We start from the raw sequence: 42,654 nt of genomic DNA, 5'->3' as shown, positions 1-42,654 counted from the left end.
CATCTCCTACGTCTGGACGCGGGAGGGCTGGCTGTACCGGGCTGGCTGTACCGGGCGGTGGTCCTCGATCTGTACTCCCGACGGGTCGTGGGCTGGGCGGTGGGCGATCGCCTTCACAAGGAACTTGCACCGGCTGCGTTGCGACGTGCCCTTGTCGTCCGACAAACCGGACCAAGTTTGTTGTATCATTCCGACCGCAGCAGTCAGTACTGTTCGAATGAGTACCAAGCGGAGCTACGAGGCCGCGGCATCGTGATCTCTATGTCCAGTAAGGGAAATTGCTTTGACAACGCGATGGTCGAGACGCTCTTCAAGACGCTGAAGAGCGAGTTGGTCTGGCGCACCGCGTTCCAGACGCGAGCCGAGGCTATCGCCGCGCTGGCCCGTCACATCGATGGCTTCTACAATCCCCGACGCCGTCACTCGGCACTCGGCTTCACAAGCCCCACCCAGTTCGAGAGGGGCATCGCCCACCAAACCGCTCCCCACTGAACTGAAGCAAGTCCAGTTCGGCCCTTGCGCAGCGCCCCATCGTCGATGCCGATAACGTGCTGCCGTCGGCGTTCGGAAGCGGCAAACGCGCTTCGTCCGCAACAGGGTTGTGGCGCTGGTCGGCATAGCCAAATGCCCGAGCAACCGGGCGGCGGGCTGGCCACCGAGCGCGAGACTGGTGCGAGCATGCGCGTCAGTGAGGCGGCGCGTGCGCTGGGCATGGCGGCTGAGCGGCTTCTGGAACCGCTCGGAGCGGGTGCGCCGGGGGCAAGCCGGGTTGCGCCAGTAGAAGCGCCGAACCTCCAACTGCAGCTGGACGGCCTTGCCGCTGACCGGCAGTTCGGCGGGCCGTCGCCGATACCGGCTATGGACCGACGTGCTCACGGTTCGACACGTCGGGCAGCGAACGTGATCGTGTGGAGTTTCGGCGGCGACCATGAGGGCGGCGCGCTTGACAGGGACGAGGCGACAGCCGGGCAGAGGGCAAAGCAAGGTCATGCTTCGATCTGTACCTTGGAGACGATCTTCGCCACGAGCCAGCCGTCACGCTGACCCTTCCACCAAACCTGACGGAGAACCACTCCTAAGGGGCGGATCAGTGCGAGACTCAGGCCAGAAATTCCTGGTTTCTATCTGGGCTTCAAGGCTATATTCCGTTTCGATGCGCGCGTTCCTCAGCTCGTCAAGCGTAAMGACGGACGCAAGTCGAAACCGAGCTAAAGGCTTGGTCTGGGGAAGCGTCGGCGTGCTCGCCTTCTCGGTCTCGCTGCCTGTAACCCGCCTAGCGGTGGCTGGAGGAATAGCAGGCAGTTTCGTCGGAATCGGTCGGGCAGCGGTCGCTGGCGTCCTAGCCTTGCTCACGCTAGTGATAATGCGCCAGCCGTTGCCCTCTTTTCGACTGATGCCCCGGCTCGCAGTGGTCGCAGTTGGGGTCGTGCTGGGCTTTCCGCTGCTCACTTCTCTCGCCCTTACTCACGTGCCCGCGTCACATGGCGTCGTCGTTGCAGGCCTGCTCCCTTCAGCCACCGCAGTCATGGCGGTATTTCGCGCAGGAGAGCACCCCTCACTGCGGTTCTGGATCGCTGTTCTGGCTGGCGTCGCGTGTGTGCTCAGCTTCGTCTTCGTGCAAGGAGGGGGCAGCTTTCAGTGGGCGGATGCGCTTCTACTCGCTGCGGTCGTGCTCTGCGCGCTGGGTTACGCCGAGGGTGGCGCGCTAGCTCGGGAGTTGGGGGGCGTGCAGGTCATGTGCATTGCCGTCATTTTGGCACTGCCCGTCACGGTGCCGATCACACTGATAGAGCTGGATGTCGTCCTGCTTGCACACATTACACCCGCTGCCTGGGCTGGTTTCGCCTACTTGTGCGTGGTCAGCAATGCGGGCTTCTTTGCCTGGTATCGCGGCCTATCTCTCGGCGGCGTAGCGCGGATCAGCCAGCTTCAGCTCGCGCAGCCTGTTCTTTCGCTGGCCTGGGGCTGGTTGCTGTTGGGAGAAGTGATTACTGGCCCAACTATCGCGGCTGCGCTCGGTGTCCTGACCTGCGTGGTCATGGCGCAATGGCTGCGTTAGCTGTTTGCTTGCGGAACGTCATTGGGGACTGTCGGAAATTTTGTGTAGGTGCGGCGGGTTGAACATCAGGCCGCCATGGCACGGGTAAAGCGCTCACCGAAGAAGACGGCGAACTGCGCCTTGGCCATGACCCACTCACGCGGGCCATCTCCCACGCCTTCTCGGAGTGGTTCAAGACCAGGTAGAGCAGCTTCAGGGTGTTGCTCGAAGACACCGGCAGTGCAGAACCTTTGCAACACCGCCTCCGGATAGGCGCCGGCGTCGATAACCCCGACCTGTGGCCACAATTCCGCTCTCACGACCACTGCGAGACTGGGGAGCGTGCCGGGCTCGGAGGAGGTCATTTTTGAGCTTGTCGCTTAGCTTGGGCCTAGTGCCTAGACGCCGACGAACGCATCTCGTGCTTGCCCGCTAACTTGCTGCTATCGCTTCGAAAAAGCGCGCTACCTCGTGTACGCTTTGTTGGCGTCAGAGCACTAGGGCTCGCCGGACCGGAAGAGCGTCGGGGCTTTCGCAACCGTTGGCAGGAGTGAACAGTTCGGTCACCGGGATGTCTGCGCAGGATTGTCCGGGGGTGAGGACGACGTGTCCGCACTCCGCGTAGCCGGAAGAGCGGTCTGGTGAGCGGGTGTACGGCCCACCCCCTCTATGGCAGTCAGAGTGGTCGGACAGGCAAAAGCTTGCCGCGCAGCAGCAGGCTCAATGTTCTGAGCGCGATGTTCGCGCCACTCGCGCCCGCGGCGACGGCCCTCGTGCTCACGGTAGTGCGTAGGCGCCGCCTAGACTGACCCCGCCGGAGCCGTTCCCTGCGCTGAGGCCGTCACGATCCCCCAGCGCCGCCGTTCCGCTTCAGAATGGATCGGGCGGATTCTCGGGTGTCACCTCCTCTGGAGGCCGGACTCCGGAACGCCCTCCTTCGGCGCGTGACCAGCCGGTCAGATCTACGTCCTGTCGCCTGCCGGATCTATGAGCCCATAAAAAGATTCAATTATCGGCCGCTGCTTCCCTGGTCCATCCTAAGCCGAGTGCTGTGGCGCCCCGGGTGAGTGCAGAGAGCATTGTCCTTATGAGCGCGTACGTACATCGTTCGCTTCACGAGGACGATCTTCTGCCCGCCCTCGTGGCTAACGGCATCGATCACTTGGTGGCGGGCGTGAGAAGCCCGCCACAGTGACACGTGACGTGGCTGTACTGGGAGGAGACCAGATGCCTGCAAGAAACCACAGTCAGTGGACCGCAAATCCGCCCCTGGAGAGCAGCGAGTGGATCGACAGCCGCATCTATACCGAGGAGGCCATCTTCGAGGAGGAGATGGAGAAGATCTTCAAGAAGACCTGGATCCCCGTCTGTCACGAATCCGAACTCCCGAAGCCCTACGACTTCCGAACCACGAGCATAGCGCGTGAACCGGTCGTCGTCTGCCGCGGCCCGGACAACGTGATCCGCGCGTTCCTAAATGTCTGCCCCCATCGCGGGATGATCATCGAACGGCGCCCGGCGGGAAGCTTCTTCGAACCCCAGCCGTCCGGAAACCCCAAGCGTATGACCTGCATGTTCCATGCGTGGCAGTTCGACATGAAGGGGAATTGCGTCTACGTGAGCCGCGAAAAGGAGGGATATCAGGACCGCCTTCGCAAGGAGGACGTCGGTCTTCGCCGCCTCCGGTGCGAGGTCAAGTTCGGTGGCTTCGTTTGGGTTAACCTCGACGACAATCCTGTCTCACTCGAAGATTGGGCGGGCAAGCCGTTCGAATGCCTGCGCAAGACTCTGGAGGCGGAGCCGCTCGAAGTCTTCCACTACCACAAGGCTATTGTGGAAACGAACTACAAGCTTTGGCACGACACGAATTGCGAATTCTATCACGATTTCATGCACTATCACAACCGTGTCACCGGCTTCAACGACGCGTACTTCGCTCGAAAGAACGAAGCTTTCGAGAACGGTCACATCGTGGTCGGTACGTTCGAGGTGAACTACGACCAGTATGAGGGGTTTGAAAGCCGGGCTGGGCTCTCCTTCCCGCATCTGCCGCCGAACCAATGGTACATGATCGACCTATTCCCGGGCATGAACTTCAACCTGCGCGGTTCGGCGCTCCGGTGCGACACGGTTACTCCGCTAGGCCCGAACAAGCTCATGATCGAGTTCCGCGGCCTGGGATTGAAGAGCGACAGCAAGGAAGATCGGCAGACCCGGATCAATCACCACAACTCCATCTGGGGGCCGTTCGGCCGGAACCTGCACGAGGATCTTATCGGCGTGCAGGGTCAGGGCACGACGATGCGACCGGGCTCGGAGCCCCGCCGCATACTTCATGGCCGTCAGGAGAACCAGACGATCCACGATGAGAACGGCATGCGGCACTACTACGACGAGTGGGGCCGCTGGATGAACCGCATGCCAAATGATCCTGACAAGGTCTTCGCCGAGCGAGAACTTATGGCTGCGGAATAGCGGACGATCTCCGGGCGGCGACCCAACCGGGGCCGCTGCCCGGCACACGCGAGAGACTCGACGACAGACAAAGACAAACGGGAGGGTTTCGCCATGGACGCTGCGAGCGCCGTACGCGAGGCGATCGGCCGAGCGACCGTCTACTTGGACGATCAACGCTGGAACGATTGGCTCGATCTCTGTGCCGACGACTTTAATTATGCGATCAAGTCGTACAGTCCTGAGATCAGCCAAGATATGACGTATCTCCAGGGAAGCCGGAAAGACATGGAGAGCCTGATCAAGCTCCTCCCCAAGCACAACACCGATCACTCGCCCCTCAGTCGCCACACGAATGTTTGCACTGTCGAGGTCGATGCCGACGGCAAGAATGCGACGGCTGTCAGCTCTGTCGCCGTCTACCAACATTTGCTCGACGGCACCAATTCGCATGTCGACTCGGGAGAGAGCAGGCTGTTTCTCGTCGGCAAGTACATCGACAAATTCCGCATCGAAGAGGGGCGTCCTATCTTCGTCGATCGCGAGGTCCGGCTTCAGAACCGACGCCTCGACAAAGGGTCGCATTGGCCGATCTGACGGATGCCGTCCGTTTTCGGGCGGTCAGCCGGAGCCTGTGTTCCAGTCTTGCCCGCCGTCTATTTGGAATGCCGTAACAGGATTGAAGCCACCTGCGCTCCGCGGAGGAAACATGGGCTGGAAGTATCTGTGCGACGCCTCGGACATCGGGACCAACGCCGTCAAGCTGGTCGATGTCGACGGCGTTTCCGTGCTCGTTGCCAATTATGGCGCCGGCTTCAGGGCCATGCCGCCGATCTGCCCGCACATGGAGGAGCCCCTCGCCGAATCCGGCGTGATCGCGAACTGCATCCTGACCTGCACGAAGCATCTGTGGGCGTGGGATCTCCAGACCCTGTCGATGATCGGCGAGACCGAGAAGGAGCTGAAGACCTACGAGGTCAAACAGGAAGGCGGCAAGGTTCTCGCCCTCATCGACGGGGAGATCACCTACGATTTCGACGAGGATGGCGACGATGACGACGATTTCTTTAACTGACGTGGACGCGTCGCCATCGGAGCTGAGCGGCGGCGGTCGTTTGCTCGATCGCGCGGTGACCGCGTCGGCGGGCGCCGTCCGCGTACAGGTGCAGTCCAAGGCGGGTTCCGTCACGTTCGATTGCGGCCGGGACGAGACCCTGCTGCTGGCGGGCCTCAGGCAGAACCTCACACTGCCCTACGAATGCGCCTCGGGAACCTGCGGATCCTGTCGGGCGCGCCTGGATTCGGGCGAGGTCGCCAATGGCTGGCCGGACGCGCCCGGCCACGCGAAGATCAAGCCCGCGAAGGGCGATATCCTGATGTGCCAGACCCGTCCGCTGGGGGATTGCTCCCTTCGGGTTCCGGCCAACGTCGTGGAAGGATTCCCGCGACACGCGTGCCCGACCCACCACAATGGCCGGATCGAGCGGCTCGACAGGCTGACCGCGGACGTCCTCCATTTCGACGTCGTTCTCGCCGAACCGATGGTGTTCGACGCCGGGCAGTTCGTCCTGCTGCAGGTCCCCGGCCTGGAGGGTATGCGCGCCTACTCGATGGTGAACTACGAGCGCCGGACCCGCCGCCTTTCGCTGGTGGTGAAACGCAAGCCAGGGGGTGGGTTCGGAGACTGGCTCTTCGAGCGCGCGGTCGCGTCCGATACCGTCGATGTCTTCGGCCCCCTCGGCCGAGCCACGTTCCATCCCGATGAAGATCACGATCTCCTGATGGTGGCCGGCGGCTCCGGGATCGCCGGCATGATGTCCATCCTCGAGCGGGCAACGAACGAGGGACATTTCGATGCCCATAAGGGCTACGTGTTCTTCGGGGTGAGGACGATCGACGATTGCTTCTATCTCGAGCAATTCAGCCGGTACGTGGACAAGGCGCGTGGGAATCTGGAAGTCACGATCGCTCTGTCGGAGGCCCCGCCTCAGGGTCCGACGGAGGCCGCACATCCGGGCGTTCGCTTCGCCACCGGCATGGTGCATGAGGTCTGCGGGCGGGCCATGGCGGGGCGCTTCACCGACAGGATGATGTCGTACCTTGCGGGGCCGCCACCGATGGTCGATGGAGCCCTTCGGACGCTCATCAGCAGCGGCACAGTCACGCCGGATCGCATCCGGTACGACAAGTTCGGATAGTCTCGCATGCTCGCCGCCGCCGCCACGCCGCTCGCGTTGAATCTGCTGTTCGTCGGCACCCTCGCCGGCCTGATGATCGGCTGTGTCGGGATCGGCGGCGTCATCATCGTGCCGATCCTGTCGCTCGCCCTCGGCGTTCCGGTCGGAACGGCGGCGGCGGCGGCCATGGTGGGCTATATCGGTACCGGACTCGCCGGAACGCTCGCGTTCGGCCGGAACGGGTCGATCGACAACCAACTCGCGGGGCTGCTGTGCCTGGGGGCAGTCCCCGGCGCGCTGACCGGAGCCTGGATCGTTCGGACCGCCGATCCCTTCGTCGTCCAGGCGACGATTGCCTGCCTCGCGGGCGGTGCGGGCCTTCACAGCCTCCTCAAGAGCCGGGCCGATTTCGCGCCGCGCCCGCAGATCGCCTTCGGCGTCGCCAGCGCGATGCTGGTCGGGTGCCTGGTCGGCCTGATCTCCGCTGTAACCGGAACCGGCGGCCCGCTCGTCCTCGTGCCCCTTCTCATGTGGCTCGGCTTCCCGGTGCTCGGTGCGGTGGGTTTGGGCCAGGCGATCCAGATCCCGGTGGCGATCACGGCGACCGGGGGGGCGATGCTCTTCGGCTCGCTCGACTACGCGATCGCGATCGCTCTCACCATAGGCCTCGTGGTCGGCTGCCCGGCCGGCGCCTGGGTGTCCCACCGCATCGAACAGAGGGCGCTTCGGACTGTGGCCGCGACCGTCCTCCTGGGGACCAGTTGCATCATGGCCGCGACCTTGGCGTTTCGCTAGGGCGTAGTCCTGCCCTCTGGGACCACGCGGGCGCGGTCCCTCGCCCGGATAGCTTTACTTTCCGCTCCTCACCATGTAGCATTATAATGCAGCGGCTGCGGGGCTGATGTGAAAGAGTGCCGATAGGGCGGAGCGCCAATGTTCCTGCGTCAGTTCAACTATCTCTTGGCCGTAGTCGACGAGGAACATTTTGGCCGGGCAGCCGAGAAGTGTCACGTGACTCAACCGAGCCTTTCGGTGGGCATCAAACAGCTTGAACTTGAACTCGGAGTACCGGTCTTTCTTCGCGGGCGCGGACAACGCTTCCACGGGTTGACGGCCGAAGGCCAGATCGTCGCGAAGTGGGCGCGCAAAGTCGTCGGGCATTGCGACGCCATGCGCGACGAGATCGCGGAGATGCGCGCCAATCTGTCCGGACGGTTGAGAATGGGGGCGATGCCCTCCATGTCGCCCGTCCTGCCGGTACTGCTTCAGCTTGTCCGACAGAAGCATCCGAACGTCGCGATGGATGTCCGTTTCATCGGCCACGACGCGATGAAGGTCGGGCTGAACAACTTCACTCTGGATGCGGCTCTGACATACCTCGACGAGGCGGAACTCGGGCGACGTAATACGATCAAGATCTACACCGAGAAGAGCTGCATCCTGGTCTCGGACACTCCGGAATACGCAAACCGCACGACCATGGGCTGGGACGAGGCTGCGAGGCTTCCTCTGGCGATGCTGCGCCCGTCCATGCATGAACGCCGTTTCGTGGACAGCGTCTTTGCCAAGATCGGTCTGAACCCCGAGCCCAAGCTGGAATCCGAGTCGATCCTGCACCTGATGTTTCAGGTGCAGTTCGGAGGCCTCTGTACGATCATCCCCGAGCACTTCACCCGCATGCCGGGTCTCCATCCGGGAACCAAAGCTCTGGATCTCGTGGATCCGGTCGTGAGCCAAGATGTCGGGTTGTACTGGTCCGAGAGAGAGCTTCTCACGCCGATCGCGAGTGCCCTGGTCGCCGCGGTGAAGAACCTCAACAAGCGCGGCGGCCTGGACCAGATCCTGAGCCGGACGTCGAACGTGCCGGCCCCCGATTGGAACGCCACGCTCCCGCCCCTGGCTTGCCCGAGCTTCGGCCTGCCGCAGAAATCCGAGCGGGTCTGACCGGACCGATCAGGATCCGCCGCCGGGGATCGCACACGAACCGAGCCGGGCCCGAGATCGGGGACCGGCTCGCCGGACAACGAGATCCGGGGAGCCAGGACGGACGCCTTTCGGTGCGGTCTTAGTGGCCGCGCACGAAGGCCTCGAGCTGGGCGCCCTCAGCATGCCTGAAGATCTGCGAGGCCGCGACAACGTCCTCGCTCCGGCGCTTCTGGCCGTCGCATCCACGGACGTAGAAATGCGGCTCGTCCAGACCTGATCCCACGGGCCTGAAGCCAACGACACAGGTCGCGCATTCCAGCTCCATGCTGAGATCCTCGGGCCGAACGAGGATTCCGCTGTCGGTCGCGCCGCCTTGCCGAGGATCGGCACTCCGAAGCGCATGCGCCGCGTGCGACATCCACTCGGCCAGAAGCGTCAACTCCTCCCGATACTGCTCGGGGCTGAAGTCCTGGCCATCGCCCGAGAGAAGCTGGGACGCGTCATAGGGGAGGTTCTTCGTGAACTTCGATCGGTCCACCCCTCTGTGCAGCAATTCGATCAGCAGCCATGCCTCGGCATGCGCCGGCGAATGTTCTTCCGCCGAGAACGCGTGATTCGAGGGCTGTCCGTCCTCGAGGAACTGGAGGACCATCTCGGCGACGCGGAGCTCGAGTTCCAGGCCGTCAGCGAGGCCGTGGGTCCTGATGGCGCGTCGTTCGTCGCACCAGCGGAGCCTGACCGACCCCCGCGTTCCCGCGTCGGGCCCGTAGCTGTTCTCGACGCGGGCCACCCATTGCAGGAGGCTGTGGACCTGATGCTGCGCCTCGTTGAACTTCCGGAAATCGTTCACGTCAGGATGGAAAGGCTTAGGCTCCGCCATGGTTTCGACTCCCTATTCAGCGCGATGCGCGCGCCCCCAGGTCCCCGTGCCGGGCCTGCAGGGCGCGCGCTGAGTTCAGGGACGACGGTTCATCGCTCGAAATTCATTCCGAAGATGCGGCCGGCGTTCAGGTAGGTCGCTGCCGCAAAGGCTTCCGCCGAGAGGCCGAGGTTGCAGAAATCATCGACACCCTGACGCATCGGCCGGAACGGATACGAACTTCCGAACAGGAACTGGTCCTTCATGAAGCCGTTGGCCGCTTCGATGTACAGCTTTCCGCCGGGACAGAATGTGTACATGTCCGGAGAGACGAAGACGTTCTCGTTCCGGAACGCGACCGTGACGATGTCATGCACGCGAGGGTAGAAGCCGTGTGAGCACACGAGCTTCAGCTTGGGAAACGTCTTCGCGACCACATCGACGGCGAACGGATCGTTGAACGCGAGATCGGGCGTCGTCGGCCCCGACATGATGAAGGCCGGCACCTCCAGGGTCTGACAGAGCTCGTAGAGCGGCATCAGACGATCGTCATGCGCCTTGAGGGGCTCCTTGTAGAAGCCGGCATCGAGGTTGAGGCCCGTCAAGCCGAGCTGCCGGATGGCCCGGGTCGCTTCCTCGAGCGCGCCGTCCGGGCCGAGTTCCACGGGATCGACGGACGCCACGCCCAGAAGCCGCTTCGGAGCCGTGGCGGCCACATCGGCCAGTGCGTCGTTGGTAACCCGCACACCCGGGACACTCCGGGCGACCATCACGGCCGCCGTGATGCCCGCTTCGTCCATCTCGGCGACGAAGCCCGCCGCATCGCGGGCACGGGTAAAGTGATCGACATCCCGGCTCCCGACGCGTTTGTTGAGCCAACGGACGACGCCATATTCCGGAGTATCCGGTGTTGAACCAAAAAATTTGTGCAGAAAAGCCGGCCGACTCCGCATGTCGACGATGGGTTTTTTGCCTCCATCTGCCACTTCAAATCCTCCCGGTTTGCCTTCGTTATTGAGTTTCGCGAACGGCGAGACGTTTCAGCTGGCCTGGTAGGTCGAGCCGATGGATCTGTTGCCGGACCGATGTCCGCAGGACGTGACCAGTCTGTTCTCGCTCGGAACGCGAAAATATTAGAAAATTCGGATCGGCCCATAGCCCGATCCTAATTTACTCACGCGTGAGCGCCCGGCAGTCTGCCGTTTGCAGGGCGCTCGCGCGCAATCGAACCCCTGCGCGGGCAAACTAATAGACAGCTCCTATCGCTAACTTCCAAATAAATATTAGCCGCAGCGGTGATAAGCGGCCAATCATCGAAGGGCGACGTCTTTGCGCTGCAACATGGAGGTTTGCATCGAACTTTGTGCTCGCGATTTGGGAGCTCTAACGCTCGCTCTGGCAGGGACTCGAGACCGTCGAACGGTCGGTCGACAATCAGGTTTACGCCAAACCAAAGACCAGCGGTCGGGTCCGACTGGCAGAGCGCGCTGTGGCTGAGTTGTGACGATGGGGCTTGCTGTTGGTCAGATCGAGCAACCAAACGGCTAACATAAACTGGGAGGAGAACGTTATGTCGTCAGGTGTCGGGGTCATTACCGAGGGGGCTGTTCCAATTGGCTCGGCAACATCAGCGCACGAGATTCCCTTCGAAGAGCCTCAGATCACGAAGAAGGCCCGCAACACGATCACACTGGCGGCGACGCTCGGCTATTTGTTCGATGCCTATGCGATCAACATCTACGGCATGACTCTAGCTCTCATCGCGCTGGACTTCGGGGTCGGCGTTCAGACGATGGGCGCCATCGGCTCGATCTTCATCGCGGGCTACATGCTCGGCAGCTGCGTCTTCGGGATGTTGGGCGACAAGATCGGCCGCAGGAAGACGCTCGGATTCTCGATCTTCGCCTATGGGAGCGTGACGGCCCTGACCGGCTTCGCGACCGGCCCGATCTCGTTCGCCCTCGGCCGGTTTCTCACTGGGGTCGGCGGCGGCGGAGAACTGACCGTCGGCGTTCCCTATGTCGTCGAGTCCTGGGACAGCAAGAACCGCGGCCTCGGCGCTGGGTGGATGTTCGCAGGCTATGCCATTGGCGTCGTCTACGCGGCCGGCGTTTCAGCGCTGATCCTCGATTGGCTGGGTTGGCGCGCAATGTATTTCCTTGCGATCCTGCCGGCTGTCGTTATCCTTTTCGTCCGCCTCCAGCTCGAGGAAAGCCCGTCCTACGTCGCCACGATGGCCAAGCTGAAGGAAGCCAAGCGCGAACGTGTTTCTCTCACTGCTGCCATGAAGCAGAACCCGCAAATTCGGCGCAACCTTATCTGGGGATCGCTGATTTACGTCTCGCTGGCCTGCATCTACTACGCCGAGACAGTGTTTGCAGTACCCTTCATGGTCACGACGCTCAAGATGACAACGGCTACGGCGGTTGCGACCCTCGGGCTGTTTAATCTCTCGATGTTCGCCTTCTCGATCATCTGTGGGATGGCCTCAGATCGCGTTGGCCGGAGACTGGCGGGCTCGATCACGCTTCTGGCCTTGAGCGCGGCCCTTTGGGTCATGTTCTCGACCGCTTCCATTCCCCTTTTCATTCTCGCCGGCATGCTCGCGTTCGGCGGAATAGGAGGATCTTGGGCCATCGGCATGGTGCATGTCGCCGAGCTTTTCCCAACCGAGATCCGCGGATCGGGCTATGGAACTGCGGTCGCCATCGGCCGGCTCCCGTCGATCTTCGCGCCGCTCGGCATCGCTTGGCTTGCCAGTGTGACCGAGGGCGGGATGGGGGACGCTATGAAGTACTCCTGCGCAGTCTTGCTCTGCGCGTTGCTCGCCTACATCTTCGGACCCGAATCTCTGCGCCGTAGCAACCCCGGCATCGCTCCAGATACAGTCAGCAAAGCTGGCTGACGCACCGAGGTCGCTCCCTCGTCACCGCTCCGAGGTTCGCGATCTGGTTCGTCGTGCCTGGCCGTGGATCCCGATCACTCGCGCGATGGGTTCGGGATCCACGGTCGTCCTCCGAGAAAATCCCGCGATCGGGCGCCGTCTCAGTAGCTCTCGAGCCCGTTGCAATACGGGTGTGGAAAGTAAGCTTTGYCCCCAGAAGTGCACAATTCGCCGATCAGGTGTTGATCCAAGACCGCTCCGATCGTGAAAATCAGCGTCGCGATGACGACCGTCAGAGCGACGGCCGTCGCTTTGGGATAAGCTCTAAAGCGCTGAATTAGGGCAAAGCCGAACGTGATGGTGAGTGCTTCTGCGATCGCCGCGTACATCAATTTCATCCCACTCCTGAGGCGGCCGCATGGTTGGCACCTGTGCGACCGGCTCGCGTCCAAACACCAAGCCAGGGCCTAAGGCCTGCATCCTCTAACGCGGCCGACAGTCCAACGGCACTGCACAATGAACATGTCCCCTCCGCAGATCGCGCATTGTCGCCGCGACAACGCATGCAACCTGATAATGGCTGCCTATGAGCTCCAAGGGAAAATGTATTGGCTCCCGAGGCATCCTGCGTCTTAACCGGAGTGCGGAGCGCACGGGCCGAACGTTTCTCCTGGCCGAACGGAACGGATGCCGCTTCGCAGATCCGGCATCAGATCCCGGATCGAGCGGCGACCGTTTCAAATCGCTTATCCGGCACCTGCCAGGTTCGCAGGTAAAGACCTCGTGAGGGGGATCAGGGTGACGGGTGGCCCGAAATTGTCCATGTTCTTGGCCGACTTATCTGCGGCATGAAAGAAAAGGTTGTAATTTACAGCAGCAACAATCGACCGATAAACTTGATAACGACAGTGACCTGAGAGCCGGGCGGATGGCCGGAACCCGACTTTTGTTTCTAAATGGAGAGTTGGAAATGGACCTCGGGAGACGCGAACTGTTGAAGGGCGCCGCTGCAGCGACACTCGCCAGTGCGGGTTTCGGCCTGCGCCGGGCCGATGCCGCAGGGACGGCGACGCTGCCCTTCGGCAACGGGGAGCGGCCACTCGTGGCCTATCCGGGCAAGCGGCCACTGCTGCAGATGACCGCGCGCCCCCCGCAGCTGGAGACGCCGTTCGCCGTGTTCGACGCGGGCGCGATTACGCCGAATGACGCGTTCTTCGTGCGCTACCACCTCGCCGACATTCCCACCGAGATCGACCGCCAGGCCTTCCGCGTCGCGGTCAAGGGCCATGTCGAGCGGCCCCTCTCCCTCACGCTGGCCGACCTCAGGGCGATGCCGCAGACCGAGATCGTCGCGGTCAACCAGTGCTCGGGCAATTCCCGCGGCTTCTTCGAGCCGCGCATCGCCGGCGGCCAGCTCGCCAACGGCGCCATGGGCTGCGCCCGCTGGACCGGCGTGCCGCTCAAGGCCGTGCTCGACAAGGCCGGCGTGAAGGCCGGCGCCGTGCAGGTGTCCTTCGAGGGCCTCGACGGACCGGTCCTGCCCGAGACGCCGGACTTCGCCAAGGCGCTGACCCTCGACCACGCCCGGGACGGCGAGGTGATGCTGGCCTGGGGCATGAACGGGCAGGACCTCCCCTGGCTGAACGGCTTCCCGCTCCGCCTGGTCGTGCCGGGCTTCTACGGGACCTACTGGGTCAAGCACCTCGACAGCATCACCGTCCTCGATCACCCCTTCGAGGGCTTCTGGATGAAGAGCGCCTACCGCATCCCCGACAATGCCTGCGCCTGCACCGAACCCGGCAAGGCGCCGGACAAGACGGTGCCGATCGGCCGCTTCAACATCCGTTCGTTCCTCACGAACCTGGCCGACGGCGCGCAGGTGAAGGCAGGCCGCCTGCCCCTGCGCGGCATCGCCTTCGACGGTGGCTCCGGCATCAAGGCCGTCGAGATCTCGGCCGACGACGGCAAGACCTGGAGCGGGGCCAAGCTCGGCCCGGATCTCGGCCGCTACGCCTTCCGCACCTGGACCGCGGAGGTCGACCTGACGCCGGGCGCCCACGCCCTGCGCGTGCGGGCGACGGGCAACAATGGCGGCACACAGCAAATGGAGCCGCGCTGGAACCCCGCCGGCTACATGCGCAACGTCGTCGAGACCACCCGCGTCACAGCGGCCTGAGGAGGATCGAAATGATCAGGTCCATCGTGCTGCCCGCCGCGGCCGTCGCGCTCACGGCCGCCCTGGCCGTAACAGCCGCGCGCGCTGCGCCGGAGACCTATGCGCTGCCGGAGCCCACGGCCCAGTTCCGGCCGGCCCCGGAGGCCCCGCACGCCGCCGGCTTCCGGGCCGCGCAGGAGAACTGCCTGACCTGCCACTCGGCCGACTACATCGCCATGCAGCCGCCGAAGAAGGGCCAAGCGTTCTGGGACGCAGAGGTGACTAAGATGATCAAGGTCTACCGCGCGCCGATCGAGGAGCAGCAGGCCAAGGCGATCTCCGCGTATCTCGGCGCGACTTACTGAAAGCTTCCGCCGCACAGGGAGGCCACCCCATGACCGCTAGGATTGCCGGCCCTGTCGCGGCGGGAGCCGCACCCGCCAACCGCGCCCCCGGATCCTCCTGGGCCAGAGCGGCCGGTAGCCTCCTGCCGGGGCTGCTTCTGTGCCTCGTCATAACCGGCGCGGCGCAGGCGCTGCAGGTCGGCGAAGAGCACCTGACCGGCCACCCCTACGTCGAGGCCCTGGTCCTCGCCATCCTACTCGGCACGGCTTTGCGCACCGTCTGGATGCCGGACGCGCGCTTCAAGGCCGGGATCGCCTTCTCGGCCAAGCAGGTGCTGGAGGTGGCCGTCACCCTGCTCGGAGCCTCGGTGAGCCTCGGGGCGATCGTCGCGTCGGGTCCTGCACTCCTGGCCGGCATCATCGGGGCGGTGGCGCTCACCATCCTGGCGAGCTGCGCCATCTGCCGCGCCCTGGGCCTGCCGGTGCGCATGGCGCTGCTGATCGCCTGCGGCAACGCGATCTGCGGCAATTCGGCCATCGCCGCGGTGGCGCCCGTCATCGGTGCCGACAGCCGGGACGTGGCGGCCGCCATCGCGTTCACGGCGGTGCTCGGCGTGCTGATGGTGCTCGGCTTGCCCCTGTTCGTGCCGTTCGCCGGCTTCAACGACCACCAGTACGGCGTATTGGCGGGGCTCACCGTCTACGCAGTACCGCAGGTGCTGGCCGCGACGCTCCCGGTGAGCCCGCTCGCCACGCAAGTGGGCACGCTGGTCAAGCTTGTGCGGGTGCTACTGCTGGGACCAGTGGTGCTGGCCTTGTCGCTGATTGCCCCGCGCCTGCCAGCGGAGGGAGCCACGGGCAAGGCCGCCCCGGGCCGGCCCGGCTTCTTTAAGCTGGTGCCGTGGTTCATCCTCGGCTTCCTGGCGCTTGCCACGCTGCGCTCGCTAGGGCTGATCCCGGATGCCTGGATCCTGCCGGCCTCTCGGCTCGCCGGCTTCCTCACGATCGTGTCGATGGCCGCGCTGGGCCTGGGTGTTGACGTGCGTGTGCTGGCTCAGGTCGGCGGCCGGGTGACGCTGGCGGTCACCGCCTCGCTCGCCGTGCTCCTCGCCATCGCCGTCCTGCTCATCCGAGGCCTTGGCCTTAGCTGAGACCGCGGATCGGAGCGTGAGCACTTTTAGCAAGAGTATATCGACCATTAGCATGCATCGGCCGGCGTAAGGCCTCTGATCATCAGTTACTGCATCCGGTTCAGGTCTGAACTAGAGACCGAGGAAACGATGCCGGTTCAGCCCGCTCCCGAGTGCTCAATCGAGGACGAAGCCTGTCTCTGTCGCAACGGCATCTTCGCCACCCGCGGCGCGGACCGACGCCGCTTTCTCCTTGCCTCTTTGCCGCGGGTTCCGGCGTCGCAGCCGCCCGGCAGCCTTTTCCATCGCGAACAGTGTCTTGGCGTGCCGGAAAAGTGCCTCCCCTCACGTGTTAGCCGGGCGCCGCGTGAACCCCGATCGAGCAACCGACCTCCCTCCCCTGTAGCTCGAAGTCGCGTGCACCTCTCGAGATGGCAGGTTAACTGACTTTCGGCTCATCGGACGCCCGCGAGAAATGTTCGTCTGCGCGAAGGCGGAGAAGAAACGCAGGAGATGGAGGTTGAAAGTTATAACTCAGTGCTATCCGCGCAAAAGAGAATTACATTTACTATTTCTGGGTAATATGAGAGAAATTCGAGCTGTCTAGAAAGCGAAACAGAGAAAAATGATGCATGACCGCCGACCTCTCCATTGGGGAGGCGGGAGGGCTTGCAGCCTCAACAAGCCGTATGAAGGCCGAAGGCAAATGCCTTGGGCGTCCGTGGAGCAGCGTCTAGGGAGAGACCACCATGCGCCTTGCCACTGACCCTCCGATCGGGACGGGGATCGAACTGACCGCTTCCGATCGGGTCGCCGCGGCGGCCACAACCGACATTGCCGGCCGCCTTGAACGGCTGCCGATGTCGGGCTACCAGCGGAAGATCTTCGCGATCATCGCCTCCGCGTGGCTTGTCGACCAAGTCGATGTCGCGCTTCTGACATTCCTGCTCGGTTCGATCGTCGTCGCCTTCGGGCTGACCCCTACCGAGGCCGGACAGCTTGCGGCGATGACGTTTGCCGGCCAGCTTATCGGTAACGTGATCGCTGGCACCGCGTCGGACAAGTTCGGGCGCAAGACCGTATTTCAGGTCACAATGCTGGTCTGGGGCTTCGCCAGCCTCGCCGCGGCTGCTGCTTGGAGCCTYACTGCCTTGATGGTCTGCCGCTTCCTGATCGGCGTCGGCGTCGGCGGAGAGGCGCCGGTGGCCCAAGCGATGGTCTCAGAGATCGTGCCAGCCAATGTGCGCGGCAAGTACATCGCTTTCATGGAGGGCTTCTGGGCGATCGGTTACGTGCTGTCGGGGGCGATCAGCTTCTTCGTGCTGCCCTATCTCGGCTGGCGCTGGGCGTTCGCCATCGTGGGTCTACTCTCGATGGTTGTGCTCGTGGTTCGCCGCTCCATGCCGGAGTCACCGCGCTGGCTCGCGGACAATGGTCGCCATGCCGAGGCGGATGCGGTGATGTCTATGATGGAGCGCGAGGTCGAGCGCGCCACTGGCCAACCGCTGCCGCCGGTTGCCCCCTCTATCACGGCCGCGGCTTCCACGCCCGTGCCGCACCAGAACCCGATTGCGACACTGTTCTCGCCCGAGTACCGCCTACGGACGGTGATGGCCTTCGGGATGTGGTTCTTTGCCCTGATCGGCTTCTTCGGGCTCAACTCCTGGATCGCCGTGCTGCTTAAGGAGCGCGGCTTCTCGATCGTCGGCTCGGTGGGCTTCGTGACCTTGATCACGGTCGGCGGCATCCCGGGCTTCTTCACCGCGGCACTGATGCTGGAGAAAGTCGGACGCAAGGCCACGACGGCGGCGTTCCTGATCTTCGCAGCGGTGGCAGCCTACTTCTACGGCAATGCCGTCGACCAGACCTGGCTGTTCGTCTCAGGCTTCATCATGCAGTTCTTCATGTTCGGCATGTGGAGCTGCCTCTACGCCTATACGCCAGAGCTGTATCCGACCCGCGCGCGTGCGACTGGGGCGGGCTTCGCCTCGGCCTTCGGGCGGATCGGCGCCATCCTCGGGCCGATGATCGTGCCGGTGCTGGTGCGGGATTACGGCCCAGCCACCGCCTTCCAGGTCGGCGCGGGCGGTTTTTTGATCGCCGCAATTCTCGTCCTCACGCTGGGCGTAGAGACCCGGGGCAAGGTGCTCGAAGCCGTCTCCCATTGAGGTTCGATCCAGGCGGCGCGCCCAGACGTCGCGCGCCGATCCCGCTTCCCTACCGTGGAGTCACAAAAGATGCCCGTCGTAGACATGCGCAGCCGCCCGACCTTTCTGCACGCCTTCTTCGGCGCCGAGCCGCAGACGCCGTCCTACGGGGTGGTGCGCTGGCTGAACAAGCGGGTCGGCACCCACGACCACGAGATCGACCACTTCACCCGCGGCATGAGCGTAGAGGGGTTCGAGGCCGAGATGGACAGCGCTGGGATCGACGTAGCGATCATGGTCGCTCGCTCGGTGCCGGGAGTTCGGATCTCCAATGATGCGCTAGCCGATGTCGCCAGGCACGATCCCAAGCGTTTGATTGGCATCGCCTCAGTCGACCCAATCGAACTCGGCCGCGACGCGGCTTTGGCCGAGGCTAGGCGCGCGGTGACGGAGCTGGGGTTCAAAGCGATCAACCTCGATGCCGGCTTCTACGCGGAGGGCATGCGCGCCGACGACGAACGTCTCATGCCGTTCTACGAGCTGTGCCAGGAGCTGAAGGTCCCGGCCTTCGTAATGTCGGGTCCGACCACGCCGGATCTGCGGCTCAACGATCCGCTCGCCGTCGACCGCGTCGCTAGGACGTTCCCGAAGCTGCCGCTGGTCTGCTGCCATGGATTTTATCCGAACGTCGCCGACATGGTCACCGTCGCGTTCCGTAATGAGAACGTCTATGTCTCGCCGGACATGTATACGTTTGCGGCGGGCGGGAAGCTCTACATCGAGGCGGCCAACGGCCCGATGAAGGACCAGTTCCTGTTCGGCTCGTCTTTCCCGTTCCGGCCGATGTGCCAGGGCGTGGAGGATTTCCGCGCGCTCGGCCTGTCGGAGGCGGCACTCGACGCAGCACTCTGGCGCAATGCCGACCGGATCCTCGGGCTCGGGCTCGGGGGGTTAGGCGGAGCTGATGCTTCGTTCGCCAATTCGACACCTCCGACATAAGCGTTCCGGTCTGAGCTACAGCGTTCCGGAATGACGGGTCGGATTGGAAGGTAGTCTGGTGGTGTGCGGCGACCTGAACAAGAACGTGGGAGGACCGAGAAAATGCTGAGGCGCGATGTCTTGTTCGGCGCGGGCGCCATGGCCCTAGCAGGCCGCTCCGCCCTGGCGGACGAGGTCACCCTCCCCTTCGGCAACGGCGAGCGCAACCTCGTGGCCTATCCCGGCAAACGGCCGCTGCTACAGATGACTGCGCGGCCACCGCAACTTGAGACGCCGTTCTCGGTCTTCGACGAGGGCGTGATCACCAGGAATGACGCGTTCTTCGTACGCTATCACCTCGCAGACATTCCCACCGAGATCGACCCGGACGCGTTCCGACTCGAGATCAAGGGCCTCGTCGACACGCCACTCAGTCTCTCGCTCGCCGCGCTCAAGGCGATGCCCCAGACCGAGATCGTGGCGGTCAACCAGTGCTCAGGTAATTCCCGAGGGTTCTTCGAGCCGCGGATGGCGGGAGGGCAACTCGCCAACGGAGCCATGGGCAACGCCCGCTGGTCCGGGGTGACGTTGAAAGCGGTGCTCGAAAAGGCCGGGGTGAAGGCAGGCGCGGTGCAGGTCTCGTTCGAGGGCCTCGACGGGCCGGTGATCCCCGAGACACCGGACTTCGCCAAGGCGCTCCCGATCGATCACGCCAACGACGGTGAGGTGATGCTGGCGCTCTCGATGAACGGCGAGGACCTGCCCTGGCTCAACGGCTTCCCGCTGCGCCTCGTCGTGCCGGGCTACTACGGCACCTACTGGGTCAAGCACCTCAACGCGATCACCGTGCTCGACAAGCCGTTCGAGGGGTTCTGGATGAAGACCGCCTACCGTATCCCGGACAATGCGTGCGCCTGTACCGAGCCCGGCAAGGCGTCGGACAAGACCGTGCCGATCGGCCGCTTCAACGTCCGCTCCTTCGTCACGAACCTCACCGACGGTGCGAACGTGAAGGCCGGCACCGCAGACCTTCGTGGCATCGCCTTCGACGGCGGCTCTGGCATCAAACTCGTCGAAGTCTCGATCGACAACGGCAAGAGTTGGGTACCGGCCAAGCTCGGCCAGGATCTCGGGCGTTATTCTTTCCGGCCCTGGACGCTTGCCGTAGATTTTTCCGCCGGAGCGCACGCTGTCCGGGTCAAGGCCACCGGTAACAACGGGACCAGCCAGCCGATGGAATCGAGCTGGAACCCGGCAGGCTACATGCGCAACGTGGTCGAGACCACTCACATCCAAGCGACCTAAGGAGGCTTTTTCGATGTTCGTCGTTAGATCGGTCGCGACCGCACTGGTGCTCATTTCCAGCGCGGCGCATGCTGCCCCGAAGGCCTACGCGCTGCCGGAGCCGACGGCTCAGCTCAAGCCGCTCAAGGGCCACGAGGCCGGGCTTGAGGCGGCGCAGGCCAATTGCCTGGGCTGTCACTCGGTCGACTACATTGCGATGCAGCCGCCCCGGAAGGGCAAAGCGTTCTGGGATTCCGAGGTGACCAAGATGATCAAGGTCTACCGCGCGCCGATCGAAGAGGCGGACGCCAAGGCGATCGGTTCATATCTCACGGACGCATACTGAGGACGCACCTCAGCGCATCGCCACCATCTGCGTGGAGTAGGCAGCCACCTGCGCGGCTACTCCCGGCATGTCGTAGGCATAGACCCGGCCGGCTAGGATGAGCAGGGCGAGGCTCCAGAACACGGCGCCGCCGATGCGGCGGGCCGTCCGGTCTCCGGCATCGCGCGTGCAGACGCTGATGACGCCCTCGGGGACAGGCTCGCCAAATGGGTCGAACGTCGCCACGGGGCGTATGCTGGAGCCAGTGTTCATGAATGGCAAAGTCGCGCTTGATCGCCTTCGGTTCAATGGATCCGTCTTTCGAAATTTCGTCCGCCCAGAGTGGTTTCTTCCCTGCTTGACCAAAGTGACAACCGTTTCCTTCCCAGCGAGGTAAGAACCAGTCCTGTGAGCACAGATGCGTCCCCGAACGTACCCGCCGTCTCGCCCCCTATAGCCAGCGACAAGCCAGGCTTCCTGGCAAACTGGCGTAATTTGGTGCCCGGTATCGCCCTATGCCTCGCCATAACCCTGGTTTCGGTGGCGGCCCAAGCCCTGGAGGAGCGGGTACTGGAGCACCCCTATGTCGAGGCCCTGGTACTGGCGATCCTTCTAGGCATCGCCTTGCGCACAGTCTGGTCGCCGGATGTGCGCTACCGGGCCGGCATTGCGTTCTCCGCCAAGCAACTCCTTGAGGTGGCGGTCGTGCTGCTCGGAGCCTCGTTGAGCCTCGGGGCGATCCTCGCCTCCGGGCCGGCGCTGCTGGCTGGCATCGTTGGGACCGTAGCGATCGGTATCGGGGCGAGTTTTTTCATCTGCCGGGCACTCGGCCTGCCGGCGAGGATGGCGATCCTGGTGGCCTGCGGCAACGCGATCTGTGGCAATTCGGCCATCGCCGCGGTGGCACCGGTGATCGGAGCCCAGCCGAAGGACATCGCCGCCTCGATCGCGTTCACCGCGGTGCTGGGCGTGCTCATGGTGCTCGGCCTGCCGTTGTTCGTGCCGCTCGCCGGCATGAGCGATAACCAGTACGGCGTACTGGCTGGGCTCACCGTCTACGCAGTGCCGCAGGTGCTGGCCGCCACCGTCCCGGTGAGCCTGCTGTCAACCCAGGTCGGCACCCTGGTGAAGCTCGTGCGCGTGCTCATGCTCGGCCCCGTCGTCCTCTTCTTCTCCCTCGTCGCCGCCCGCCTGCCCGCCGAGCCGGGGACAGTATCCGGAAAGAGCGGGCGCGTCGGGTTCGCCAAGCTGATTCCGTGGTTCATCCTCGGCTTCCTGGCGCTCGCCACCTGCCGCTCGATCGGTATAATCCCGGATGTGGCGGTGAAGCCGCTCGCCCACTTCGCTGCTTTTCTTACTGTGCTCTCGATGGCGGCCTTGGGTCTCGGCGTAGACGTACGCGTACTCGCCCGCGTCGGCGGCCGGGTAACGCTGGCGGTGACAGGCTCGCTGGTGGTGCTAGTGGCGACCAGCCTGCTCCTTATCCACGTGCTTGGGATATCCTAAGTTCGCTCGTCAAAGCCGAAAAAAACCACATGCAACCGATCGTGGACTTTAGACAATAATTGCCCTGTTGATGGGTAGCTACATGTCCGCTCTCAGCGTCGGAAGTCGAAACGCAAACTTACCGCTTTCGGCCAACGTTAGCGGCCCGAACCGAATAAATCTGCATATCCGGAAGCAAACGCTCCAAGGATCCGCTTCGGGTCAAGACTGGCCTACGAAAGCGTCTATCTCTATACCCCCTCCCGTGCGGGAGAGGGGGCCTGGCGCGGCTGGCGAGACCGGGCTCGCCGTCCTTCCCGACCGTTGCAACACGATCGGGAACGGCTCTAGCCTGCAAAGCGCCCGAGCGGGCTGCCGGTCCAGCGCACGAAGGCGCTCCCGGATCTCAGGGTCTCGACCATCGAAAAGCGATGTCGAGGCCGAGACTTGCAGATCCCCGCAAAGCCCGATCAGACGCTTCGCGCAATCTCGAGCTTGGCCAATTCAACGGCGGCGCGCAGCTCGATCTCGGCCATCAGGCCGTCGAGCCTCGGATCGCCGGAGAGACCGGCGCGCTCGTTCAACCGGCCGGCGATGGCACGCAGGTCCTGCGGGGCGACGCGGCCGCCGAGCAGCGCGGCTTTCAGCCGGTCCAGGCCGTCGAGCAGATCCTGTCCGCGCTTGGCCGTGCGCCGACGGCGCTCCTGCGGGGTGTCGGCCTCGGTCTGGAGCAGAAGGACCGCATCGAGCCCTGCCAGCGAGGCGGCGGCGGCCGGCGCCCCGGCGCCCGAAGTGGAGGCAGGAGCGGCGCCGAGGCTGAAGCCGGCGCCACCCTCGGGTCGCCGGGCGGCCGCGACACCGCCCGCGCTCTGGATCGGCTGGCGAGTCTCGACACGCATGATCCGGCTCGCGTTGCTCCAAGCGCCCCCGCGCAGAACCGGAAACTCGGCCTGCAGGGTTAAGCGCGGGTAAACGAGCCGGCAGAAGCTGCCGGGTCGGCAGCTTCTGTGCCGGCATCCCGAGGCCTCCCGGTTTCGGCAGGCGAGAAAGATACAGTCTGTTCAAAGGCTTGCGGCGTCAGCGCGACTGGCACGACCCTGGCAGGATGGCGGCAGGTCCGTTTACCCTCGAACATCCGGCATGCGCCCGCGTCACGCGTTCAGTCTTCTCAGGTTTCTGCTCGGTGCCCTCGCGGGCGCCGTGCTGATCGCCGCCCTGCCCGGCCCGGCCTTCGCCCTGTCGCGCGTCAAGGACCTCGCCTCCATCGAGGGCGTGCGCCAGAACCAGCTCGTCGGCTACGGCATCGTGGTCGGCCTCAACGGCACCGGCGACACGCTCAACAACATCCCGTTCACCAAGCAGTCCCTCCAGGCCATGCTGGAACGGCTCGGCGTCAACACGCGCGGCGCGACCATGCGGACGCAGAACCTCGCCGCCGTGATGGTGACGGCCAACCTGCCGCCCTTCGCGGCGCAGGGTACCCGGATGGACGTGACGGTCTCGTCGCTGGGCGACGCCAAGTCCCTCCAGGGCGGCACCCTTCTGGTGACGCCACTGCTCGGCGCGGACGGCGAGGTCTACGCGCTGGCGCAGGGCTCGGTGGCGATCGCAGGCTTCTCGGCCGAGGGCGACGCCGCCAAGATCACCCGCGGCGTGCCCACGAACGGCCGCATCTCCAACGGCGCCAACATCGAGCGCGAGATCGCGTTCAAGCTGAACGACGCCCGCTCCCTGCGCCTGTCCCTGCGCAACCCCGACTTCACCACGTCGAAGCGGATCGCCGCGGCGATCAACGACTTCATGGGCGCCGACACGGCCGAGCCCACGGATCCGGCCACGGTCACGATCCAGATCCCGGCCCGCTACAACGGCAACATGATCCGCCTGATCACCGAGGTGGAGCAGCTGAAGGTCGAGCCCGACCAGACCGCCCGGGTCGTGGTCGACGAGCGCTCCGGCATCATCGTGATGGGCCGGGACGTGCGCGTCTCCACGGTGGCGATCGCCCAGGGCAACCTCACCGTGACCATCACCGAGCAGCCGCAGGTGAGCCAGCCGGCGCCGCTGTCCAACGGCCGCACCGTGGTGGTGCCGCGCACCGGCCTGAAGGTCGACACCGGCGACGGCAACAAGCTCGCCCTGGTCAAGGAAGGCGTGAGCCTGCGCGAGCTGGTCGATGGCCTCAACGCGCTGGGCGTCGGCCCGCGGGATCTGATCTCGATCCTCCAGGCGATCAAGGCCGCCGGCGCGCTCCAGGCCGATATCGAATTGATGTGACGAACCGGACGCGGAGGGTCGAACCATGCTGCAACTCGCCAGTCTCGCGGCCAGCGCCGCCGCCAGCGTCGGGACTTCGGCCGCCGGGAGCGCCGTCGACGGGATCATCAAGACCGCCAACAAGGCGAAGGCCTGGAAGACCGCGACCGAGTTCGAGTCGATGTTCCTGGAGAACAGCCTGGATCGCCTGACCCAGTCGGAGGGCACCGACGGTCCCCTCGGCGAGAACGGCACCGGCGGCGGCGTCTACCGCTCGATGCTGACCAAGGAATACGCGACCCAGATCGTGAAGAGCGGCGGCGTCGGGATCGCCGATTCGGTTTTTCGTGAGATCATGAAGATGCAGGGTGCGGCGGGCGAGGGAGCGATCCATGCAAAGGGCTGAACCGCTGCGCGTCGCGGACCGCGTCACCGCCGAGGCGCTGGTGGCCGGCGTGCTCAGCAACATGGCTGCCCTCGAGGCCGTGCTCGACGAGGAGGCCGCCTACGTCCGGGAGGGCCGGCTTCAGGAGGGTGTGGCCGCAGCCGAGCCGAAGGCGGCGCTGGCCGCCGCCTACATGCAGGGGCTCGAGGTCGCGAAGGCGAATGCCGTGGCGCTGAAGCGCTTCCATCCCGACGGGGTCGAGACCCTGCGGGTGGCCCATCGCCGTTTCACCGCGGCCGTGGAGGCGAACCAGACGGTGCTCGCCAGCGCCAAGACCGTGTCGGAAGGGCTGATCAAGACCCTGGCTGAGGAGATCGGTCGGGCGCAAATGCCCACGGGGTATGGTCGGCAGACGCCGGCGCCCTCCCCCTACGGTCGCGGTGTCCGCAGCGGCCCGCTGGTCCTGTCGCGGAACCTGTAAATCGCGGCTCAGCGGCGGCCGGTGCCGATCCGAAGGTAGGTCCGGACCTCGCCGAGATCGGTGTCGGCGCGGTTGTCGATCGCGAGTCGGGCGGAAACGGCCGGGACGGCCGCGAGGCCGTGGCCGGCGCGCAGGTCCGCCCCGGCGGTGACGCGCCCCGAGATGCGGATGCAGTTGTCGCTTCCGGGCAGGCGCATGAAGCCCTGCCCCTTGGACGGGCACGGCACCGGCGCGGGGGTGACGGGCGCCTTCCGGACGTCGACGGCCGCGGCCGTCCCGCCGAGGGCCAGGACCGCCGCGACGGCCATCGGCAACCCCAGACGGCCGCGCATCTCAGGCGGCCCGGCGCGCGAGATCCCGGTGCAGCCCGTCGATGTAGCGCTCGACCTCGGTGATCGATCGGTCAAGATCGGGCTCGAGGATGCGCAGACGGGCGAGGTCGCGCAGGAGGATGTCGAGGGCGATGGCGCACTCGTCGGGGTGTCCATAGCCCGCGACATACGTTTCGACGGTCCGCTCCACCAAGACGCGCGCGTTGCACGGGGGTGCGGCTCCGAGACGAAGGATCAGTGCGATCGGTCCGGACAGCGGCATGCCGGCCTCTCCTCGATCGAGAATCAGCGCACGTGCGCGTCGATGATTCGAGGATCAATCCCGGAAAGCGGCAAGACTATGGTCATTGCGGCTCAAGACGACGCATTCTCACGCCGCCCCGCAATCGGCCGACGCCGCGCGGTTCCGGTTCGATCTCGGCATTGGCGTCAGCTGATGTAGTTCACAAGCGACAGCTTCGAGAGCGTGGCGGTCACCTGATAGCTGGCCTGGAGCCGGTTCTGTACGTCGAGAAGCTTGGCCACGACTTCCTCGGTGGGCGCCTGTTCAATTCCGTCGAGGGTGTTCTGGACGGTGTTCTGCGTGGCCTTGTTGGTGGTGCTGGCGTTCGAGAGCCGCGTCGCCGCGATGGTGAGCTGCGTGACCGTGTCCTGAACGCTGGGCGTATGGTCGGCGGAGGCGAGCAGGCTGCCGGCCTTGGTCGCCACCGTCTGGTAGGTGTTGTAGGTGTTGGCGTCGTTCGTGGTGGGCAGGCCGAACGCCATGGTCGCCAGGCCGGCCAGGACGTTTTGGACCGTGGGGTCGTTGGCCCGGGCACCCGTGCCGACGCTGCCGGTGGCGCTCACCTGGACCGACTGCGTGTCGATCGCGGAGGTCGGCTTGGCCGGCGTCGTCGAGGTGTCGTAGGTGTTCTCGCCCTGGTACCAGAGCACCGTGTTCTGGGGCGTCGCTGCCGTGTAGCCGACCGGCCTTTGGCTGGCGTCGTACACGATGCGCTGCGGCATGACCCCGGACCCCGACGGGCCGCCATTCGCAGCGCCCGCGAAGAAATCCGACGCGACCGCCGCGGTGGCGTTGACCGCCAGCGTGCTGCCGGCCGCACCCGTCAAGGCATTGTTCAGCGTGGTCGACAGGGACGCCATCGTCTGCGCGGGCGTCGAACCGATGGCGAAGCTGGTGGTCGATTTCGGGTCCGCGCTGGTCGCGGCCGTGAGCGTAACGGTCGTCGAGGTGCCGTCCGCCATCTTCAGCGCGAACGTCACGGTGTCGCCGACGGCCGGCTGGGTCGTCATATTCAGGGTGAAGGTGCCCGGGCTGGTGCCGGTGCCGGCCGTGTAGGTCGAACTGAGCGCCGAGCCGGTCGTCGTCGGTGCGCCGGCCAGGGTGAAGCCGAACTTCCCCCGGGTCGCGTCGTTCGACTCCTCGGTAACCTGGACCGTCGTGGTGGGATTGGCCGGCGTCTGCGTCAGGCGACCGTTGCCCCCTGCCCCGAGCTCCGCGGTGACCCGCTGCGAGATCAGGGTCGAGAGACCGTCGAGCTTGTTGCCGCCCGAATCGGTCGTGCCGTTGAGGATCTTGTCCGCGTCGACGACCGGTTGGGTGGTGGTGTTGGTTCCGCCGAACAGGTAGTTGCCCGCCGCCGACTCGTTGAGCGTGTCGAGCGCCGTCTGCAGGTTGGCCATCGCCGTCGAGCGACCGGCGACCGAGTTCGCCGCGACGCTCTGCAGGCCGTTCTGCAGCGCCGCTCCGGTGCTGGTCCCGAGGGTCGCCACCTGCGTCAGGCTCGTGACCGCCATGCTGGTCCGAGTCTGCGCGGCGGTGATGCCGGACGCGTAGCCGCTGAGCGCGCTGAGGGTCGCCTGGGCGGCAAGGGCGGTCGAGCGCCCGGAGCCCAGGCCCCCGTACGTCTGCGAGACCTGCCCGCTGGAAAGCTGGTTCGACAGGTTGTTGAGCTGGCTCTTCAGCGTCAGGAGCTGCGAGGCATTCCGGGTCGTCAGGTAGGAGCCGGCCGCGAAGGGGGCGATCGTCGTCATGATCAGATCTGCAGCAGCTGAGTGAGCATATCGCGCGCCGCCGTGAGCACCCGGGCGTTGGCGCCGTAGGCGGTCTGCAGGGCGATCAGGTTCGACATCTCCTGGTCGATGTTGACCCCCGCCCCGGAGGAGAACCGGCTCTGGGCCGTGGAGAGCGCGGTCTGCTGGGTGGCGTCGAGCGCCGAGGCGTTCGAGGCCGCCGCCCCCTGTGAAGCGATGACGTCCTGGGCGAAGCCCACCACGGTCGCGCGGTAGGGGGCCGAGACGCCGCCGATGCCGCTGGACGACGAAAAGGTCTGCTGGGTGGACGTCAGCGCCGAGAACAGCTTCTGCGCGCGCGCGCCCGACGCGCTCGTATCCGTGGCGCTCGTGGCCGTGAGCGCCGACGTGTTCCCCGACAGGGCACCGTTCACGGTCAGGCGCTGCGCGAAACCGGTGAGCTGCGAGCCGCCGTCGAACGAACCGGTGTAGAGCTTGTTGCCGGTGCCATCGACGAACAGCGCGATCGACGGGTTGCCGGTGTTCAGGTCCGAGGCCGAGACGGCCGAGACGTTGGCGGTCGCCGCGGCGACGACCTTGCCGGCCGCCGCCAGCGTCAGGGTCGCGCTCGTCGCGGTCGAGGACACCGGGGTCGCCGACAGGGTCGGCAATTGATAGGCGCCGCCCGATAGGTTGAAGGTGGAGAACGCCGACTGGATCGCCGCCGCGTAGGTGCTCGGGCCGCCGCTCGCGTTGAAGGTCAGCGTCAGCCCGCTCGCGTCCGTCGTCTGGGCGGCCGGCACGATCGTGCCGCTGGAGGTCGCCGAGGCCACCAGCGTCACGTTGCGGACCGCTCCGTTGTTGTCGGTGACCGGGAACGTGATCGTGTTGCCGGGCTGCATCGTCGGGACGGTGACCTGCGTGTCGGTCCCGCTGTAAGTCCCGGTCGTGGTCGTGTTCGTCAGCGCGGTCGAGAGGCCGGCGGCGAGGTCGTCGAGCTGGCGCTGCGCCTGCGGCAGGGTCTGGTCGCGCATCTCGATCTCGGCGGCCAGGCTGCCGGACCGGAGCACGCCCGGCGCGCCGAGATCGATCTTGCCGCCGCCCGGCAGCGTCGCCGTGATGGTGCCCACCGTGCGCTGGCTCGGATCGGTGGCGTAGCTTGCGGAGGCGTCGAGGACCCCGCGCCCGTCGAAGCTCAGGCTCGCAGCGTTCCCGCGATCCACCAGCGTCACGCCCGACTGGGTCATGACCGAGACAGTGCCGTCCCGCTGCTGGACCGTCTGCACGTCCATGTAACTCGACAGGCTGTTGATCGCCTGATCGCGCTGGTCCTGCAGGTCGGTCAGGGACGCGCTGTCGGTGGTGTTCTGGATCTTGCCGTTCAGCTTCGCGATGTTGGACAGGATCGTGCTCGCGGCACTCGTGTCGGTGCCGAGCTGCGATTCGATTCCGGTGCGCAGGTTCTGCACCGTGCCGGCGGAGCTGTTGATCAGGCTGGCCAGTGCCGAGGCGTTGCCCAGGACCGTCGTGCGCGCGGCCGCCGAGGTCGGATTGGCGGCAAGCTCCTGGAGGGATTCGGTGAAGGTGTTGAGCGTGCCGTCGAGGGAGGTCGAACTGCCCGGCGTCCCGTAGAGCGCATCGAGCTGAGTGGCGATTCCGGACTTGGTGCTGGTGTAGGCCGCCCCCGAGGTCTCCAGCCGGAGCTGGTTCAGGGCCGCAGCGTCGAAGCTGCGGGTGATCTGCCCGACGGCGACACCCGAATTGTTGGGGCCGTTGGCGACCGTCGAGAGGGTGCGCTTGACGTAGCCCGCCGTGCCGGCATTGGCGACGTTCTGCGAGACGACGTTGATCGCCGCCTGCGTGGCGGCCAGCCCTGCGGTCGCGGTGGAAATCGCGTTCAGCGACATGTCACGGCCTCCGCGGCTCGAATCCCGTCGTCAATCAGCGGATCACGTTGAGCAGATCAGACATCATCGTCTGGGCCGTCGACATCACACGCGTGTTCGCAGAGTAGGCCTGCTGGGTTACGATCATCTTAGAGAACTCGGTCGCAATGTCGGTATTGGATTGCTCGACGCTGGCGCCCGAGATGGTGCTGCCGTTGAGACCCGCCAGCGGCGGCCCGGAATCGGCCGACTGAAGATAGTTTCCGTTGGAATCGGCTTTCAGCCCGTCGGGATTTGCGAAGTTGACGATCCCCACGGAGGCGAGGGCCACCACCGAGCCGTTCGAGAAGGTCCCGTTGACCTTGCCGTCCGCACCCATCGCGACGCTCGTGAGCGTACCGGAACTGTTCCCGTTCTGCGTCAGCGAATTGGTCGTCGCCGCGCCTGACGTGTCGGCGTACTGCGTCAGGCCCGCCGAATCGATGTTCATGTTCAGGTTCGAATAGGTGTAGTCGCCGATCGTCACCGGACCGAGAGCGACCGGGTTGCCCGACGGGGATGTCAGCTTGCCGGTCGAGTCGAACGTGAAGGTCGTGCCGACATTGTTCCAGTCGGATGTGCTGAGCGCGGTCGGGTCGGTCGCGTAGTACAGGTTCCACTTCGCCGGCTGGGACGGCGTCGTCGAGGCATCCTGAACCTTGGCCCAGCGTGTCGTCAGCGTAACCGGCGCACCCGTCGACGTGTAGATTGGCAAAGACGGACCCGCGATGCTGTTGCTCAGGAAGGTCGTAACGGCGCCGGCCTGGGTCGAATCGACCTTGACGCCCGTCTGCCCGGTACCGTTGAGCACGACGGCCGAGGCATTCTGGTCGTAGAGATCAGAGCCCGATGTCGAGGAGGCCGACGTGTTGGGCGTCGCGGGCAGATTGGCCGCGTAGGTGATCGTCGTCGTCGCCTGGGCCGGAAGCGACGTGTTCCCGAGCTTGATCAGCCCGGTGCTGGTCGTCTGACCCGTGATCGGATCGAGATTGGATCCGGTCAGGTACCCGCCCGCGCCGTTGACGAGATAGCCGTCCTTGTCCTGGGAGAAGTCGCCACGGCGCGTATACAGGTTGGTGCCGCCGAACGTCGCGGCGCCACTCGCGTCGCCGGTCTTCTGCACCACGGTGAAGAAGCCCTGGCCGTTGATGGCCATGTTGGTGGGCACGCTCGACGAGACGATGTTGCCCGCCAGCGTATTGGTGAGCTGCGACTGGGCCAGCACCGATCCGGCGACCTCGCGCTTCGGCGTCGATTCGGACATCAGGTCGACGAAGCTGGTGTCGATCCGCTTGAAGCCGGTCGTCTGCGAGTTCGCGATGTTCCCGGAGATGTTGCTGATGGCGTAGGATTGCGCCTGGAGTCCGGAGACCGAGGTCTGAAGGGCGGTGAAAAGATCCATGGCGAACGATCCCGATGCGCGCCGCACTGACCCGCAGATTCGGGGTCCGCAACCGTCGTGCCAGGGCTAAGCCCTTGATAAATCAGAGCCCTGGCGCCCGGGACCCGGCAGGCTTCGCCGAGCGCGGCGGCCGGCTCGGCAGATCCTGCCGGGTGCGATGTCTCCCGGTACGGTCCCGCTCGCGCGGCCCGCGACGTTTACGGGGTGTTATTCCAGACGCGCGATGATGCCCGCCGGGCTAGGTTCGGGCGCGGAGCGTCCTGCCCGGAAGCACTGAACGGGTACGGATTTCGGATCTCGGGGTCATGCGGGCGAAACGGACCAGCCTCGTCCACATCATCTACTTCTCGCGTCTCAATCTGTCGTCGGACCCGGCGAAGAGATCAGAGCAGATCAACGAGATCGGCCGGACCGCCCAGAAGAAGAACGAGTTCGCGGTGATCACGAGCTTCATGATCATCGAGGGCAATTTCGCCTGCCAGGTGATCGAGGGCGAGCGCACGTCGGTGCACGAGACGTTCGACCGCGTGAGCGCCGACAGCCGGCACCGGGAAGTTCAGATCAACGAGTGGCGCGAGATCACCAAGCGCGAGTTCGTCCATTCGTTCAAGAGCGCGCAGCGCACCGCCGGCAACGACACGCTGTTCGCCAAGGCCAACCTCTTGCCGATGCTCCAGCGCGGCACGCCGAAGGCGTCCGCGATCCACAGCCTCTGCCTGTCGCTCCAAGCCGACGCGATGACCCGTCAGGGCATCGACCACCTCTTCATCTGAGTCGCCGATGTCCGAGAGCGATACGCCCCCGATCCTCATCGTCGACGACCAGGAGAAGCTCCTCCGGCTCATCGTGATGCTGATGACCCGCATCGGCTTCCCCGATGTGGAAGGTGTCACCAACGCGCCCGAGGCGCTGGAGCGGATGCGGCAGCGCCGCTACGCCCTGGTGATCTCCGATCTCGACATGGAGCCGATGGACGGGCTCAGCCTGCTGCGCGAGATCCGCGCCGACGACGCGCTGATGAACACGCCCTTCATGCTCACCGAATCGTCCTTCGATTTCGAGGACATCAACCTCGCCCACCAGGCGGGTGCCGACGCCTTCATCCTCAAGCCGTTCGACATGGCGGTGCTGAAGACGAAGCTGAAACAGGTGCTCAACCGCAAGCCGCGCAAGCGCGAGGCGCCGATGGCGGCCGAGTCGAGCCTGAGCGTGGAATTCCCGATGCTGGGGAAGTTCTGAGGCGCCTGTCCTGCAGGGGCAGCCGCGGGACGAGCGCCCTTCGCCCCCTCACGCCGCCCGCTTCTGATAGTCCTTCACGTCGGTGAACCGCACCGCCGGATAGCGCTCCTCCTCGTAGCGGAGGGAGAAGGCGGTCGTCGCCATGAAGACCGGCGCCCCATCGAGGTCCTTGGCCATGGCCGAGCCGTGCGAATCGATGAACTTGTCGAGGTCGGCCTCCGAGTCGGACGACACCCAACGGCAGACCGAGAACCGTGAGGTCTCGTAATCCACCGGCAGGCCGTATTCGGCCTGGAGCCGCTCCTTGAGCACGTCGAGTTGGAGCGCGCCGACCACGCCGACGATCGCCTGACTGCCGTCCTGCGGAACGAAGACCTGGACGACGCCCTCCTCGCCCATCTGCTGGAGCGCCTCGCGCAGCTTCTTGGCCTTCATGGCGTCGGTGAGCTTGATCCGGCGCAGGATCTCGGGAGCGAAGCTCGGCACGCCGCGGAACACCAGATCCTCGCCCTCGGTGAGCGTGTCGCCGATCCGGAGGGTGCCGTGATTCGGGATGCCGACCACGTCCCCGGCATAGGCCTCGTCCGCGATGGCGCGGTCCTGCGCGAAGAAGAATTGCGGGGCCGACAGCGAGATCGGCTTTCCGGTGCGCACCAGTCGCGCCTTCATGCCCCGGTTCAGCTTGCCCGAGCAGACCCGCATGAAGGCGATGCGGTCCCGATGGTTCGGGTCCATGTTCGCCTGGATCTTGAACACGAAGCCGGTCATGCGCGGCTCCGTGGGCTCCACGAGGCGCTTGTCGGCGTCCTGGCCGCGGGGCGGGGGCGCGACCTTGGCGAGGCCGTCGATGAGGTCGCGCACGCCGAAATTGCGCAGCGCCGAGCCGAAGAAGACCGGCGTCAGGTGGCCTTCGCGGAACGCGTCGAGGTCGAACGGCTTGAGGCCGCCCTCGGCGAGCTCCACCTCCTCGCGCCACGCAGCCGCGGCGCCGTTCTCGGTGAGCAGCTCGTCGAACAGCGGGTCGTCCGGACCGGACACCGCCACCATCCCGGCATCCTCGGCGGCGTCGAGCCGGCGCACGCGGTTGCCGCCGAGCTCATAGGTTCCCGAGAAGTTGCGGCCGGTGCCGATCGGCCACGTGACTGGGGCGACGTCGAGGGCGAGCGTCTTCTCGATCTCGTCGAGCAGCTCGAACGGGTCGCGGGCCTCACGGTCGAGCTTGTTGATGAAGGTGACGATCGGGATGTCGCGGAGACGGCAGACCTCGAACAACTTGCGCGTGCGCGCCTCGATGCCCTTCGCCGCATCGATCACCATCACGGCCGAATCGACCGCCGTCAGCGTCCGGTAGGTATCCTCCGAGAAATCCTCGTGGCCGGGCGTATCGAGGAGGTTGAAGACGCAGTCGCCGTACTCGAAGGTCATCACCGAGGTGACCACCGAGATGCCGCGCTCCTTCTCGATGCCCATCCAGTCGGAGCGGGTCGAGACCCGGTTGCGCTTGGCCTTGACCTCGCCGGCGAGCTGGATCGCGCCCCCGAACAGCAGCAGCTTCTCGGTGAGCGTGGTCTTGCCCGCGTCCGGGTGGGAGATGATCGCGAAGGTGCGCCGCCGCGCCACCGGATCGGCCGGCTTCGCTTCGGTCTTGGTCTGCATCAGCATGGAGCGAACGCTCTGGGTCGGCGGAACGTGGTCGCGCGGCGCGCGGCCTCGCGCGGTGGATCTCGGGATCGTGTAGCGGCAAGCCCCGATATTGGCAAAGACGCGGGCTTCACGGGGCGGCCTTTCAGGCACGGTACAGGGCGCCGGCAACAGGCTGCCCCGGCCGATCCACCGTCCGGGCAAGGCTCCGATGTCGCGCGCCGCCACACGCCGTCTTCTCGTGACCACGCTGCTGCTGGCCTCGGCGAGCGCGGGCCTCCGTGCGGCGGACGCGCCGCCGCCCGCGGCCGCCGACGCCGCCTTCCTCAATGCCCTGACCTGGGGGGCCTCGCCCGCGTCCTTCGCGCAGCTTCAGGCCGAAGGACGGGTGCGCTGGCTGCAGGCACAGCTCCATCCGCCGACCGAAACGCGCCTGCCACCGGCCGCGCAGGCCGAGGTCGACGCGCTGACGCCGCAGGGCAGCCTGCTCGAACGCGCCCAGGCCCTCGACGCGCAGGCCAAGGCGTTCAAGGACATCGCGGATCCCGACGCCCGGAAGGCCGCCCAGCAGGCGTTCCAGGCCGCGCTGAACACGCATGCGCGGAACGCCGCCTCCGTCTGGGTGCTCCGGGCGCTCTACAGCCCGGACCAGCTGCGCGAGCGGCTGACGTGGTTCTGGTTCAACCGGTTCAACGTCCACCAGGGCAAGTCCACCCTGCGCGCCGCCGTGGGCGACTACCTCGACACGGCGATCCGCCCGCACGCCCTCGGGCGATTCCGCGACTTGCTCATGGCGAGCCTGCGCCACCCGGCGATGCTGCGCTACCTCGACAATGCCGACAACGCCGCCGGCCGCATCAACGAGAACTACGCCCGCGAGATCATGGAGCTGCACACGATGGGTGTCGGCTCCGGCTACACGCAGGGCGACGTGGAGGCGCTGGCCCGGATCCTCACCGGAATCGGCATCGACCTGAAGCCCGAGGATCCGAAGCTCCGCCCCGACCACGCCGCCGACTTCCGGCGGGACGGATTGTTCGAATTCAACCCGAACCGGCATGATTACGGCGACAAGGTCTTCCTCGGCGGGCACATCCAGGGCCGCGGCTGGCTGGAGGTCGAAGAGGCGGTGGACCTGATCGCCCGCAGCCGCGCCACCGCGACGAACGTCTCTCGGGCGCTCGCCGCCTACCTCCTGGGTCAGGCGCCGGACGAGGCGCTCGTGGCCCGGCTCGCGGCCGTCTTCAGCCGGAGCGACGGCGACATCGCCGCCGTGACGGAGGCCCTGGCGCGCGAACCGGCGCTGACGGCCGAGCGCAGCGGCGCCTTCAAGGTTCCGGTGCGCTACGTCTTCTCGGCCCTGCGCATGGCCTACGACCAGCGCGTGATCCGCAATGCCGGCCCGGTGCTCGGCTGGCTGAACCGCCTCGGCGAGGGGCTGTTCAACCGCTCGACGCCGGACGGGTACCCCCTCGACGCCGCCGCCTGGAGCGGTCCGGGGCAGCTCGCGACGCGGTTCGAGATCGCCCGGCAGATCGGGTCCGGATCGGCCGGCCTGTTCAAACCGGCGCCGCCCGATCAGGCCGAGGAGCCGGCCTTTCCGGTGCTCGCCAACGGGCTCTACTTCTCGACCGTGTCCGCCACCCTGTCGGCGGCGACGCGGGCGGCCCTCGCCCAAGCGGTCTCGCCGCAGGACTGGAACACCCTCTACCTCGCCTCGCCGGAGTTCATGCGATGAACCGTCGCGATCTGATCCGCGCCGCCGCGGCGCTGGGCCTGTCCACGGTGGCCGGCCGCGTCTGGGCGGCCCCGAAGGCCGATGCGCGCCTCCTCGTGGTGTTCCTGCGCGGCGCCTACGACGCCGCCAACGTGGTGATCCCCACCGGGAGCGATTTCTACTACCGGTCGAGGCCGCATCTCGCGATCGCCAAGTCGGACGCCGCGGACCCCAAGGCTGCCCTGGCGCTCGACGGCGACTGGAGCCTGCACCCGGCGCTTCGGGACACGCTCCTGCCGCTCTACGCGAACGGTCAGGCGGCGTTCGTACCCTTCGCCGGCACCGACGACCTGACCCGGAGCCATTTCGAGACCCAGGACACGATCGAGATGGGCCAGAACGTGGGCTCCGCCCGCGACTACAATTCCGGCTTCATGGCCCGGCTCGCCGCCGAGCTGACCCGGATCCGGCCGATCGCCTTCACAGACCAGATGCCGCTGATCTTCCGGGGCCGCGAGACGGTGCCGAACATCGCCATCAACGGCGTCGGCAAGCCCGGCATTGACGACCGGCAGGCCCGCCTCATCGCCGCCATGTACAGCGACACCAAGCTGGCCGCCGCCGTGGCCGAGGGGTTCCGGGTGCGCGACGCGGTCTACCAGTCGATCTCCGACCATGCGGCGCAGGCCGACCGGGGGGCGGTTTCGCCCAAGGGCTTCGAGCTGTCGGCCCGGCGGATCGGCCGCCTGATGCGCGACACGTTCAATCTCGGCTTCGTGGATGTCGGGGGCTGGGACACCCACGTGAACCAGGGCGCCGGCACCGGCTACCTCGCCGACCGGCTCGGCGAACTCGGACGCGGCCTCTCCGGCTTTGTCGAGGAGATCGGGTCCGGCTGGTCCGACACGGTCGTGGTGGTGCTGTCCGAGTTCGGGCGCACGTTCCGGGAGAATGGCAACCGCGGCACGGATCACGGTCACGGCAGCGTCTACTGGATCCTGGGCGGCGGCGTCCGGGGCGGCCGCATCGCGGGACCGCAGGTCCGGGCCGACGAGGCGCACCTGTTCCAGAACCGGGATTATCCGGTCCTCACCGACTACCGGGGGCTGCTCGGCAGCCTGTTCCGGCGCCTGTACGGCCTCGATCAGGCGAGCCTGCGCCGGATTTTCCCGAGCACCGACACGACGGATCTCGCGCTGCTGTAGGGGCCGAGTCGCCGAAGCGTCGCACCCACCCGTCCCTCTCAAGCCTGGGCTTTCGGCGCCACCGTCATCGCGAGCGCAGCGAAGCGACCCAGGGCAGCATGACATCGGCAGGCGTCGCGCGACACTGGATTGCTTCGCTGCGCTCGCAAGGACGACCGTGCGCACGTCGCACAAGCGTGTTGACACTCCTCAGGGAGACTCGACACCAGCGCGCGAAACACCTTTTGAAGGGTTGGCTCAGCACTTCGGTGTCCACCCGCTCAGGCCGCCGCGGCGGCCAGCGCGCGCAGGTCGCCGACCAGCGCGTCCACCCGCTCGGGCCGCGCATCCCAGGCGAACATGAACCGCGCCCCGCCCCCGATGAAGGTGTAGAACCGCCAGCCGCGGGCGCGCAGCCCGTCCATGGTGGTGGCCGGCATCGTCAGGAAGACGGCGTTCGCCTCCACGGGGAACAGCGCCCGCACCCCCGGCAGCCCGGCGACCGCCTCGGCGAAACGCCGGGCGCAGGCATTGCCGTGGGCGGCATTCCTAAGCCACGCGCCGCTCTCCAGCATGCCGACCCAGGGGGCGGCGAGGAACCGCATCTTGGAGGCGAGCTGGCCGGCCTGCTTGCAGCGGTAGCCGAAATCCTCCGCGAGCCGCCGGTCGAAGAACACCACGGCCTCGCCGGCATGCATGCCGTTCTTGGTCCCGCCGAAGCACAGGACATCGATACCCGACCGCCACGTCATGTCGGCCGGACTGCAGCCGAGGCTCGCGCAGGCATTGGCGAAGCGCGAGCCGTCCATGTGCAGGGCGAGCCCCAGTTCACGGCACGTCGCCGACAGCGCCCGCAGGTCCGCGAGGGTGTAGACCTGCCCCGTCTCGGTGGGCTGGGTGATCGTCACCACCCGCGGGCGCGGGAAGTGGATGTCGCTCCGGTTCTGGGCCAGACCGCGGATCGCATCCGGCGTGAGCTTCCCGCCCTCGGTCCGGACGGTCAGCAGCTTCGAGCCGTTGGAGAAGAATTCCGGTGCGCCGCACTCGTCGGTCTCGACGTGGGCCGAGTCCGCGCAGATCACGCTGTGGTAGGACTGGCACAGCGCGGCCAGCGCCAGGGCGTTGGCGGCCGTGCCGTTGAACGCGAAGAACACCTCGCACTCGGTTTCGAACAGGTCGCGGAACGCGTCGGCGGCCCGCTCCGTCCAGGCGTCCTCGCCGTAGGCCGGCGCATGGCCCCGGTTGGCCGCCTCCATGGCCGCCCAGGCTTCCGGGCAGATGCCGGAGTAGTTGTCGCTGGCGAATTGCTGCGAGTCGTCGTGTCTCATCCGCGCAACCTAGCACGGCGGCGGCGCAGATGGATCGCGCAGGCAGGTTGGAACTGGTGCGCGCTTGGTGTAATAGCCCCGCCAAGGCGTGAGCTCCACGCCGATTCGGAAACCGACGTTCCCGTCCCTCCCGGGTTCAATCCGGGCGAGGGACGTTGCCGGTTTCCAGATCGGCGGCGGGCCGCGTGAACCCAGAACTTCAGGTCCAGAGGATCAAGTCCGTTGCAGGTACTCGTTCGCGACAACAACGTCGATCAAGCGCTCCGCGTCCTCAAGAAGAAGATGCAGCGCGAGGGCATCTTCCGCGAGATGAAGCAGCGCAAGGCTTATGAGAAGCCGTCCGTGCGCAAGGCTCGCGAGAAGGCCGAGGCCGTCCGCCGCGCCCGCAAGCAGGCCCGCAAGACCGCGATCCGCGAGGGCCTGATCGCCGCGCCGAAGCCGAAGCCCCGCTTCCCCGCCGGCGGCCGCCGTCCCGGCTTCCCGTCCCCGTCTCCGACGCAGGCCCCGGGCGGCAGCGCCGCCGGTCAGGCCCCGGCCGGCACGACGCCCGCCGCCTGAGCTGCCCCGAACCGGTTTTGAGAGAGCCCGGCCCGCGCGAGCGGTCGGGCTTTTTCTTTGGAGCATGCCGGGCGACGCCGGACCCGCGGTTGCAGCGACCGACCCCGGCCCCATCCGGCAAGCACAATGACGTGACCCGGCACTGAACCACGAGGGCCGCTGTCGAGCCGCCCTCGGTCGCGCCCCTGCGCGTGATGTCGGAAAGGGGCGCGGTACGGGTTCGCGCCCTGGGCTCAGGCTGCCTTCGCGGCCATGGTTGCGTGCTCGGCCTGGACCAGCACGTCGAGGGCTCGCCACGGCTTCTGGATGTAGACGGCCTGATCGGGCAGCCGTGCATCCCGGCTCGCCCCGGAGGTGACGACCACGCGCACGCCCGGCCAGCGCCGCTTGACCGCCTGTGCCAGGGACACGCCATCCATCGCGCCCGGCAGCCGCACATCGGCGAAGAGCAGCGCGACGGTGACGTCCGACCGCTCCAGAACCGAGAGCGCAGCCTCCGCAGTGTCGCAGGCGATCACGCCGAGATCGGTCTCCTCCAGCACCGCGGTCGCGAGGTCGCGCACCGCCGCGTCGTCCTCGACGACGAGGGCCACGGGGCCGGAACTATCGGGCGTTGCGCGATCCATGAAACTCTCCTGCTGCCGGTAGGTCGCCCCGTCTCGGGCTGTCGCCTCAGGGGCGAACTTCTGATTCCCCGATTCGGCCATGCTGGCCTGACATGAGTCGGCTCACAAGAGTCGGGTCGCTCGAACGGGGCATGCCTGCCCTGCGAACAGCCAGCCCCATTTTGATGCGGAACGCTCGAAAATGGCGCAGTTTCCGTGCGGTTAAGAAACTGTTCACCGGCGTGGACCGACTGTTAACCTCCTGCGACGGAACGTCTCCGCCTGAGGCGCGGCGTTGCATCGGATCGAGTGCGGATCACAGCGAAAGGATCATCGTCCGACATGTGCCGTTTCCTCGCCTATAGCGGTGAGCCGGTCTTCCTCTCCGACCTCGTCTGCGCGCCCACCCATTCGCTGGTGCATCAGTCGCTGCACGCCGACGAAGGGAAGACCGAAACCAACGGCGACGGGTTCGGTATCGGCTGGTACGCCGAACGGCCGGAGCCGGGTGTCTATCGCGACATTTCCCCGGCTTGGTCGGACGAGAACCTCGTGAACCTCTGCGGGCAGGTCCGGGCGCGAACCTTCTTCGCCCATGTCCGCGCCTCGACCGGCACCGCGACCGCCCGGGCGAACTGCCACCCGTTCGTCTACGGCCGGCACCTGTTCATGCATAACGGCCAGATCGGCGGCTACCATCGGATCAAGCGCCGGCTCGAGGCGCTGATCCCGGACGCCTATTACGACCACCGCCGCGGCAGCACCGATTCCGAGGCGATCTTCCTGCTGGCGCTGGCCAACGGCCTGGAGGCCGATCCCGTCGGCGCCATGGCGCGGACCTTGAAGACCGTCCGCGAGCTGATGGAAGCCGCCAACGTCTGCGAGCCGCTGCGCTTTACGGCGCTGCTCACCGACGGCGAGACCCTCACGGCCTACCGCTGGGCCTGCGACGGTCGTCCGCCGAGCCTGTACTTCCGCGAGGGGCCGGGTGGCATCGTCGTGGTCTCGGAGCCGATCGACGGCTGCCGCGAGGGGTGGCAGGTGGTGCCGAAGGGCGCAACCCTGCGTGCCCGTCACGGGACGGCCACGGTCGTGCAGGCTCCGGAGCCTGCCCGCGCGGCCGCCTGACGACAGGCCGCCCCAGCCATACCGCCACGGGGATTGCCGAGACGCGCCACATCGCCACATTCCGCCTGCGGCCGAAGGTGCGGCCGAGCGGGAATCGACCGATGTATCCGGATACCGAGCTTCACATCGCCGGGCGCTGGCGCGCGGGTGCCGACCGCGACACGTTGGGGGTCCTCAACCCCGCCACGGGCGAGACGATCGGCCAATGCGCCGTCGCCACCACGGCGGATCTCGACGAGGCCCTGGCGGCCGCGTCCCGTGCATTCCCGGCTTGGCGGAAGGTCGCCCCCTTCGAACGCGCCAAGGTGATGCGCAAGGCGGCCGACCTGCTGCGCGCCCGGGTCGACGAGATCGCCCGGATCATGACCCTGGAGCAGGGCAAGCCCCTCGCCGAGGCGCGCGTCGAGACTTTGGCGGCGGCGGACATCATCGACTGGTTCGCCGAGGAGGGGAAGCGCGCCTACGGCCGCGTCATCCCGGCCCGCGCGGACGGCGTGCTGCAGGTGGCGGTGCGCGAGGCGGTGGGTCCCGTGGCCTGCTTCACCCCCTGGAACTTCCCGATCAATCAGGCGGTCCGCAAGATCTCGGCCGCCCTCTGCACCGGCTGCACGGTGATCCTGAAGGGACCTGAAGACACCCCGGCGAGCTGCGCCGCCCTGGTGCGGGCCTTCCTGGATGCCGGCATTCCGGGCGACGCTCTCTCGCTCGTCTACGGCGACCCCGAGACCATCTCGGCCTACCTGATCCCGCACCCGGTGATCCGGAAGATCTCGTTCACCGGATCGACCGTGGTCGGCAAGAAGCTCGCCGCGCTCGCCGGCGAGCACATGAAGCGGGCCACCATGGAACTCGGTGGCCACGCCCCGGCGATCGTGTTCGGCGATGCCGACGTGGAGAAGGCCATCGCGGTTCTCGCCCCGTCGAAGTTCCGCAACGCCGGTCAGGTCTGCGTGTCGCCGACCCGCTTCCTGGTCCACGACTCGGTCTTCGACCGCTTCGTCGAGGGCTTCACCACCTTCGCCAAGACCCTTCAGGTCGGCGACGGGCTCGATCCCGAGACCAAGATGGGTCCCCTCGTCCACGCGCGGCGCCTCGACGCCATCGCGGCGCTCACGGCGGATGCAAAGTCCAGCGGCGCGACGCTGCGCGCCGGCGGCAACCGCATCGGAAACCAGGGCAACTTCTTCGAGCCGACGGTCTTCACCGAGGTGCCGCTGACCGCCCGGCTCATGAAGGAAGAGCCGTTCGGCCCCGTCGCGATGATCAACCGGTTCTCGGATGACGAGGAGGCGCTGACCGAGGCCAACCGCCTGCCCTACGGGCTCGCGGCCTACGCCTACACCCGCTCCGCCGAGCGGGCGGCCCGGGTGTCGAACACGGTCGAGAGCGGGATGATCTCCATCAACCACCACGGCCTCGCCCTGCCGGAGACGCCGTTCGGCGGCGTCAAGGATTCGGGCTACGGCAGCGAGGGCGGCCCGGAGGCGCTGGACGCCTACCTGGTCACCAAGTTCGTCACGCAGGCGAACTTCTGACACGCCGGCCGGTGCGCCTGCGCGGCGCGCCGGCCGTCCCGCCTCAGTAATGCGGCGGCGGCGGCTCCGAGCCCCGCGGCGACGCCCGGGCGGCCGCCTCCTCCACCTGATCCCGGAGCATGTCCAGCTGCCGCGCCAGCCGGTCGATCAGCCGCCACTGCTCGGTCACGGTCCGGTTGAGGTCCTCGATCGTGGCGTCCTGCTCCATCAGGCGCATTTCCAGGCGATCGATCCGCGTGGCTTCGTCCATCTCCGACCTCCAGTCGTGCCGCGCCGAAAGCCGTCCCCGACCGGGACGGGTCGGCCTGTCGGCATCCGTGTCTCTACCTTGAAAGCAGTCCGACGACGGAGATGCCAACGCGGCGCGTCGCGGCCTCGGCGGCCCTGGTCGACGCGTCCCTCCGGATAAGTCTCGGAGGCGGCCCGCGCCCTTCCGTCAGTGGTCCGCCAAAGCCTTAGAGCCGTGCCCGGCCGCGTTGCGACGGGTTAGCGGTTTGCCGCGTTGAGTGGTGAAGGAGCCCTCGATGCCTTCACCGTTGTCTGTCGATCTGCGCGAGCGTGTCGTGGCGGCCGTGGCCGAGGGCGCCTCCTTCCATCGAGCGGCGGCCCGGTTCGGTGTAAGCGTGTCGAGTGCCAGCCGCTGGTCGGAGCGGTTCGCGCAGGAAGGCCACGTCGCGCCCAAGCGCGGTTCGCGCAGGAAGGCCACGTCGCGCCCAAGCCGACGGGCGGCGACGATCGT

The 42,654-nt window shown here is 66.2% G+C and carries 41 protein-coding genes and 3 pseudogenes; 28 read left to right on the top strand and 16 right to left on the bottom strand.

The genetic code is table 11. The features are described from left to right. Positions 1-492: pseudogene (locus ACXJKQ_RS21650) on the top strand (IS3 family transposase); the annotation flags it as partial. Between the two features lie 14 nt (positions 493-506). On the opposite strand, the pseudogene ACXJKQ_RS21645 reads toward ACXJKQ_RS21650, so the two are convergent. After that, a pseudogene (locus ACXJKQ_RS21645) lies at positions 507-990 on the bottom strand (transposase family protein); the annotation flags it as partial. On the opposite strand from ACXJKQ_RS21645, the gene ACXJKQ_RS21640 reads away from it, so the two are divergent. Continuing rightward, positions 929-2,059 (top strand): DMT family transporter, encoded by a 1,131-nt coding sequence (locus ACXJKQ_RS21640; RefSeq protein WP_457107754.1) that lies wholly within the window; start codon positions 929-931, stop codon positions 2,057-2,059. The pseudogene ACXJKQ_RS21645 and the gene ACXJKQ_RS21640 overlap by 62 nt on opposite strands. Before the next feature lie 65 nt (positions 2,060-2,124). Here ACXJKQ_RS21640 and ACXJKQ_RS21635 read toward each other — a convergent pair. After that, positions 2,125-2,255: pseudogene (locus tag ACXJKQ_RS21635) on the bottom strand (IS256 family transposase); the annotation flags it as partial. 1,010 nt (positions 2,256-3,265) lie between these two features. Between ACXJKQ_RS21635 and ACXJKQ_RS21630 the strand changes: the two are divergent. From ACXJKQ_RS21630 to ACXJKQ_RS21605, 6 genes are all read left to right on the top strand, one after another. After that, the gene (locus ACXJKQ_RS21630; protein ID WP_457107753.1) at positions 3,266-4,513 is read left to right on the top strand and encodes an aromatic ring-hydroxylating oxygenase subunit alpha; all 1,248 of its coding nucleotides are present in this window, start codon (positions 3,266-3,268) and stop codon (positions 4,511-4,513) included. Between the two features lie 93 nt (positions 4,514-4,606). Then, on the top strand, positions 4,607-5,089 hold the full coding sequence (locus ACXJKQ_RS21625) for an aromatic-ring-hydroxylating dioxygenase subunit beta (protein ID WP_457107752.1): 483 nt from the start codon (positions 4,607-4,609) through the stop codon (positions 5,087-5,089). 112 nt (positions 5,090-5,201) lie between these two features. Further along, the gene (locus tag ACXJKQ_RS21620) at positions 5,202-5,567 is read left to right on the top strand and encodes a Rieske 2Fe-2S domain-containing protein (RefSeq protein WP_457107751.1); all 366 of its coding nucleotides are present in this window, start codon (positions 5,202-5,204) and stop codon (positions 5,565-5,567) included. Continuing rightward, entirely contained in the window at positions 5,536-6,690 is a 1,155-nt protein-coding gene (locus ACXJKQ_RS21615) for a 2Fe-2S iron-sulfur cluster-binding protein (protein ID WP_457107750.1), read from the top strand. The genes ACXJKQ_RS21620 and ACXJKQ_RS21615 overlap by 32 nt, the downstream gene beginning before the upstream one ends. Before the next feature lie 6 nt (positions 6,691-6,696). Then, the gene (locus tag ACXJKQ_RS21610) at positions 6,697-7,464 is read left to right on the top strand and encodes a sulfite exporter TauE/SafE family protein (RefSeq protein ID WP_457107749.1); all 768 of its coding nucleotides are present in this window, start codon (positions 6,697-6,699) and stop codon (positions 7,462-7,464) included. Positions 7,465-7,602: 138 nt separating this feature from the next. Continuing rightward, positions 7,603-8,613 (top strand): LysR family transcriptional regulator, encoded by a 1,011-nt coding sequence (locus ACXJKQ_RS21605; RefSeq protein WP_457107748.1) that lies wholly within the window; start codon positions 7,603-7,605, stop codon positions 8,611-8,613. 121 nt (positions 8,614-8,734) lie between these two features. On the opposite strand, the gene ACXJKQ_RS21600 is transcribed toward ACXJKQ_RS21605, so the two are convergent. Together ACXJKQ_RS21600 and ACXJKQ_RS21595 are read right to left on the bottom strand one after the other, a co-directional pair. Then, positions 8,735-9,475 carry a hypothetical protein gene (locus ACXJKQ_RS21600; protein ID WP_457107747.1) on the bottom strand — a complete coding sequence of 247 codons (741 nt, stop codon included), beginning with the start codon at positions 9,473-9,475 and terminating at the stop codon, positions 8,735-8,737. A gap of 89 nt (positions 9,476-9,564) precedes the next feature. Next, the gene (locus tag ACXJKQ_RS21595) at positions 9,565-10,407 is read right to left on the bottom strand and encodes an amidohydrolase family protein (RefSeq protein ID WP_457107756.1); all 843 of its coding nucleotides are present in this window, start codon (positions 10,405-10,407) and stop codon (positions 9,565-9,567) included. Between the two features lie 617 nt (positions 10,408-11,024). Here ACXJKQ_RS21595 and ACXJKQ_RS21590 point away from each other — a divergent pair. After that, on the top strand, positions 11,025-12,359 hold the full coding sequence (locus ACXJKQ_RS21590) for an MFS transporter (RefSeq protein WP_457107746.1): 1,335 nt from the start codon (positions 11,025-11,027) through the stop codon (positions 12,357-12,359). Between the two features lie 140 nt (positions 12,360-12,499). On the opposite strand, the gene ACXJKQ_RS21585 is transcribed toward ACXJKQ_RS21590, so the two are convergent. Continuing rightward, positions 12,500-12,727, bottom strand: a complete 228-nt coding sequence (locus ACXJKQ_RS21585) for a hypothetical protein (protein WP_457107745.1) — start codon at positions 12,725-12,727, stop codon at positions 12,500-12,502. 581 nt (positions 12,728-13,308) lie between these two features. Here ACXJKQ_RS21585 and sorA (ACXJKQ_RS21580) point away from each other — a divergent pair. From sorA (ACXJKQ_RS21580) to sorB (ACXJKQ_RS21550), 7 genes are all read left to right on the top strand, one after another. Next, positions 13,309-14,514, top strand: coding sequence for a SorA family sulfite dehydrogenase catalytic subunit (gene sorA / locus ACXJKQ_RS21580; protein ID WP_457107744.1), 1,206 nt, complete (start codon positions 13,309-13,311; stop codon positions 14,512-14,514). Positions 14,515-14,525: 11 nt separating this feature from the next. Next, positions 14,526-14,858, top strand: a complete 333-nt coding sequence (sorB, locus tag ACXJKQ_RS21575) for a SorB family sulfite dehydrogenase c-type cytochrome subunit (RefSeq protein WP_457107743.1) — start codon at positions 14,526-14,528, stop codon at positions 14,856-14,858. A 29-nt stretch (positions 14,859-14,887) separates the two neighbouring features. Next, positions 14,888-15,988: a YeiH family protein gene (locus ACXJKQ_RS21570; RefSeq protein WP_457107742.1), complete on the top strand. Its 1,101-nt coding sequence runs from the start codon at positions 14,888-14,890 to the stop codon at positions 15,986-15,988. A gap of 728 nt (positions 15,989-16,716) precedes the next feature. Further along, entirely contained in the window at positions 16,717-18,135 is a 1,419-nt protein-coding gene (locus ACXJKQ_RS21565) for an MFS transporter (protein ID WP_457107741.1), read from the top strand. Positions 18,136-18,204: 69 nt separating this feature from the next. Further along, positions 18,205-19,113, top strand: coding sequence for an amidohydrolase family protein (locus tag ACXJKQ_RS21560; protein ID WP_457107740.1), 909 nt, complete (start codon positions 18,205-18,207; stop codon positions 19,111-19,113). 102 nt (positions 19,114-19,215) lie between these two features. Further along, the gene (sorA, locus tag ACXJKQ_RS21555) at positions 19,216-20,397 is read left to right on the top strand and encodes a SorA family sulfite dehydrogenase catalytic subunit (RefSeq protein ID WP_457107739.1); all 1,182 of its coding nucleotides are present in this window, start codon (positions 19,216-19,218) and stop codon (positions 20,395-20,397) included. 13 nt (positions 20,398-20,410) lie between these two features. Then, positions 20,411-20,722 (top strand): SorB family sulfite dehydrogenase c-type cytochrome subunit, encoded by a 312-nt coding sequence (sorB, locus tag ACXJKQ_RS21550; protein WP_457107738.1) that lies wholly within the window; start codon positions 20,411-20,413, stop codon positions 20,720-20,722. 9 nt (positions 20,723-20,731) lie between these two features. On the opposite strand, the gene ACXJKQ_RS21545 is transcribed toward sorB (ACXJKQ_RS21550), so the two are convergent. Beyond that, positions 20,732-20,947 (bottom strand): hypothetical protein, encoded by a 216-nt coding sequence (locus ACXJKQ_RS21545; RefSeq protein WP_457107737.1) that lies wholly within the window; start codon positions 20,945-20,947, stop codon positions 20,732-20,734. Positions 20,948-21,154: 207 nt separating this feature from the next. Between ACXJKQ_RS21545 and ACXJKQ_RS21540 the strand changes: the two genes are divergently transcribed. Next, complete coding sequence (locus ACXJKQ_RS21540) at positions 21,155-22,207, top strand: YeiH family protein (protein ID WP_457107755.1); 1,053 nt, start codon at positions 21,155-21,157, stop codon at positions 22,205-22,207. Between the two features lie 449 nt (positions 22,208-22,656). Here ACXJKQ_RS21540 and ACXJKQ_RS21535 read toward each other — a convergent pair whose 3' ends face one another. After that, positions 22,657-23,085 carry a flagellar assembly protein FliX gene (locus ACXJKQ_RS21535; RefSeq protein ID WP_457107736.1) on the bottom strand — a complete coding sequence of 143 codons (429 nt, stop codon included), beginning with the start codon at positions 23,083-23,085 and terminating at the stop codon, positions 22,657-22,659. A gap of 241 nt (positions 23,086-23,326) precedes the next feature. Here ACXJKQ_RS21535 and ACXJKQ_RS21530 point away from each other — a divergent pair, with 241 nt between their 5' ends. The 3 genes from ACXJKQ_RS21530 to ACXJKQ_RS21520 are packed head-to-tail and all read left to right on the top strand — an operon-like array spanning position 23,327 to position 25,308. Continuing rightward, positions 23,327-24,463 (top strand): flagellar basal body P-ring protein FlgI, encoded by a 1,137-nt coding sequence (locus ACXJKQ_RS21530; RefSeq protein ID WP_457107735.1) that lies wholly within the window; start codon positions 23,327-23,329, stop codon positions 24,461-24,463. Between the two features lie 25 nt (positions 24,464-24,488). Next, positions 24,489-24,848, top strand: a complete 360-nt coding sequence (locus ACXJKQ_RS21525) for a rod-binding protein (protein WP_457107734.1) — start codon at positions 24,489-24,491, stop codon at positions 24,846-24,848. Further along, the gene (locus ACXJKQ_RS21520; protein WP_457107733.1) at positions 24,835-25,308 is read left to right on the top strand and encodes a hypothetical protein; all 474 of its coding nucleotides are present in this window, start codon (positions 24,835-24,837) and stop codon (positions 25,306-25,308) included. Before ACXJKQ_RS21525 ends, ACXJKQ_RS21520 begins: the two co-directional genes overlap by 14 nt. Positions 25,309-25,316: 8 nt before the next feature. On the opposite strand, the gene ACXJKQ_RS21515 is transcribed toward ACXJKQ_RS21520, so the two are convergent. The 5 genes from ACXJKQ_RS21515 to ACXJKQ_RS21495 all read right to left on the bottom strand — a co-directional run bounded on the left by ACXJKQ_RS21515 (position 25,317) and on the right by ACXJKQ_RS21495 (position 30,980). Continuing rightward, complete coding sequence (locus ACXJKQ_RS21515; protein ID WP_457107732.1) at positions 25,317-25,640, bottom strand: porin; 324 nt, start codon at positions 25,638-25,640, stop codon at positions 25,317-25,319. 1 nt (position 25,641) lies between these two features. Beyond that, positions 25,642-25,902: a hypothetical protein gene (locus ACXJKQ_RS21510; RefSeq protein ID WP_457107731.1), complete on the bottom strand. Its 261-nt coding sequence runs from the start codon at positions 25,900-25,902 to the stop codon at positions 25,642-25,644. 167 nt (positions 25,903-26,069) lie between these two features. Continuing rightward, positions 26,070-27,674, bottom strand: a complete 1,605-nt coding sequence (locus ACXJKQ_RS21505; RefSeq protein WP_457107730.1) for a flagellin — start codon at positions 27,672-27,674, stop codon at positions 26,070-26,072. A gap of 2 nt (positions 27,675-27,676) precedes the next feature. Continuing rightward, positions 27,677-29,560: a flagellar hook-associated protein FlgK gene (gene flgK, locus ACXJKQ_RS21500; protein WP_457107729.1), complete on the bottom strand. Its 1,884-nt coding sequence runs from the start codon at positions 29,558-29,560 to the stop codon at positions 27,677-27,679. 34 nt (positions 29,561-29,594) lie between these two features. After that, a complete protein-coding gene (locus ACXJKQ_RS21495) occupies positions 29,595-30,980 on the bottom strand; it encodes a flagellar hook protein FlgE (protein ID WP_457107728.1) in 1,386 nt (461 codons plus the stop codon). A 305-nt stretch (positions 30,981-31,285) separates the two neighbouring features. Between ACXJKQ_RS21495 and ACXJKQ_RS21490 the strand changes: the two genes are divergently transcribed. Both ACXJKQ_RS21490 and ACXJKQ_RS21485 read left to right on the top strand, forming a co-directional pair. Then, positions 31,286-31,753 (top strand): BLUF domain-containing protein, encoded by a 468-nt coding sequence (locus ACXJKQ_RS21490; RefSeq protein WP_457107727.1) that lies wholly within the window; start codon positions 31,286-31,288, stop codon positions 31,751-31,753. A gap of 7 nt (positions 31,754-31,760) precedes the next feature. After that, complete coding sequence (locus ACXJKQ_RS21485) at positions 31,761-32,219, top strand: response regulator (protein ID WP_457107726.1); 459 nt, start codon at positions 31,761-31,763, stop codon at positions 32,217-32,219. A gap of 48 nt (positions 32,220-32,267) precedes the next feature. Here ACXJKQ_RS21485 and ACXJKQ_RS21480 read toward each other — a convergent pair whose 3' ends face one another. Further along, positions 32,268-33,881, bottom strand: coding sequence for a peptide chain release factor 3 (locus ACXJKQ_RS21480; RefSeq protein ID WP_457107725.1), 1,614 nt, complete (start codon positions 33,879-33,881; stop codon positions 32,268-32,270). A 190-nt stretch (positions 33,882-34,071) separates the two neighbouring features. Here ACXJKQ_RS21480 and ACXJKQ_RS21475 point away from each other — a divergent pair, with 190 nt between their 5' ends. Together ACXJKQ_RS21475 and ACXJKQ_RS21470 are read left to right on the top strand one after the other, a co-directional pair. Then, the gene (locus ACXJKQ_RS21475; RefSeq protein ID WP_457107724.1) at positions 34,072-35,598 is read left to right on the top strand and encodes a DUF1800 domain-containing protein; all 1,527 of its coding nucleotides are present in this window, start codon (positions 34,072-34,074) and stop codon (positions 35,596-35,598) included. Further along, positions 35,595-36,782, top strand: coding sequence for a DUF1501 domain-containing protein (locus ACXJKQ_RS21470; protein WP_457107723.1), 1,188 nt, complete (start codon positions 35,595-35,597; stop codon positions 36,780-36,782). The genes ACXJKQ_RS21475 and ACXJKQ_RS21470 overlap by 4 nt, the downstream gene beginning before the upstream one ends. A 260-nt stretch (positions 36,783-37,042) precedes the next feature. Here the strand turns inward: ACXJKQ_RS21470 and ACXJKQ_RS21465 are convergent, their stop codons facing one another. Beyond that, positions 37,043-38,089 carry a threonine aldolase family protein gene (locus ACXJKQ_RS21465; protein WP_457107722.1) on the bottom strand — a complete coding sequence of 349 codons (1,047 nt, stop codon included), beginning with the start codon at positions 38,087-38,089 and terminating at the stop codon, positions 37,043-37,045. A 222-nt stretch (positions 38,090-38,311) separates the two neighbouring features. On the opposite strand from ACXJKQ_RS21465, the gene rpsU reads away from it, so the two are divergent. Further along, on the top strand, positions 38,312-38,647 hold the full coding sequence (gene rpsU / locus ACXJKQ_RS21460; protein WP_457107721.1) for a 30S ribosomal protein S21: 336 nt from the start codon (positions 38,312-38,314) through the stop codon (positions 38,645-38,647). Between the two features lie 233 nt (positions 38,648-38,880). Here rpsU and ACXJKQ_RS21455 read toward each other — a convergent pair whose 3' ends face one another. Beyond that, the gene (locus tag ACXJKQ_RS21455) at positions 38,881-39,273 is read right to left on the bottom strand and encodes a response regulator (protein WP_457107720.1); all 393 of its coding nucleotides are present in this window, start codon (positions 39,271-39,273) and stop codon (positions 38,881-38,883) included. 321 nt (positions 39,274-39,594) lie between these two features. Here ACXJKQ_RS21455 and ACXJKQ_RS21450 point away from each other — a divergent pair, with 321 nt between their 5' ends. Further along, positions 39,595-40,380 (top strand): class II glutamine amidotransferase, encoded by a 786-nt coding sequence (locus tag ACXJKQ_RS21450; RefSeq protein WP_457107719.1) that lies wholly within the window; start codon positions 39,595-39,597, stop codon positions 40,378-40,380. A gap of 101 nt (positions 40,381-40,481) precedes the next feature. Further along, on the top strand, positions 40,482-41,915 hold the full coding sequence (locus tag ACXJKQ_RS21445; RefSeq protein ID WP_457107718.1) for an NAD-dependent succinate-semialdehyde dehydrogenase: 1,434 nt from the start codon (positions 40,482-40,484) through the stop codon (positions 41,913-41,915). A gap of 43 nt (positions 41,916-41,958) precedes the next feature. On the opposite strand, the gene ACXJKQ_RS21440 is transcribed toward ACXJKQ_RS21445, so the two are convergent. Then, positions 41,959-42,165 carry a SlyX family protein gene (locus ACXJKQ_RS21440; RefSeq protein WP_457107717.1) on the bottom strand — a complete coding sequence of 69 codons (207 nt, stop codon included), beginning with the start codon at positions 42,163-42,165 and terminating at the stop codon, positions 41,959-41,961. Positions 42,166-42,439: 274 nt separating this feature from the next. Here ACXJKQ_RS21440 and ACXJKQ_RS21435 point away from each other — a divergent pair. Next, positions 42,440-42,654 (top strand): helix-turn-helix domain-containing protein (locus ACXJKQ_RS21435; RefSeq protein ID WP_457107716.1); only part of this gene is annotated, 215 nt, incomplete at its 3' end.

The organism is Methylobacterium sp. P5_C11 (assembly GCF_054049775.1).
Note: the sequence above shows the minus strand (reverse complement) of the source record. Positions and strands in the feature narration are given on the sequence as shown.

Bases quoted from the DNA above. Each gene is read 5' to 3' on its own strand.
- ACXJKQ_RS21485 (WP_457107726.1), top strand. From the start codon at position 31,761: ATGTCCGAGAGCGATACGCCCCCGATCCTCATCGTCGACGACCAGGAG.
- sorA (WP_457107739.1), top strand. From the start codon at position 19,216: ATGCTGAGGCGCGATGTCTTGTTCGGCGCGGGCGCCATGGCCCTAGCA.
- ACXJKQ_RS21630 (WP_457107753.1), top strand. From the start codon at position 3,266: ATGCCTGCAAGAAACCACAGTCAGTGGACCGCAAATCCGCCCCTGGAG.
- ACXJKQ_RS21605 (WP_457107748.1), top strand. From the start codon at position 7,603: ATGTTCCTGCGTCAGTTCAACTATCTCTTGGCCGTAGTCGACGAGGAA.
- ACXJKQ_RS21510 (WP_457107731.1), bottom strand. From the start codon at position 25,902: ATGCCGCTGTCCGGACCGATCGCACTGATCCTTCGTCTCGGAGCCGCA.
- ACXJKQ_RS21520 (WP_457107733.1), top strand. From the start codon at position 24,835: ATGCAAAGGGCTGAACCGCTGCGCGTCGCGGACCGCGTCACCGCCGAG.
- ACXJKQ_RS21505 (WP_457107730.1), bottom strand. From the start codon at position 27,674: ATGACGACGATCGCCCCCTTCGCGGCCGGCTCCTACCTGACGACCCGG.
- sorB (WP_457107738.1), top strand. From the start codon at position 20,411: ATGTTCGTCGTTAGATCGGTCGCGACCGCACTGGTGCTCATTTCCAGC.
- ACXJKQ_RS21475 (WP_457107724.1), top strand. From the start codon at position 34,072: ATGTCGCGCGCCGCCACACGCCGTCTTCTCGTGACCACGCTGCTGCTG.
- ACXJKQ_RS21455 (WP_457107720.1), bottom strand. From the start codon at position 39,273: ATGGATCGCGCAACGCCCGATAGTTCCGGCCCCGTGGCCCTCGTCGTC.
- ACXJKQ_RS21560 (WP_457107740.1), top strand. From the start codon at position 18,205: ATGCCCGTCGTAGACATGCGCAGCCGCCCGACCTTTCTGCACGCCTTC.
- ACXJKQ_RS21480 (WP_457107725.1), bottom strand. From the start codon at position 33,881: ATGCTGATGCAGACCAAGACCGAAGCGAAGCCGGCCGATCCGGTGGCG.
- ACXJKQ_RS21615 (WP_457107750.1), top strand. From the start codon at position 5,536: ATGGCGACGATGACGACGATTTCTTTAACTGACGTGGACGCGTCGCCA.
- ACXJKQ_RS21530 (WP_457107735.1), top strand. From the start codon at position 23,327: ATGCGCCCGCGTCACGCGTTCAGTCTTCTCAGGTTTCTGCTCGGTGCC.
- ACXJKQ_RS21535 (WP_457107736.1), bottom strand. From the start codon at position 23,085: ATGCGTGTCGAGACTCGCCAGCCGATCCAGAGCGCGGGCGGTGTCGCG.
- sorB (WP_457107743.1), top strand. From the start codon at position 14,526: ATGATCAGGTCCATCGTGCTGCCCGCCGCGGCCGTCGCGCTCACGGCC.
- ACXJKQ_RS21470 (WP_457107723.1), top strand. From the start codon at position 35,595: ATGAACCGTCGCGATCTGATCCGCGCCGCCGCGGCGCTGGGCCTGTCC.
- ACXJKQ_RS21620 (WP_457107751.1), top strand. From the start codon at position 5,202: ATGGGCTGGAAGTATCTGTGCGACGCCTCGGACATCGGGACCAACGCC.
- ACXJKQ_RS21495 (WP_457107728.1), bottom strand. From the start codon at position 30,980: ATGGATCTTTTCACCGCCCTTCAGACCTCGGTCTCCGGACTCCAGGCG.
- ACXJKQ_RS21465 (WP_457107722.1), bottom strand. From the start codon at position 38,089: ATGAGACACGACGACTCGCAGCAATTCGCCAGCGACAACTACTCCGGC.
- ACXJKQ_RS21570 (WP_457107742.1), top strand. From the start codon at position 14,888: ATGACCGCTAGGATTGCCGGCCCTGTCGCGGCGGGAGCCGCACCCGCC.
- flgK (WP_457107729.1), bottom strand. From the start codon at position 29,560: ATGTCGCTGAACGCGATTTCCACCGCGACCGCAGGGCTGGCCGCCACG.
- ACXJKQ_RS21490 (WP_457107727.1), top strand. From the start codon at position 31,286: ATGCGGGCGAAACGGACCAGCCTCGTCCACATCATCTACTTCTCGCGT.
- sorA (WP_457107744.1), top strand. From the start codon at position 13,309: ATGGACCTCGGGAGACGCGAACTGTTGAAGGGCGCCGCTGCAGCGACA.
- ACXJKQ_RS21450 (WP_457107719.1), top strand. From the start codon at position 39,595: ATGTGCCGTTTCCTCGCCTATAGCGGTGAGCCGGTCTTCCTCTCCGAC.
- ACXJKQ_RS21625 (WP_457107752.1), top strand. From the start codon at position 4,607: ATGGACGCTGCGAGCGCCGTACGCGAGGCGATCGGCCGAGCGACCGTC.
- ACXJKQ_RS21590 (WP_457107746.1), top strand. From the start codon at position 11,025: ATGTCGTCAGGTGTCGGGGTCATTACCGAGGGGGCTGTTCCAATTGGC.
- ACXJKQ_RS21445 (WP_457107718.1), top strand. From the start codon at position 40,482: ATGTATCCGGATACCGAGCTTCACATCGCCGGGCGCTGGCGCGCGGGT.
- ACXJKQ_RS21515 (WP_457107732.1), bottom strand. From the start codon at position 25,640: ATGCGCGGCCGTCTGGGGTTGCCGATGGCCGTCGCGGCGGTCCTGGCC.
- ACXJKQ_RS21525 (WP_457107734.1), top strand. From the start codon at position 24,489: ATGCTGCAACTCGCCAGTCTCGCGGCCAGCGCCGCCGCCAGCGTCGGG.
- ACXJKQ_RS21440 (WP_457107717.1), bottom strand. From the start codon at position 42,165: ATGGACGAAGCCACGCGGATCGATCGCCTGGAAATGCGCCTGATGGAG.
- ACXJKQ_RS21600 (WP_457107747.1), bottom strand. From the start codon at position 9,475: ATGGCGGAGCCTAAGCCTTTCCATCCTGACGTGAACGATTTCCGGAAG.
- ACXJKQ_RS21595 (WP_457107756.1), bottom strand. From the start codon at position 10,407: ATGCGGAGTCGGCCGGCTTTTCTGCACAAATTTTTTGGTTCAACACCG.
- ACXJKQ_RS21610 (WP_457107749.1), top strand. From the start codon at position 6,697: ATGCTCGCCGCCGCCGCCACGCCGCTCGCGTTGAATCTGCTGTTCGTC.